The sequence below is a fragment of the Microbacterium sp. genome (assembly GCF_052099035.1).
In the GTDB taxonomy this organism is placed as follows: Bacteria; Actinomycetota; Actinomycetes; order Actinomycetales; family Microbacteriaceae; genus Microbacterium.
Genome location: NZ_JBQDSX010000020.1, coordinates 1 through 52,788, shown reverse-complemented (window position 1 = coordinate 52,788; position 52,788 = coordinate 1). Strand labels below are relative to the sequence as shown.

The 52,788-nt window shown below is 66.2% G+C and carries 52 protein-coding genes; 25 read left to right on the top strand and 27 right to left on the bottom strand.

Annotation, left to right across the window (positions count from 1 at the left end; all coding sequences use genetic code 11):
* From ACTIAO_RS08590 to ACTIAO_RS08565, 6 genes are all read left to right on the top strand, one after another.
* A partial coding sequence (locus ACTIAO_RS08590) for a proton-conducting transporter transmembrane domain-containing protein (RefSeq protein WP_441905873.1) occupies positions 1-666 on the top strand: 666 nt, incomplete at its 5' end.
* Positions 663-1,235, top strand: a complete 573-nt coding sequence (locus ACTIAO_RS08585) for a Na+/H+ antiporter subunit E (RefSeq protein WP_441905872.1) — start codon at positions 663-665, stop codon at positions 1,233-1,235. The genes ACTIAO_RS08590 and ACTIAO_RS08585, both read left to right, overlap by 4 nt.
* Positions 1,232-1,501 (top strand): monovalent cation/H+ antiporter complex subunit F, encoded by a 270-nt coding sequence (locus ACTIAO_RS08580; protein WP_441905871.1) that lies wholly within the window; start codon positions 1,232-1,234, stop codon positions 1,499-1,501. Before ACTIAO_RS08585 ends, ACTIAO_RS08580 begins: the two co-directional genes overlap by 4 nt.
* Complete coding sequence (mnhG, locus tag ACTIAO_RS08575) at positions 1,498-1,887, top strand: monovalent cation/H(+) antiporter subunit G (RefSeq protein ID WP_441905870.1); 390 nt, start codon at positions 1,498-1,500, stop codon at positions 1,885-1,887. Before ACTIAO_RS08580 ends, mnhG begins: the two co-directional genes overlap by 4 nt.
* Entirely contained in the window at positions 1,887-2,768 is an 882-nt protein-coding gene (locus ACTIAO_RS08570; protein WP_441905869.1) for a DUF2510 domain-containing protein, read from the top strand. The genes mnhG and ACTIAO_RS08570 overlap by 1 nt, the downstream gene beginning before the upstream one ends.
* Before the next feature lie 273 nt (positions 2,769-3,041).
* Positions 3,042-3,947 carry an endonuclease domain-containing protein gene (locus ACTIAO_RS08565; RefSeq protein WP_441905868.1) on the top strand — a complete coding sequence of 302 codons (906 nt, stop codon included), beginning with the start codon at positions 3,042-3,044 and terminating at the stop codon, positions 3,945-3,947.
* A 62-nt stretch (positions 3,948-4,009) separates the two neighbouring features.
* Here ACTIAO_RS08565 and ACTIAO_RS08560 read toward each other — a convergent pair whose 3' ends face one another.
* The 5 genes from ACTIAO_RS08560 to ACTIAO_RS08540 are packed head-to-tail and all read right to left on the bottom strand — an operon-like array spanning position 4,010 to position 7,941.
* Positions 4,010-4,774, bottom strand: a complete 765-nt coding sequence (locus ACTIAO_RS08560) for an alpha/beta fold hydrolase (RefSeq protein ID WP_441905867.1) — start codon at positions 4,772-4,774, stop codon at positions 4,010-4,012.
* Positions 4,775-4,808: 34 nt separating this feature from the next.
* Positions 4,809-5,624 (bottom strand): ectoine/hydroxyectoine ABC transporter ATP-binding protein EhuA, encoded by an 816-nt coding sequence (gene ehuA / locus ACTIAO_RS08555; RefSeq protein WP_441905866.1) that lies wholly within the window; start codon positions 5,622-5,624, stop codon positions 4,809-4,811.
* Positions 5,608-6,282 carry an ectoine/hydroxyectoine ABC transporter permease subunit EhuD gene (ehuD, locus tag ACTIAO_RS08550; protein ID WP_441905865.1) on the bottom strand — a complete coding sequence of 225 codons (675 nt, stop codon included), beginning with the start codon at positions 6,280-6,282 and terminating at the stop codon, positions 5,608-5,610. Before ehuD ends, ehuA begins: the two co-directional genes overlap by 17 nt.
* Positions 6,282-7,052 (bottom strand): ectoine/hydroxyectoine ABC transporter permease subunit EhuC, encoded by a 771-nt coding sequence (gene ehuC / locus ACTIAO_RS08545; RefSeq protein WP_441905864.1) that lies wholly within the window; start codon positions 7,050-7,052, stop codon positions 6,282-6,284. The genes ehuD and ehuC overlap by 1 nt, the downstream gene beginning before the upstream one ends.
* Positions 7,053-7,065: 13 nt before the next feature.
* The gene (locus tag ACTIAO_RS08540) at positions 7,066-7,941 is read right to left on the bottom strand and encodes a transporter substrate-binding domain-containing protein (protein WP_441905863.1); all 876 of its coding nucleotides are present in this window, start codon (positions 7,939-7,941) and stop codon (positions 7,066-7,068) included.
* 262 nt (positions 7,942-8,203) lie between these two features.
* Between ACTIAO_RS08540 and ACTIAO_RS08535 the strand changes: the two genes are divergently transcribed.
* The gene (locus tag ACTIAO_RS08535) at positions 8,204-8,977 is read left to right on the top strand and encodes a GntR family transcriptional regulator (protein ID WP_441905862.1); all 774 of its coding nucleotides are present in this window, start codon (positions 8,204-8,206) and stop codon (positions 8,975-8,977) included.
* Positions 8,978-8,980: 3 nt separating this feature from the next.
* On the opposite strand, the gene ACTIAO_RS08530 is transcribed toward ACTIAO_RS08535, so the two are convergent.
* The 5 genes from ACTIAO_RS08530 to argG form a co-directional block, all read right to left on the bottom strand.
* Positions 8,981-11,626: a penicillin acylase family protein gene (locus ACTIAO_RS08530; RefSeq protein WP_441905861.1), complete on the bottom strand. Its 2,646-nt coding sequence runs from the start codon at positions 11,624-11,626 to the stop codon at positions 8,981-8,983.
* An 85-nt stretch (positions 11,627-11,711) separates the two neighbouring features.
* Entirely contained in the window at positions 11,712-13,895 is a 2,184-nt protein-coding gene (locus tag ACTIAO_RS08525; RefSeq protein ID WP_441905860.1) for a YhgE/Pip family protein, read from the bottom strand.
* The gene (locus tag ACTIAO_RS08520) at positions 13,892-16,726 is read right to left on the bottom strand and encodes a YhgE/Pip family protein (protein ID WP_441905859.1); all 2,835 of its coding nucleotides are present in this window, start codon (positions 16,724-16,726) and stop codon (positions 13,892-13,894) included. The genes ACTIAO_RS08525 and ACTIAO_RS08520 overlap by 4 nt, the downstream gene beginning before the upstream one ends.
* The gene (locus ACTIAO_RS08515; RefSeq protein WP_441905858.1) at positions 16,726-17,385 is read right to left on the bottom strand and encodes a TetR/AcrR family transcriptional regulator; all 660 of its coding nucleotides are present in this window, start codon (positions 17,383-17,385) and stop codon (positions 16,726-16,728) included. Before ACTIAO_RS08515 ends, ACTIAO_RS08520 begins: the two co-directional genes overlap by 1 nt.
* Positions 17,386-17,584: 199 nt before the next feature.
* The gene (argG, locus tag ACTIAO_RS08510; RefSeq protein ID WP_441905857.1) at positions 17,585-19,015 is read right to left on the bottom strand and encodes an argininosuccinate synthase; all 1,431 of its coding nucleotides are present in this window, start codon (positions 19,013-19,015) and stop codon (positions 17,585-17,587) included.
* A gap of 190 nt (positions 19,016-19,205) precedes the next feature.
* On the opposite strand from argG, the gene ACTIAO_RS08505 reads away from it, so the two are divergent.
* Positions 19,206-19,898 (top strand): ZIP family metal transporter, encoded by a 693-nt coding sequence (locus ACTIAO_RS08505; RefSeq protein ID WP_441905856.1) that lies wholly within the window; start codon positions 19,206-19,208, stop codon positions 19,896-19,898.
* 70 nt (positions 19,899-19,968) lie between these two features.
* Here the strand turns inward: ACTIAO_RS08505 and ACTIAO_RS08500 are convergent, their stop codons facing one another.
* The 7 genes from ACTIAO_RS08500 to ACTIAO_RS08470 are packed head-to-tail and all read right to left on the bottom strand — an operon-like array spanning position 19,969 to position 26,157.
* The gene (locus ACTIAO_RS08500) at positions 19,969-21,066 is read right to left on the bottom strand and encodes a hypothetical protein (protein WP_441905855.1); all 1,098 of its coding nucleotides are present in this window, start codon (positions 21,064-21,066) and stop codon (positions 19,969-19,971) included.
* Positions 21,060-21,818, bottom strand: coding sequence for a hypothetical protein (locus ACTIAO_RS08495; RefSeq protein ID WP_441905854.1), 759 nt, complete (start codon positions 21,816-21,818; stop codon positions 21,060-21,062). The genes ACTIAO_RS08500 and ACTIAO_RS08495 overlap by 7 nt, the downstream gene beginning before the upstream one ends.
* The gene (locus ACTIAO_RS08490) at positions 21,815-22,864 is read right to left on the bottom strand and encodes a vWA domain-containing protein (RefSeq protein WP_441905853.1); all 1,050 of its coding nucleotides are present in this window, start codon (positions 22,862-22,864) and stop codon (positions 21,815-21,817) included. Before ACTIAO_RS08490 ends, ACTIAO_RS08495 begins: the two co-directional genes overlap by 4 nt.
* Positions 22,846-23,832, bottom strand: coding sequence for a vWA domain-containing protein (locus tag ACTIAO_RS08485; RefSeq protein WP_441905852.1), 987 nt, complete (start codon positions 23,830-23,832; stop codon positions 22,846-22,848). The genes ACTIAO_RS08490 and ACTIAO_RS08485 overlap by 19 nt, the downstream gene beginning before the upstream one ends.
* Positions 23,823-24,311 (bottom strand): hypothetical protein, encoded by a 489-nt coding sequence (locus tag ACTIAO_RS08480; protein WP_441905851.1) that lies wholly within the window; start codon positions 24,309-24,311, stop codon positions 23,823-23,825. The genes ACTIAO_RS08485 and ACTIAO_RS08480 overlap by 10 nt, the downstream gene beginning before the upstream one ends.
* On the bottom strand, positions 24,298-25,185 hold the full coding sequence (locus ACTIAO_RS08475) for a DUF58 domain-containing protein (RefSeq protein WP_441905850.1): 888 nt from the start codon (positions 25,183-25,185) through the stop codon (positions 24,298-24,300). Before ACTIAO_RS08475 ends, ACTIAO_RS08480 begins: the two co-directional genes overlap by 14 nt.
* Positions 25,186-25,191: 6 nt before the next feature.
* Positions 25,192-26,157 carry an AAA family ATPase gene (locus ACTIAO_RS08470; protein WP_441905876.1) on the bottom strand — a complete coding sequence of 322 codons (966 nt, stop codon included), beginning with the start codon at positions 26,155-26,157 and terminating at the stop codon, positions 25,192-25,194.
* A 364-nt stretch (positions 26,158-26,521) separates the two neighbouring features.
* Here ACTIAO_RS08470 and ACTIAO_RS08465 point away from each other — a divergent pair, with 364 nt between their 5' ends.
* The 9 genes from ACTIAO_RS08465 (at position 26,522) to ACTIAO_RS08425 (ending at position 34,584) form a co-directional block, all read left to right on the top strand.
* On the top strand, positions 26,522-27,805 hold the full coding sequence (locus ACTIAO_RS08465) for an adenylosuccinate synthase (RefSeq protein ID WP_441905849.1): 1,284 nt from the start codon (positions 26,522-26,524) through the stop codon (positions 27,803-27,805).
* A 16-nt stretch (positions 27,806-27,821) separates the two neighbouring features.
* Positions 27,822-29,051 carry a lactonase family protein gene (locus tag ACTIAO_RS08460; protein ID WP_441905848.1) on the top strand — a complete coding sequence of 410 codons (1,230 nt, stop codon included), beginning with the start codon at positions 27,822-27,824 and terminating at the stop codon, positions 29,049-29,051.
* A gap of 102 nt (positions 29,052-29,153) precedes the next feature.
* The gene (locus ACTIAO_RS08455) at positions 29,154-30,569 is read left to right on the top strand and encodes a dihydrolipoyl dehydrogenase family protein (RefSeq protein WP_441905847.1); all 1,416 of its coding nucleotides are present in this window, start codon (positions 29,154-29,156) and stop codon (positions 30,567-30,569) included.
* Between the two features lie 60 nt (positions 30,570-30,629).
* The gene (locus tag ACTIAO_RS08450) at positions 30,630-30,932 is read left to right on the top strand and encodes a DUF427 domain-containing protein (RefSeq protein WP_441905846.1); all 303 of its coding nucleotides are present in this window, start codon (positions 30,630-30,632) and stop codon (positions 30,930-30,932) included.
* Positions 30,933-30,966: 34 nt separating this feature from the next.
* On the top strand, positions 30,967-31,848 hold the full coding sequence (locus ACTIAO_RS08445) for an ABC transporter ATP-binding protein (protein ID WP_441905844.1): 882 nt from the start codon (positions 30,967-30,969) through the stop codon (positions 31,846-31,848).
* A complete protein-coding gene (locus tag ACTIAO_RS08440; protein ID WP_441905843.1) occupies positions 31,848-32,531 on the top strand; it encodes an ABC transporter permease in 684 nt (227 codons plus the stop codon). The genes ACTIAO_RS08445 and ACTIAO_RS08440 overlap by 1 nt, the downstream gene beginning before the upstream one ends.
* A complete protein-coding gene (locus ACTIAO_RS08435; protein ID WP_441905875.1) occupies positions 32,528-33,277 on the top strand; it encodes an ABC transporter permease in 750 nt (249 codons plus the stop codon). The genes ACTIAO_RS08440 and ACTIAO_RS08435 overlap by 4 nt, the downstream gene beginning before the upstream one ends.
* A gap of 24 nt (positions 33,278-33,301) precedes the next feature.
* Positions 33,302-34,219, top strand: a complete 918-nt coding sequence (locus ACTIAO_RS08430) for a glycine betaine ABC transporter substrate-binding protein (protein WP_441905842.1) — start codon at positions 33,302-33,304, stop codon at positions 34,217-34,219.
* Positions 34,219-34,584, top strand: a complete 366-nt coding sequence (locus ACTIAO_RS08425; RefSeq protein WP_441905841.1) for a DUF5997 family protein — start codon at positions 34,219-34,221, stop codon at positions 34,582-34,584. Before ACTIAO_RS08430 ends, ACTIAO_RS08425 begins: the two co-directional genes overlap by 1 nt.
* 14 nt (positions 34,585-34,598) lie before the next feature.
* On the opposite strand, the gene ACTIAO_RS08420 is transcribed toward ACTIAO_RS08425, so the two are convergent.
* Positions 34,599-35,858 carry an AI-2E family transporter gene (locus ACTIAO_RS08420; RefSeq protein WP_441905840.1) on the bottom strand — a complete coding sequence of 420 codons (1,260 nt, stop codon included), beginning with the start codon at positions 35,856-35,858 and terminating at the stop codon, positions 34,599-34,601.
* A gap of 61 nt (positions 35,859-35,919) precedes the next feature.
* On the opposite strand from ACTIAO_RS08420, the gene ACTIAO_RS08415 reads away from it, so the two are divergent.
* Together ACTIAO_RS08415 and ACTIAO_RS08410 are read left to right on the top strand one after the other, a co-directional pair.
* On the top strand, positions 35,920-36,219 hold the full coding sequence (locus ACTIAO_RS08415; RefSeq protein ID WP_441905839.1) for a chorismate mutase: 300 nt from the start codon (positions 35,920-35,922) through the stop codon (positions 36,217-36,219).
* 3 nt (positions 36,220-36,222) lie between these two features.
* Positions 36,223-37,260, top strand: a complete 1,038-nt coding sequence (locus ACTIAO_RS08410; RefSeq protein ID WP_441905838.1) for a Gfo/Idh/MocA family protein — start codon at positions 36,223-36,225, stop codon at positions 37,258-37,260.
* 47 nt (positions 37,261-37,307) lie between these two features.
* Here the strand turns inward: ACTIAO_RS08410 and ACTIAO_RS08405 are convergent, their stop codons facing one another.
* From ACTIAO_RS08405 to ngcE, 7 genes are all read right to left on the bottom strand, one after another.
* A complete protein-coding gene (locus ACTIAO_RS08405; RefSeq protein WP_441905837.1) occupies positions 37,308-38,573 on the bottom strand; it encodes an ankyrin repeat domain-containing protein in 1,266 nt (421 codons plus the stop codon).
* Positions 38,574-38,627: 54 nt separating this feature from the next.
* A complete protein-coding gene (locus ACTIAO_RS08400) occupies positions 38,628-39,341 on the bottom strand; it encodes a DUF4822 domain-containing protein (protein WP_441905836.1) in 714 nt (237 codons plus the stop codon).
* Positions 39,342-39,507: 166 nt separating this feature from the next.
* The gene (locus tag ACTIAO_RS08395) at positions 39,508-40,128 is read right to left on the bottom strand and encodes a response regulator (RefSeq protein WP_441905835.1); all 621 of its coding nucleotides are present in this window, start codon (positions 40,126-40,128) and stop codon (positions 39,508-39,510) included.
* Positions 40,125-41,324, bottom strand: a complete 1,200-nt coding sequence (locus ACTIAO_RS08390; RefSeq protein ID WP_441905834.1) for a sensor histidine kinase — start codon at positions 41,322-41,324, stop codon at positions 40,125-40,127. Before ACTIAO_RS08390 ends, ACTIAO_RS08395 begins: the two co-directional genes overlap by 4 nt.
* Positions 41,325-41,470: 146 nt before the next feature.
* Positions 41,471-42,319, bottom strand: coding sequence for a carbohydrate ABC transporter permease (locus ACTIAO_RS08385; protein WP_441905874.1), 849 nt, complete (start codon positions 42,317-42,319; stop codon positions 41,471-41,473).
* Between the two features lie 62 nt (positions 42,320-42,381).
* A complete protein-coding gene (locus ACTIAO_RS08380) occupies positions 42,382-43,401 on the bottom strand; it encodes a carbohydrate ABC transporter permease (protein WP_441905833.1) in 1,020 nt (339 codons plus the stop codon).
* On the bottom strand, positions 43,398-44,816 hold the full coding sequence (gene ngcE, locus ACTIAO_RS08375; RefSeq protein WP_441905832.1) for an N-acetylglucosamine/diacetylchitobiose ABC transporter substrate-binding protein: 1,419 nt from the start codon (positions 44,814-44,816) through the stop codon (positions 43,398-43,400). Before ngcE ends, ACTIAO_RS08380 begins: the two co-directional genes overlap by 4 nt.
* A gap of 327 nt (positions 44,817-45,143) precedes the next feature.
* On the opposite strand from ngcE, the gene ACTIAO_RS08370 reads away from it, so the two are divergent.
* From ACTIAO_RS08370 to ACTIAO_RS08350, 5 genes are read left to right on the top strand one after another with little or no spacing between them, the layout of a single operon-like run.
* On the top strand, positions 45,144-46,049 hold the full coding sequence (locus ACTIAO_RS08370; protein ID WP_441905831.1) for an SIS domain-containing protein: 906 nt from the start codon (positions 45,144-45,146) through the stop codon (positions 46,047-46,049).
* Positions 46,046-46,978, top strand: coding sequence for an ROK family protein (locus ACTIAO_RS08365; protein ID WP_441905830.1), 933 nt, complete (start codon positions 46,046-46,048; stop codon positions 46,976-46,978). The genes ACTIAO_RS08370 and ACTIAO_RS08365 overlap by 4 nt, the downstream gene beginning before the upstream one ends.
* Positions 46,975-47,916: a 1-phosphofructokinase family hexose kinase gene (locus ACTIAO_RS08360; RefSeq protein WP_441905829.1), complete on the top strand. Its 942-nt coding sequence runs from the start codon at positions 46,975-46,977 to the stop codon at positions 47,914-47,916. Before ACTIAO_RS08365 ends, ACTIAO_RS08360 begins: the two co-directional genes overlap by 4 nt.
* On the top strand, positions 47,913-48,755 hold the full coding sequence (locus ACTIAO_RS08355) for a class II fructose-bisphosphate aldolase (RefSeq protein ID WP_441905828.1): 843 nt from the start codon (positions 47,913-47,915) through the stop codon (positions 48,753-48,755). The genes ACTIAO_RS08360 and ACTIAO_RS08355 overlap by 4 nt, the downstream gene beginning before the upstream one ends.
* The gene (locus ACTIAO_RS08350) at positions 48,755-49,507 is read left to right on the top strand and encodes a DeoR/GlpR family DNA-binding transcription regulator (RefSeq protein WP_441905827.1); all 753 of its coding nucleotides are present in this window, start codon (positions 48,755-48,757) and stop codon (positions 49,505-49,507) included. The genes ACTIAO_RS08355 and ACTIAO_RS08350 overlap by 1 nt, the downstream gene beginning before the upstream one ends.
* A 217-nt stretch (positions 49,508-49,724) precedes the next feature.
* Here the strand turns inward: ACTIAO_RS08350 and ACTIAO_RS08345 are convergent, their stop codons facing one another.
* Complete coding sequence (locus ACTIAO_RS08345) at positions 49,725-50,528, bottom strand: MerR family transcriptional regulator (protein WP_441905826.1); 804 nt, start codon at positions 50,526-50,528, stop codon at positions 49,725-49,727.
* Between the two features lie 46 nt (positions 50,529-50,574).
* Positions 50,575-52,011, bottom strand: a complete 1,437-nt coding sequence (locus ACTIAO_RS08340; protein ID WP_441905825.1) for an MFS transporter — start codon at positions 52,009-52,011, stop codon at positions 50,575-50,577.
* 75 nt (positions 52,012-52,086) lie between these two features.
* Here ACTIAO_RS08340 and ACTIAO_RS08335 point away from each other — a divergent pair, with 75 nt between their 5' ends.
* Positions 52,087-52,680, top strand: a complete 594-nt coding sequence (locus tag ACTIAO_RS08335; protein ID WP_441905824.1) for a helix-turn-helix domain-containing protein — start codon at positions 52,087-52,089, stop codon at positions 52,678-52,680.
* The last annotated feature ends 108 nt before the right edge of the window (positions 52,681-52,788 follow it).

Here is a 52,788-nt window from a genome sequence, read left to right as displayed (position 1 = left end):
CTCAAACGAATCCTGTCGTTCACGCTGGTCAGCCACGTCGGCTACATGATCTTCGGATTGGCGATCGCGACACCCGCGGCGATCGGCGCGACGGTGTACTACATCGTGCACCACATCGTCGTGCAGACGACTCTGTTCCTCGCGGTGGGGCTCATAGAGCGAAGAGCCGGAAGCACGTCGATCCTGCGGGTGAAGGGTCTGTTGAAAGCCGCGCCACTCCTGGCCGTGCTGTACTTCGTCCCCGCGATCAACCTCGGCGGGCTCCCGCCGTTCTCCGGTTTCATCGGCAAATTCGCACTGTTCGAGGCCGCGGCATCCGTCGGTACCCCCATCATGATCGTGCTGATCTTCGGCGGCATCCTGACCTCGCTCCTGACCCTCTACGCCCTGATGCGTGCGTGGAACCTCGCGTTCTGGCGCGAGGAGGAGGACGCGACCGAGACCGACGGCCGCGTGTCGTACCTCGGCAACGCGCCGGCCGCTGACGAGCAGCAGGAGCGTCGCCGCATCCCGAAGATCATGACCGTCGCGACCGGAGGCATGGTCGGTGTCACGCTGATGCTGACGGTGTTCGCGGGCCCGCTGTATGCGCTGTGCACCAGTATCGGCGAGTCCCTCCTGCAGCCCGTGAACCTCGTTCAGCTTGATGAGGAGGTGAGCCCATGAGTCCCGATGCGCGCCGGAACATCCTGCATGAGATCTGGCTGCAGGTGCCGTTCCTCGCCTGGCTGATCGTGCTGTGGATGCTGGTGTGGAACCAGTTCACGGTCCTCTCCTTCGTCACCGGTCTCATCGTGGCGATCTTCGTCACGCGCGTTTTCCGACTGCCGACGATCGAAATCTCCGGGCGTGTCAACCTCTGGTACGGGTTCCTGTTCATCGTGCAGTTCCTCTGGGCGATCGTGCGCGGTGCGATCGCTGTGACGATTCAGGTATTCGACTTCCGCCGGCAGCCGGGAGCAGCGATCATCGGCGTCGATCTGCGTTATGCCGACGACATGATCATGACGCACGTGTCGATCACGGCGTCGCTGATCCCCGGCTCGCTGGTCGTCGAGACCGACCGCGATCGCGGCATCCTGTATCTGCACGTGATCGGCGTGCGCAACCTCGACGAGGTCGAAGAGCAGCGCGCAGGGGTGCTGCGATGGGAACGTCGGATCGTTCGAGCGCTGGGCAGCCCCGCGCAGTATCGTGCACTGAAGGCGGACGAACGGGCGGAGGGCGAGCGATGAACTGGCTCATGTTCGCGATCATCGTCGTGTTCAGCGTCGCGGCGGTGCTGACGGTGATCCGCATCATCCGCGGGCCGTCGATTCTCGACCGCGCCGTGGCATCCGATGTGCTCCTGACCGAGGTCATGTGCGTGATCGGCGCGGAGATGGCGATCAACGGCCACACCCGCAGCATCCCGGTGCTGCTCATCATCGCAGCCGTCGGGGTGTTCGGGTCGATCGCTGTTGCCCGTTACGTCGCACGAAGGGACAACACGACATCATGAACGTGCTCGGATTCGTGATCCTCGATGCCAGTATCGACGTGGCGGTGCTCGTGCTGATCCTGCTCGGTGCGCTGCTGTGCCTGTCGGCGGCCGTCGGGCTGCTGCATTTCCGCGCGGTGCCGTCGCGGCTGCACGCGGCGACGAAACCGCAGGTGCTCGGGCTCATCCTGATCTGCCTCGCCGTGGCGTTGTCGCTGCGGTCAGTCGGCGGGATCCTCCTCGGGCTCGCGCTGGTGGCGCCGATCGTGCTGATGCAGTTCGCGACCGCGCCGCTGTCCGCTCACATCGTCGGACGCCAGGCCTACCGCAATGGCACGCCGGAGGAACGCACCCTCGTCGTCGACGAGCTCGCCGAATCGAAGCAGACCCCGCCCGCGGCGGGCTGATGGGACATATGAACGCGCAGCCGGGATGGTACGACGCCGGAGTTCCGGGGCAGGAGCGCTGGTGGGACGGAGTGCAGTGGACGGCCCACGAGCGGCCCGTTGGCGCGGCGTTGCAGCAGCAGCCGATGGTTCCGGCGGTGCCGATGGTGCCGGCCGCGATGGGGTCGGCCGCGATGGGGTCGGCCGCGCCGATGGGGTGGTTTCCGGTGCCGGGGGCCGGCGATGTCCGCTGGTGGGACGGAACGATGTGGACGCCGTACCGCCTGCGCGACGGCAAGCCGCGACCGGATGCTTTCGCCATCGAACCGGGCAACCTCGGGATCGTTTTCGGAATCGTATTCATCGTGCTCGGAATCTCGCAGTACAGCACCTATACCGTCTCGGGCCAGCCCGTCTTCGCTGTCACACCCATTCTGTTCTTCATCGCTGGCGTGCTCTGGCTCATCGGGGGTCTGCACGCGGGCGGGCTGAAGAAGCTGCCGGCGCCGTCGACGGTGCCGGTGTTCGACGCCGTGACCCGTCCGCTTCCCGGCGAGGTGGAGGGTGCCGGTGCCGGCTGGTTCCCGGTATCGGGTCAGGTCGGACGCTGGTGGACCGGTGCCCGGTGGAGCCCCTACATCGCCCAGAAGTTCGGCGTGCGGCCGACTCAGTACGGCCCGCGCGCATACCGGACTTCGATGATCATTGGGTGGGTTCTCGTCGGTCTCGGTGTACTCGCGGCGGTGTTCGGCTTCGCCTTCGTCACCGCGCTCGGCTGGATGGCAGCGGCGGTTGTCTTCCCAGGACTCGTCCTCTCCTTGGTCGGCGGCGCCGTGACGCTGACGGTGTACCTCCGCCGCTACACGATGGTCCTGCCGCCGCAGGCCCCGCCGCTTCGCTGACCGGCCGTGCTGCCGCGCGGCCCGCGCCGCCCGGTCGCCCGCACCCGCGCCGCAGCCTCCGCCCGCGTGGTCACAACTCCTCAAAGAACTGGTCCCGCACCGAGATGAGGCTGCCGGAGTGCACCGATGTCCTGGGCTTTGAGGAGTTGCGAACAGTGGTGAGGCGCCACCGGGTAGCTCACTTGTTCTGCACTAGCGCGAGTAAACACGAACTCTCCACCGAACGTGGATATTGGGCCCAACGATCCCCTGGCCATCGCCAATACTCCTGGGATGAAGCAACGCGAAATCTCTGTGCGTGAGCGAGCCGAGCAAACGTATGCTGTCGTCATCCACTCGCGATCCGATCTCCTTGCGAGCGGGATGACGCCGAGGGACATCACGAATGCTGTGCGTGCGGGCAATCTTCGACGTCTGCGCCGTGACCACTATGCAGCGGCTGACATCAATGATGAAGTGGCGGAGGCCGTCAGGATCGGCGGGCGTCTCAGTTGTCTGTCGTTGTTGAAAATGATCGGTGTGTTCGTTCTCCGCTGCACTTCGCTGCACGTGCATGTCCGTCCTGGGACGTCACGAACGCGTAAACCCGAGAGCGACAGAACTGTTGTGCATTGGGATGCGTGGTCGGGGCATGAGAGCCCGATGCATGTGGTCATGTTGCTGGATGCGGCACGCCACGCCGTGCGGTGTCAGGAGCCGCGCGCGGCGATCGCAACCTTGGATAGTCTGCTGCATCACCGGCTTATGACGCGGCAGCAGCTGTCCGGTGTCTTCGTCGCGTTGCCGTCCAGATTCTCCGTGCTGTTGGCCCTTGTTGATTCCAGCGCAGAATCAGGTCCAGAGACGCTCATGCGACTGATTCTCCGCACACTCGGTGTCAGCTATGAAACGCAAGTCGTGATCCCTGGGGTTGGGCGCGTGGACTTCGTGGTCGACGGCTGGCTCATCATCGAGTGCGACAGCAAGGAGTACCACGAAGGGTGGGACAAGCAGGTCGAAGATCGCGGGCGTGACATGGCGGCGGCCGGCCTCGGCTACGTGACCGTTCGGCCGCTGGCAGCCGACCTCATGCACCATGCGCCGACCGTGCAGACTGCGATTTCAGATGTGTTGGAGAATCTCGGGCCGCGGTTCCGGAGTCAACTGCTCACAACTCCTCAGAAGCGCGCCCAAAAATAGAGAAACCGGGAACCGGGCTGTGGTTGCTCCTGAGGTCTGAGGAGTTATGAACGAGCGGGCGCTTAGAGCGAGTCGTGGAACTCCGTGATGATCGCGGCGGCGAGCTGGGCGTCGCTGATCAGCGTCCCGTGGCCGTGGTCGGGGATCTCGTGCAGCCCGGCGCGGCCGGGCACGAGCGACACGATCTCACGACACCATGACACCGGCGCCAGCGGGTCGCGCTCGCCGCGCACGACGAGCACCGGGCACTGCACCTTCGCGTAGGCCTTCTCCGGTTCGTGCACCACGATCGCGCGGATCTTCCTGATCAGATGCGGCCCGCCGCGCAGGTACTCGCGCCCGCCGCGCCACAGCACGATCGGGCGCTCACCGATCAGGTCACGCAGCAGGTACGTCGCCTGCTCCCGGACGCTGCGCGATGCGCTGTTCACGGTCGGTCCCGCGAGTACCAGGCCGGCGATGAGGGATGGATGCCGTGCGGCGAGCTCCGCCCCGATCTGACTGCCCATCGAGTGGCCGATGACGACGGCGTCGGACACGTGGATGCTGCGCAGGAACGCTGCGATCAAGTCGGCATGCCGAGCCATCGTCAAAGTCCGAGCCGGCTCAGGTGCCTCGCCGAAACCGGGCAGGTCGAGCGCGATGATGCGTCCGGGGAGCCGTTCGACGAAGTCGAGGTAGACGCTGCGCCCCATTCCGATGCCGTGGATCAGCACGTACGGATGCGCGCCGGTACCGAAGTCCTCGGCGATGAGCGTCGCCCCGCCGTGCTCGAACTCGACGATGGATGCGGGCACGCCCTCGGGGGCAAGCAGACGTTCTGGCACGACTCGACCCTAGCTGCCCGCCCTCAGGAAAGACTCACAGCACAGCCGACAGGAAGTCCCTGGTCCGCTGCTCCTGCGGGTTGCTGAAGATCTCCTCCGGTCCACCCTCTTCGACGATGCGTCCGCTGTCGAACATCAGCACGCGGTTGGAGACATCGCGCGCGAACTGCATCTCGTGCGTCACGATCAGCATCGTCACATCCGTGTCGCGAGCGACATCGCGGAGGATGTTCAGCACCTCGCCGACGACCTCGGGATCCAGCGCGCTGGTGACCTCATCGAGGAGCAGGATCTCTGGCTCCATGGCCAGAGCACGTGCGATGGCGACGCGCTGCTGCTGACCGCCCGAGAGCTGTGTGGGGTGGGCGTTCTCCTTGTCGGGGAGACCCACCTTCTCGAGCAGCGCCCGGCCTCGCACCAGAGCATCCTTCTTCGACATGCCGAGCACGTGCACCGGCGCCTCGATGATGTTCTCGATCACGGTCATGTTCGGGAACAGGTTGAACTGCTGGAAGACCATTCCGATGCGCTTGCGCATCTCGTTCTTGTGCTTCTCTTTCAGCTCGACCCGCTTGCCGTCCTTCTCGTAGTGAGTCAGGGGCTTGCCGTCGATATAGACGTAGCCGGAGTTCGCTTCCTCCAGCGTCATCACCAGGCGCAGGATCGTCGTCTTACCGGACCCGCTCGGCCCGATCAGGGTGACGCGATCGCCCTTGCGCACGGTGAAATCGAGGTCGTGCAGCACGACGTGATCGCCGAAGCGCTTCTCGACCTTGTCGAAGCGGATGGCGGGAACGTCGCCGTCGTCCAGCGTGATGGCGCCGGTGTGGGTGTCAGGATTTGTGGGCAAGACGCTTCTCCAATCGACCGATGAGCAAGGAGGTCGGGTAGCTCGCGGCGAGGAACAGGATGCCGGCGAGGGTGATGGCTTCGACGTAGCGGAAGTGTTCGCCGCCGTACAGCTGTGCGGTCTTCACCATGTCGGCGACGAAGATGACCGATACGAACGGGGTCTCCTTGAACATCGAGATGACGTAGTTGCCAAGCGACGGCACCGTGGCTCGCACCGCCTGCGGAATGACCACGGCAGTCCACGTGCGCTGGCGCGACATCGACAGCGCGGTCGTCGCTTCCCACTGTCCCGGGGGTACCGAGTCGATGCCGGCGCGGTACACCTCGGCCATGTAGGTGGCGTAATGGATGCCGAAGATCGCGATGCCGATGACTATCGGTGGGATGTCGATGCCGAGGGCGAGCAACCCATAGAGGCCGAACAACAGTTGCACGACGATCGGTGTCATGCGGATGAAGTTCATCACGAAGGTGACCACTGCCGCGACCGGGCGCGGAGCGGTGCGCCGTATGAGAGCGATGACCAGCCCGAGCACAGCGGCGATCGCGCTGCTGACGACCGTGATGACGAGCGTGATGGTGAGAAAGCTCCACAGCATCTCGGGCAGCACGGCCCACACGTGATCCCAGTTCCAGGGGAAAGAGTCGTCGGACATCACACACCCCCCTGACGTCTGGTCTCTTCGACCGTGATGGCATCGACCGAAGCATCCGCATCGCTGGTGGCATCGGGGGCCGCGATTGCATCGCGCCAGCGCGTGCTCTGCCCGAGCCGGTGCTTGGCGCGGGATTCGAGCGCGTTCATGATGAGGGAGAGCACGTAGGCGATGATGAAATAGATGATGAGGCCCAGAGTGTAGGCGAAGAAGACATCGGTCTGGATGCGCAGTTTGTTCAGCTCAGCGGTCAGATCGACGATGGTGATCAGGTAGACGACCGCTGTCCCCTTCAACAGCTGGATCAGCAGGTTGTTCAGCGAGGGGATCATCAGCGCCCACGCCTGCGGGAAGATCACCCGCCACATCCGCTGGGTGCGCGAGAGACTGAGCGCCGTCGTCGCTTCCCATTGGCCGGCGGGAACGGCATTGATCGAGCCGCGTACGACCTCAGCGCCGTACGCGCCGTAGTTCAGGCCGAGCGCGAGCACGCCGGTGAACACGGCGGGCAGCTCGAGGTTGAACGGTGGCAGGGGCAGCACGAAGAAGAAGAAGAAGAGCTGCACGAGCAACGAGGTTCCACGGAAGAACTCGATCACCACGCGGGCTAACCCGCGCAGCAGAATGTTGTCGAACCGGGCGAGAAGCCCGAGCCCGATGGCGATGATGAACGCCAGCAGGGCGCCGCCCACAGTCAGCTCGAGGGTGATCAGCAGCCCGTCGAGGATCTGAGGCAGCGCCCGCTGGAGCGCTTCGAGGTTTTCGGTCACTGAGGGTGCAGGGTCAGCCGAGTTCGCCGGCGCAGAGCTGCTCGGTGGTCAGGTCTGCCGGGGGCAGGTTCTCAGCGGTGAAGCCGAACGGCTCGACGAGGTCAAGGTACGACTGCTCGTTGCCGGTGATCTTCGCGAGCTCCTCGTTGTAGGCATCCAGCAGGTCGGTGTCATCCTGACGGAACACCGTGGCGCCTGCGCCGATCTGCTCGACGCCGTCGATCACCTGCACGAAGGCTTCAGTGGTTTCGAGGTCGTCCATGTCCTCGGTCATCCAGTTCAGCGAGACCGCCGTGAGGGCGAACGCGTCGGCGAGGCCAGCCTGGACCGCTTCGAGCCCTGCGCTGGCGGAATCCACCTGGACGGTGTTGGTGATGCCGAGGTCCTTCGCGTAACCGTCTTCGATCGCGCCCGACTGCACGGCGAGCTTCACGTCGCCTGCCGCTGCGACCGAGTCGAGGTCGGTGAGACCCTTCGGGTTGCCTGCTGGGACTGCGAGGGTCGTGGTGTACATGATCTCGGGGGCGCTGAACGCGGCTTCGGCACAGCGGTCGGGCAGGATCGACATGCCGGCGCTGATGACATCCCATCGACCGGCGTTCAGACCGGGGATCAGGTTGTCCCACGCGACCTCTTCGATCTCGATGTTGTCGATGCCGAGGTTGTGGAAGATCTCTTCGTGCATGGCGATCGTCGCGCCGGTCGCTTCGCCGTCCTCGACCCAGGAGTAGGGCTGCTCAGAGGCGACGGCGAGCGTGATGGTGCCCGTCTCCTGCGCCTTCTCGAGCGTGCTCATCCCCTCGGTGTCTCCGCCGTCGGAGGAGCAGCCGGCCAGCAGGCCGATGGTGAGGGTGCTAATCGCCGCTGTGGCGATGCCGATTCGTGTCATTCGCTTCGTCATATTGTCCTCAAGTTCCGTATGGGTTCCGTTGTCGGGCACGCCGCACGGCTGCCGTTGACCGAGCCCCAGACTAAAGAATCTGTCGGCCGATGTACAGTCAGACCCGCAGATTGTCGACACGTATACAAAATTGTGATCTTGGGGCAGACTGAATTGCCGAGTCGACTTCGCATCTCGTCGCGGAGGATCGACAATGAGATGTTCGCTGTTTTACGCACGCTCAGAACGGCAACGGTCGAAAGGGAAGTTCATGGCCTCGCACACTCCTCGCGCAGTGACGCCGATCTCGATGGTGCGTGTGGCGCGTCCTTCCACCGTCGACCTGATCACGGGGGAGTTGCGCAAAGCAATCTTCACGGGAGCGCTGCCCGTCGGCACCCCCATCGGCGAGGTCGAGATGTCGTCGCAGCTCGGCGTCAGCCGCAGCCCGTTGCGCGAATCCACGCAGCGACTCGTCCAGGAAGGGCTGCTCACGGCATCCCCCGGTCGAGGCATGCGCGTCAACGTGATCGGTCCCGAGCACGTCGCCGACGTCTACGACGCACGGCTCGCGATCGAGACGCAGGCGGCCCGGCTGATCATCAAAGCCGGAGAGACATCAGTCGTCGACGCGCTCGAGACCGCATACGCATATCTCGTCTCGGTCAGCGACGGTGAGGATGCTGTCGCCATCGGCGATGCGGACCTCGACTTTCATCGGCTGCTGGTCGATTCCGCCGGTAGCCGCCGCCTGTCGCACTACATGGCGACTCTCGTGATCGAAACGCGCATCGCCAGCTTCAGCGATCCGAACGGCTACACCGTGCGTCGTTCGATCTCCCCGACGTACCGGAGACTGCTCGACGCGCTCGCCACGGGCGACGCGGCGGAGGCGTTCGCAGCTCTTGACCGGCAGTTCGCCGAAGCGGTCGCCCGGCTCACCGGTCAGGACGAGAACGTGGACACCGTCGAGCGGGCCGTGACCGAGGCGATCCCGACCATGACGCCGATCGAGTTCGCCCCGGACCTGGCTCCGGAGATCTGACGCTCAGCTCTTCGGCGTCAGCACCAGCGTGTCAACGGTCGCTTCATCGACAGCATCCGGTGTGAACGCCCACTGCGTCTGGGTGCCGACGGCCCAGTTCTCGGTCTGATCGACGTAGTGCGGGTGGAAGGCATGCCCGGATGCTCCGGTCAGGTGATTCCATGACGAATCGTCGAAGTCGGCGAGGGCGATGACCATGCGCATGGACGGGACCGTTGTGGTCTCGTAGGACTCGCCGAGCTTCCACCCGGTGGCATTGACCACGGATGCACCTCCGCCGACGGGATACGGACCGCGGTTGAACAGCGCCTCGATTGGTGCGATGCCAGACGACCCGAGCGTGTCGCTGGTGAGGGTGATGGCGTGCAGGCTCCCCCAGTTCCACCGCGCGGTGACATCGCCCTGCAGCCCGACGAGCTCGTCGTAGGCCTGCTCGGCAGACAGGGCGAGCATCTCGTCCATGCCGGAGACATCGATCGTCTCGTTGGTCCAGAGCGGGTCGGCCGGGTCGTCGAGCAGGCCGTCGACGACGGTGAACATCCGCCCCTGGCTCCCGTAGGGCAGAGGCTCATCGCGATTGGCGAACAGGTTCAGCGCGAGATTCGACCACAGCACGTTTGCATAGGCCGCGGCGGCAGAATCGGCGTTGTTCTGCGCGTCCCAGGTGCGCAGAAGTTCGACCGCCTCTTTCGGGCCCTTGCCCGAGACATCGACATCGCCCATGACTGTGGCGAGCTTCTTGCCGATCCACATCTCGTTGTCATTCTGGATGTCGCGCATGTCCTGCGGGGTGATCGGGCCGGCGGCGGCCTTGCGTTCGATGAGGTATGCGATGCGCGCGGCGCGGTAGCCGTATGCCCAGTCGCGCGAGAGGAAGTACTCGTAGTCGTCGGTCACGATGGCATTGTTCGCCGTAACGATATACCCGGATGCCGGGTTGTACGAGACGGGCAGCTCTTCGAAGGGGATGTAGCCGGTCCAGTCGTAGGCGCTGTCCCAGCCCGGCTGCGGCAACCAGCCGTCGCCGGCGCCGCGGATCGGCAGGCGCCCGGGTGCCTGGTATCCGATGTTGCCCTCGACGTCGGCGTAGATGAGGTTCTGCGCTGGTACATCGAACAGGGATGCCGCGTAGCGGAAGTCCTCGAAGTTCTGCGCGACGTTCAAGGCGAAGATGGCGCTCGCGGTCTTGCCGGGATCGAGCGCGGTCCACCGCAGCGACACCGCATATTCGCCCGACATCGCTTCGGCAGCATCCGTCGGCTCCTGGACGAGGGCGTCGTCCTGCGCCCAGACGTCGCCGTCGGCGATGGCGGTGAAGTCATCGGTCAGGCCGGAGATGATCGGGCCGTGTGCTGTGGAGCGGATCGTGAGGTCGATGTCCTCTCCGCCTGCGACCTTCACCGTCTCTTCGCGCACGTCGAGCGGGACGAGCGCGCCATCACGCCAGTAGGAGTCGCCGTCGACCTTCTCGATGTACAGATCGGCAACATCGGTGGTGAGGTTCGTGAACCCCCAGGCGACCTGACCGTTGTGGCCGATCACGACACCGGGGAGGCCGGAGAAGGAGAAGCCGCCGACATTGAAGGGGCACTCATCCGAGACCGTCGAGCAGCGCAGCTGCACCTCGTACCAGACACTCGGCAGCGCGGCCCCGAGGTGCGGGTCGTTGGCCAGGAGCGGCATGCCGCTCTCGGTGAGCTCGCCCGAGACGACCCAGGAGTTCGAGCCGATTCCCTCGCCGACATCGCCGACGAGCATGCTGGCGGCTTCGATGACGCTGTCTGCCTCAGCCCACTCGACCGTCGTGACCGCATTCTGGATTCCGGCGTCATCGTCGGTCGTGAACGATGCCGTTGCAGCATCCGTCTCTGTCTCCAGGGCCGGGACAGTCGAGATCTTGGGCACGATCACCGGGTTGTCGTCGAACGGGTACGCCGGGTAGAGCTGCTCGAGAAGCGCGAGGGTGTCGTCCGGAGCGCTGCTCTCTCCGACCTGCGCGGCGAGGATGGCGCGTTCGGTCTCATTCTCGACATTGCTTCGCAGATCCCAGGCCATCGCCTTCAGCCACGCGACCGAGTCTGCGGGTTCCCACGGCTCGATCTCGTAGTCGGGATTCTGAATGCCGAGAACGGCATATTCCAGTGAGACCTGGGCGCCGTCGTGGGAGGCGAGGTAGGCGTTCACGCCGTCGGCGTAGGCCTGGTAGTAGGCCAGGCTCGTGTCGTCGAGGGCCTCGACCTCCTGCTCGGCGACGTCGCGCCAGCCGAGCGTCCGCAGGAACATGTCGGTGCCGGCCTGGGATTCACCGAACATCTCCGCGACCCGACCGCTGGTGACGTGGCGGCGGAAATCCATCTCGAAGAAGCGGTCCTGCGCGTGCACGAAGCCTTCGGCGTAGAACAGGTCGTGGGAGGAATCCGCCGTGATCGTCGGTACACCCAGGACATCGCGCTGGACGGTGACCTGGGACTGGAGTCCGTCGAGCTCGAGCTCACCGGCCGTCTGCGGAAAGGACCGTTGGATGGTCCAGACGACGAAGAACGCGGCGGCGACGGCGACGACGACCAGAGCCGCCACGACGATGAAGGCGATGCGTCCGATTTTGGCGCCGAGGTGTCTGCGAACGGGGTCGGCGGAATCAGTCGTCATCGTGTATCTTTCAGGGTCGACGATGGGATCCAGTCTCACAGAACCCCAGAGCGCGTTTCGGATGTGCGCTCTGGGAAGCCTAGCGTCACATGAGTTTTGTGGATGCCAGGGCGCGCAGCAGCTTCTGATTGAAGCCGATGAGCGGCAGGCGCAGCACCAGACCGAGCAGCAGCGCGGGCAGCGCGAACGCAGACAGCCAGCCCAGCGATACCCAGAAGTCGTTCTCGTAGATACCGGCGATCGCGGAGCGCATGGCGTTCACCGCGTGCGTGGCAGGCAGGAACGGGCTGACGTTCTGGAACCATTGCGGAAGGACCTGCAGCGGATATGCGCCGCCTGAAGTGGAGATCTGCACAACGAGCATCAGCACGGCCAATGCCTTTCCGGCGTTCCCGAAGGTCACAACGAACGTGTAGACGATCAGCGTGAAGACGAGCGACATCACCCAGCCGGTGAGGATGAGCAGGAACGGATGCTCCGGCTGCACCTGCGTGAACAGCACGCTGCCCAGACACACCAGCGAGCTCTGCAGGAAACCGACGAGCGCGAAGATGCCGAACCTGCCGAGGTACTTCTGCGTCGGCGTGAGGACAGGGAGATCGGAGGCAGCGCCCTGCGGCGGATCGACGCGAATCGACACCGAGATCAGGAGCGCTCCCACCCAGAGGGCGAGCACGGTGTACAACGGCGTCATCGCTGCGCCGAAACTGACGACCGAGTAGACCGGCACTCGTTTCAGGGACACGGGCTCGGCAAGATGGGTGGCCAGCGCCTGTGGTTCCGCGCCGATCACCTCGGTGAGCTCACTGAGGTCGCCCGTATCCATGGCCTTGGTCAGAGCGTTGGCGAGAGCATCGAATCGATCTGCCGTCTCGGTGAGGGTGCTCGAGATGTCGGTCGTCAATGATTCTGCGTGCTCGAGTGCCGTGGTCAGCGAATCGGATCCGGAGAGCGACTCCGCGACGGAAGAGAGATCGCTGCCGATCGAATCGACGTCGCCGCCGATGACGGCCAGTGTCTCCGCGAGTGCATCGAGCTTCGGCTGCAGACTGCCTGTGTAGGCGTTCTTGGCGTCGTCCACGGCCGCCTTCGCGTCGGCGATCAGCCCGGTGATCTCGGCATGCGTGGCTTGAACGTCGGCATCGGTGTCGGTGATGTGCGTTGCTGCTTCGTCGAGGCGATCGTGCAGATCCTGTTGTCGTGCGATCGACGCGTCGATGCGGGATACCGCCCGATCGAACGAGTCCAATGCCGATTCCGGTAGGAGCGGGCGGACATTGTTCACGAGGGAGTCACGCAGCTGCTGATTCTGGTCGATCTGGGTCTGTACGCGCGTCGCCACGGCACTGATCGCATCCGCCGAGCTCTGGGATTGCGCATTCAGTGAAGAGAACACACTGTCGACGCTGTCGGCCACGGCCTGATAACTGTCGGCCGTTCCGGCCAGTGCGTCGCCGATCGTCGCGGCAGTCGATGTGAGAACGTCCTTCAGCGATTGAGCGGCGTCCTTTCCGGTGCCCAGCGCGCCGGTGGCGTCCTGGAGCGCGTCGCTTGACGCCGATACGAGCCCTGAGGCTCCGTCGACGAGCGGGCGGCTCGAAGCGATCAGTGAGGTGAACATGTCCGCTGTCGCTGATGCTGCCCGCATCTGCGCGGCCACCTCGCCGGCGTGTGCCTGCAGGCGGGACAGCGCTGTCTGGGTGTCTGCGTCCTCGAGATACCCGGACAGCGAAGTGATGATGTTGAGAGCGACCTCGCTGAGCTTCTCCGTGAAGACTTCGTTGATGCTTGTAGACACTTCACCCGCACCCTGCTCGGTGATCTTCGGTGCGAGCGCGTTCTTCTTCTCGTTCGTGTAGTACTCGATCTTGGTGTGCTCGGAACCGTTCGAGTAGAAGGTCATCATGTCGGCGCTGAAGGTCGGAGGCAGCACGATGGCGGCGTAGTACTCGCCGGACTTCGTGCCGTCGATCGCCTCGTCCTCCGAGGTGATCACCCAGTTCAGATCGTTGTTCGCACGCAGCGCCGAGAGCACCTGCTCGCCGACGTTGAGGCGGATCGGAACGAGGTCGCTCTGATACCCCTCATCGGTGTTGGCGACGGCGACGGTGAGGTTCTTGGTGTTCTCGAACGGATTCCAGCTCGCGATGACGTTGAACCAGGTGAACAGGGACGGGATCACGACCAGACCGAACAGCACGATGACGGCCATGACGTTACTCGTCGCCCGGCGCAGGTCGTGCCGGAACACATGCAGGATGTTCTTCATTCGCGCTCCTGCTGTTCCTGGGTGCCGTCGGCGTCGTCGTCCGGCTCGGGCTCGGTGTCGTCGCGTTCGTCGTCGTGTCCGTCGTCGTGTCCGTCCTCGGGCACGTCATCGGCGGTGCCGTCCGCGTCGCGCGCCTGGTCGACGTCGGCATCCATCGCGAAAAGATCCTCGAGATCTGCAGTGTCCTCGCCTGGTTCCTCCGCATCCGTGGCGTTGTCCGGTCGCTCGAGTACTGCTGTGCGGGCGGGGGCGGACTCGGTCGGGCCACCGGACGCGGCGACGGCGAGCAGAGACGCATCTCCACTGTTCTCGATGGCCAGCGCCTGGCGCAGGTCTGCTTCCGGCATCTCGCCCACCTCAGCGGCCTGTTCGATGCTCTGTTTGATGTACTCCAATGCGACGAGGACGCCGATGAGGATCAAGCACCACAGTGCCCACAGGCCGAGCATCGTCGCCTTGACATCCGGAACGAGCCAGGCGGCGACGGCGAGCACGGCCATGACCGTGACGCCCACGATGAGAGTGAGTCGCAGCACGGTCGGATACCGATCAGTGAACCGCCGCGCGCGCTGCGCGACCTCCTCGCGGTAGCCGTCGCCGTCCGTCAGCGCATGGATGACCTCCGGCGTGCGACGGCGGCCGGTGATCTGCACATCCTCGCTCACCATCAACTGGCTGTCGGCGAGTCGACGGTTGAACAGCAGTGCGAAGTTTCCCAGTCGGCGGCGCAGGAAGAGCCCCAGCACGAACGCGATCACGACGAAGAGCGCGAGCGCCCCCATGAACTGCCAGTAGTGGCCGCCGTAGAAGCCGCTGATGGTCTCGCGCAGCGCGTCGATGCCATAGGTGAACGGCAGGAACGGATACAGCCCTTGGAAGAAGTCCGGCATCATCTCGATCGGATAGAGCCCCGACGCTCCCGGGATCTGGAAGATCACCAGCAGGATGCACAGACCCTTGCCGACGATGCCGAAACAGACCGAGAGGGCGTAGATGATGCTGAGGTAAGCCAGGCCGATGAGCACGCTGGTTCCGACGAACGCGAATGCGTTCGCGGTCTGCACACCGATGACCAGGTTGCCGACCGAGACGAGCACAGCCTGGAACACGGCGATCGATGCCAGCAGCATCCAGCGCCCCAGGTACGCCTGACGTACGGAAACGCCTTCCACGCCTTCTGTGTCGACTTCGAGCCGCATGATGACCATCAGCACGAACGCACCGATCCACAGCGACAGGTTCGTGAAAAGGGCGGCCATCGCGGAGCCGTACGCCTTGGTGGGGAAAAGGACGTTCTGGTCGACTTCGACGGGGGAGGCCATGAACTGGGCGATCTGGTCCGCATCCAATCCACTGATCGTCGCGAGACGGTCCCACACGTCTGCAGCGCTGAGGGCCAAGACGTCGGTGCGTACGCCGCCCAGGCCGGACTCTGCGCCGGCGAGGTTGTCGTCCAGCGCAGTGAGGGCGGTCGAGGTATCAACGAGCTGAGTCTTCAGGCCTGCCAACAGGCTCTGAGCTTGTGTCACCTGGGTTCGCTGCGCACCGAGCGCGGACGAGAACGCGTCGGCGCTAGAAGACAGTGCCGACATCGCGCTGTTGAGTGCGGGGACGCTCTGCAGAAGCGCATCCCGGATGCCATCCGCCGATGTCGAGGCGCTGCTGACAGCGGAGTTGATCGTGTCTGCAGACGCCTTGACGGACTCGATCGTGTTCGAGACGTCCGTGTTCAACTGCGTCAGTTGGTCGAGCACCTCCTGGTCAGCGGTGTTGCGTTCCTTCAGCGCGTCGATGGCCTCGCTGAGACGCTGTTCTGCCTCCGATCCGGCATCGGTGCCGTCGAGTATGGTCTGCAACTGGTCCAGAACCTTGCCGTTCGCCTCGATCACGGCGGAGAGGTCGTCGATCGCCGTACCCACTGCGACGTTCGCCTGTTGCAGGCTGGTTGACAGAGTCGCGATCGACGCGTTCATCTTGGATGATGCGTCGGCGAGAAGCGTGGCCCCGGCGACGTACGCAGATGTGACTTTGTCGGTGAACGTCATCAACTCCTGCTGGGCCTCGGCAGCGATGGTCTGGGCCTGCGCGACGGCGCTCTGCACTTCGCCGAGCGCGGCGTCGACGTCGCCCAGCGTCGACACGGCATTGTCGATCCCCGTCTGGGCATCGGTCAGACCTGTCTGCAGCTCGGTGATGCGCGTTCGTGCGGTGGCGACTTTGCCGGTTGCGTCGTCGAGGGCGGTGACCGTGTTGTCGCGCGCATCGGTGAGTCGGCCTTCAGCATCCTCACCGGCATTCTTCAGCTGATCGGTGACGGTCTCTGCGACCACCGATACGAAAGTACTGTTGATCTGGGTGTCGAGCGTTGAGGCGCCGACATCTGTGATCTTGGGGGCGATCGCGTTCGCCTTCTCGTTGACGTAGTACTTCAGCACGGGGCGCGTGAACTCGCCGGTTGTGATGCTGATGAAGTCGGCGCTGAAGTCCTTGGGGATCACGATCGCGGCATAGCTGGCCCCGCTCTTGACGGCATCCATCGCCTCGTCTTCATCCATGAACTCCCAGCCGAGCTGGTCATTCTTCTTGAGCTCGCCGACGAGTTGGCCGCCCACATCGATGTCTCCGGTCAGGTCGGAGGTGGCTCCCTCATCTTGATTGACGATCGCGACGCTGACGTTCTGCGTGTTCGAGTACGGATCCCAGAACGCGACGATGTTGAACCAGGCGTAGAGGGAGGGCGTCACGATGACGCCGACGATGATGATCCACGCCTTGCTCACTCGCGCGAGTCGCCCGAGGTCGCGCCGGAAGACGCTCCAGGCGTTGTGCATCAGACCTCCTCCGGGCGGTTCTGTGGCATGTCGAGCATAGGGTGAGATGCGGCCGACTCGACGATCTCGGGACGGGTGGCGATCAGCGCGTCAGCGTCGCGCCAGGACAGGCCGGCGATACTCAGCACGGTGCGCACGGCGGTGGCCGCGGCATCCGGCCCGACGACGTCGACGCGCACGACCATGCGTGCGGTCTCTTCGATGAGTCGGGCGAGAACGTCGGCGGGGATGTCAGTACGCAGCGTGCCGGCGCGGCGGCCGCGCTCGACGATGCCCGCGACGATCTTTCGCAGCGGCGCCAGCGCGGCCGCCGTGTCGGCCACGTGGGCGTCGTCGAGCGCGATGGAGGTCACCGTCTGGATGTGCGCGACCTCGTGCCAGAGCCGCGAGGCGAGCTGGGCGAGGGCGATGCGGGCATCGTCGTCGAGCGGGTGCTCGGCGATCGTGTTGAAGCGCTGAGCGCCGGCCGTGATGAGCTCGGCGATCAGAGCGGATCGATCATCGAAGTGTCCGTAGAGCGCGCGGCGAGAGAGGCCAGCGGTGCGCGCGATCAGGTCGATCGAGGCGTTGGAGTCTCGCGCGAGCGCGGTGCGCGCGGCGGCGAGGATGCCGTCACGATTGGCCTGGGCGTCGCGGCGGGGTGCGCGGGCTGCTGTCATGCCCCCAGTTTACGATCTTGCACACCGGTGTGCAAGATCGCTCGGCGGATGCGCGGGGCCGATTACACCTGAACCACCTGGGAACGCTTGCACGACGGATTCCGCCGCCTGGTCGTGCAAGTGTTCCCGGCTCGTGCATGTGGCCCAGAGACGACGAATGGCGGATGCCGCAGCATCCGCCATTCATGACGTGAAGAGGTCAGTCGGTGCCGGAGTCGAAGGCTGCGCCCTCGGATGCCGCATCCACAGCGTCTGCGTAGCCCTCGTCGTCGGCATCCGATGCGGTGATCTCGGATGCCTCGCCCGCGGTGACGCGTCCGACGAGCTCGCCTGTGGCGCCGCCGACGAGGCCGAGGCCCGCGTACTGCTCGAGGCGCGAACGCGAGTCGGCGATGTCGAGGTTGCGCATGGTGAGCTGGCCGATGCGGTCGACGGGGCCGAAGGCCGCATCTCCGACGCGCTCCATCGAGAGCTTCTCCGGGCCGTAGGAGAGGTTCGGGCTCGTGGTGTCGAGGATCGTCCAGTCGTCGCCGCGGCGCAGCCGGATCGTGACCGTGCCCGAGATCGTGAGACCGACCCACCGCTGGATCGACTCGCGCAGCATGAGCGACTGCGGCTCGAGCCAGCGGCCCTCGTACATCAGACGCCCGAGGCGGCGGCCCTGCTCGTGGTAGGTCGCGAGGGTGTCTTCGTTCAGGATGCCGTTGACCAGGCGCTCGTACGCGATGAACAGCAGCGCCATGGCCGGAGCCTCGTAGATGCCGCGCGACTTCGCCTCGATGATGCGGTTCTCGATCTGGTCGCTCATGCCGAGGCCGTGGCGTCCGCCGATCGTGTTCGCCTCGTTCACCAGGGCGACCGGGTCGGTGTACTCCTTGCCGTTGATGGCGACGGGGCGACCGGCCTCGAAGGTCACGGTGACGTCTTCGGTGTCGATGGCGACGGACGGATCCCAGAACTTCACGCCCATGATCGGGTCGACGGTCTCGAGCGACACGTTCAGATGCTCGAGGGTCTTCGCCTCGTGCGTCGCACCCCAGATGTTGGCATCCGTGGAGTATGCCTTCTCCGCCGCGTCGCGGTAGGGGAAGCCGTGCTCGACGAGCCATTCGCTCATCTCCTGGCGGCCACCGAGCTCGGTGACGAAGTCGGCGTCGAGCCACGGCTTGTAGATGCGCAGGCGCGGGTTGGCGAGCAGTCCGTAGCGGTAGAACCGCTCGATGTCGTTGCCCTTGTAGGTCGAGCCGTCGCCCCAGATGTCGACGCCGTCTTCCTTCATGGCGCGCACGAGCAGGGTGCCGGTGACAGCGCGGCCGAGGGGAGTGGTGTTGAAGTACGTCTTGCCGCCGGAGCGGATGTGGAAGGCACCGCACTGCAGGGCGACGAAGCCCTCTTCGACGAGTGCGGTCTTCGCGTCGACGATGCGAGCGATCTCGGCGCCGTATTCGAGCGCGCGCCCCGGAATCGACTCGATGTCATCCTCATCGGGCTGGCCGAGGTCACCGGTATAGGTGCACGGCACTGCTCCCTTGTCGCGCATCCAGGCGACGGCGACGGAGGTGTCGAGTCCTCCGGAGAAAGCGATGCCGACGCGCTCGCCGACGGGGAGTGACTGAAGGACCTTGGACATGGGGTCCAGTCTATCGAGCACCCGGGCCGACCCCTCGCCGTCGAGTTCCGCTGGGAAGACCCAGACGACCTGGCGTGTCGGCGGAGTGTCGGATGCTGGCACGCCGGCGACACGCCAACTGGTCTGGGTTTTCCAACCAGAGGCAGGCGGAGCACGCCGCGGGCGTAGCCTGTGCGCATGATGCAAGCCAGTGCTGTGGGGCGTCGTCGCGGCCGCGCCGCTGCTGGTCGGCGCGGTGCTGGCGCTGCTGAGGAAGTGGCCGCCGCGGCTGCTCGGCATCGTGCTCGGATTCGGCGCTGGGGCGCTCATGGCCTCCATCGCGTTCGAACTGTGGGAGGAAGGGCTTCACCAGGCTGGCCCCTTCCCGCTCGTCGTCGGCGTCGCCGCGGGCGCGCTCACCTACTATGTCGCCGATCGGATCGTCGAGCGCAAGGCCTCCGCTTCCCAAGGATCAGCTGGAGGCCCGCTTGCTGTGGGGGCGCTGCTCGACGGCATCCCGGAACAGCTCGTCCTCGGCATCGGCCTGGCATCCGGTGAAGGAGTGAGTGTCGCCCTCGTCATCGCGATCGTCGTCTCGAACCTGCCCGAGTCGATCGGCTCGGCGGCCGACCTGCTCGAAGGCGGGATGAAACGTTCGCGCGTGCTTTGGCTGTGGGCGGGCGTCGCGGTCATCTGTGCGCTCGCGACGATCGCGGGCTTCGCACTGGCGGATGCTGTCGGCCCCCAGTTCCGCGCCGGAGCGAGCGGCTTCGCCGCCGGGGCGCTGCTGGTCATGCTGGTGGACTCGATGGTGCCCGACGCCCAATCCAAGGCCAAGGAATCGACGGGTCTTGCCACGGTGCTCGGCTTCGCGCTCGCCGCAGGGCTGTCGCTGGCATCCTGACGTGGTCGCGGCATCCGGGATGCTTGCGGATCGATGTCAAACCTTGTGGGTGGCACACGGTCTCGGAAGGTCAGAACTCGGGGTACTCCTGCATCCGCTCTTCGAACTCGTCGCGGTCGGCTTCACTGAGCAGCTGGGGCGCGAGGAAATAGATCTGCAGCCCTTCCAGCGGCTCGCCGGTCTTGGCGCTGTCCGCTTCGCGCTCCGCGAGCAGTTCGCCCTGAGGGTCATTGGAGAGGTCGTACAGGTTGGCGTAGAAGAGCTGCGGATCGGGATAGTTGTCGGTATACCACTCCCACGTGTGCTGCGTGCGCGGGTCGGTCGAACCGTAGAACTTCTCGAGGATCGTGTCATCGAGCGAGGACGACGGCTCGTTGAACGAGTACATCTCGTACATGCCGCGTGCGACGAGCACGTCCTCGATCACGCCCATGACCTCGAGCTTGCGGTTGTAGTCCTGGATGGGCTCGTTCGTCATCCAGGGCACTGATACGTACTGCACGAGCATCGACTCGCCGCCGTGCCCGTTGCGCTCGGGACGCAGATCCTCGGGGCCGACCTCGGTCCACGTGTATGCGAAGCGGTCGCTGAGTCGTTGACGGATCTCGGCCAGTGCGGAGTCGCTCTCCTCACGCACCTCTTCGAGCGACGGCTGCGCGAGGACCTCGCTCGCCGAGAGATCCTCGACCCCCGGATACGCCGCCTCGTGCTTCTGCTCTGCGGTCTGCTGGCCGCCATAACTGCCGGATGCCGAGGTCTGCAGCGCGCTCATCGCGCCGACCGTCGCCACGTTCAGCATGAGCGTGATCACCAGAGCGGATGCTCCGAGAACTCGCCCGCGCCGAGAGCACAGCGCCGCGATGACTACGCCCACGACGACCAGCTGAAGTGTCAGCATCGTCACGCCGTAGAGCAGGTCGGTGCCGCCGGCGAACAGCGTGCTCAGCAGCGTCAGAGCGAACAGGATCGCCACCACGAGCGCAACCCAGCCGATCGCGTTCGCCGGCTGCTTCTCGGCAGGCAGCTCAGCACTGCTGACGATCGGGGCGACCGGGAACAACGGCGGCTCCGCAGCCGCCCGCCGGGCACCGTGGTACCCACCGGGCGGTGGTACTGGCGGGGCGCCCTCGACGCCTGCGATGTAGCGTGCGCGTTTCGGATCTACCACGGCTTGTCCGTCCCGCCGCCGGGAGCGTCTTCATCGCCCTTGTTCTGCTGTCGCTCCTCGGCTCCCTGTTCGAGTTTCTTCTGCAGCTCGTCGAGCTTGTCCTGGTCGGGCTGTTGCGGTTCCTCGCCATCGCCCTGGTCAGGATTCTGCTGCGGATTCTGATCGCTCTGCTGCTGCTTCTCCTGCAGACGATCCTGCATCTCGTCGAGGGTGTCGCTCATGCTGCGGTCCGGATCCGGCGACTGCTGGTCGGCCTCTTCGCTGTGGCATTCCTCCGGTGTTTCCGCGGTGACCCGCAATGCCTCGCCGTACAGCTGCGCGGATCCCGGTCCATCGCCGTCCGTGCGCGCGGCATCTCCCTGGCGTTCGATCACGAGGCTGAGATTGACGCGGACCGCGCAGACTTCGAGACCGGATGCCAGGGGCAGAGCCTCTTCCAACTTGGCGCGCGCGCCGTCGAGCTCTTCCGAGCCGGCGAGAGCTGTGCCGACGTTGTACGGAGCCTTGTACGGCTCGAACCAGTTCAGAAACTCCTGCTGCTGTGCCGCTGCCGTCGAGCCGGAGTAGTCGCCGACGACATAGGTCGAGATCGCCTGGTGCGCGAACCCGTACATGCTCAGCAGCTTGCCCGCGAACAAGAGGGCGGCGAGCGTGATCGGCAGCATGCCGATCAGGACCCACCGTCGGATGCTGCGCCGACGCCTGTTGGCCGCGAGAAGTGCGGAGGCGGCATCCGCCTGCGTGGGGATCATGCGTCACCCCCTCGAACAGCGAGCCCGCGCAGCTGAGCTGCGAGCATCGTGGCGCGAGCGAGCTCGACGCCGAGCAGCAGCACGATGATGAGCGCGAACACCCAGTACAGCTCGATGACGTTGCCGACGGATCCCGAGTCGGAGTAGCTGGTCGTCGTGGTGGGTGCTTCCGGCAGGTCGATCGCGGTCTCGGCATCTCGTAGTTGGAACGGAACGTTCAGCTCACCGGCGATGGTCTGCAGGGTCGTGTCGTCGAGGACCGACATGGCCGGCGCACCCTGGTACTCGATGTATCCCCCTTCGCTCTCTGACCCTGTCGGTGGGCTAGGGGCCGATGGGTCATCGAACTTGCCGGAGGTGATCCTCATCGGACCGCCCTCGCTCGTGCCGTAGCCGAGCACTCCGCCGCCGTCGACGAATTCTGCACTGCCGGCGAACGATTCCGGCTCGGCGATCACGGTCTGCTCGCCGTCGCCGAGGTAGAACACCATGCGCGAGCGATCGGGGGCCGACTCCGCCGCCGCGGCGAGCGTCTCCTGCAGCATTGTGTTCGCGATGCCGATCGAGCTGCCGCGGGACTGCGAGGTGACCTCGGGATGCAGGATCTCGAGCGACGACATCAACGCCGTAGTGTCGGTCGTGAGCGGCAGCCGCTGCTCGGCGGACGCGTCGAAAGTGATGAGCGCGAAGCGCGCGCCCGGGTACTCGTCGACGATCGATTGCACATCCGCACGGACGCCGTCGAGCCGGGGCTGATCGCCGTCCCAGTCCTCGGCGACGATGCTCGCGGTCGTATCGAGCACGATCACGATGTCGGTGTCCGTTGCGAGAGTCTGCGTCGCACCGCCCGGGATGCCGGGACGCAGCAGCATCATGAAGCACGCCAGCAGCATCACCAGCCGCAGCGACCACATGACGGTCCCTGAGCCTGTCGAAGGGTTGCCCTTCGTCAGCATCCACACGGCGACGCCGACGACGGGGGCGAACAGCAGAATCAACAGGAAGACGTTGAGGACGGGCTGGAAGATCACAGTCGCACCCTCCACATCAGCAGGATGAACCCGAGGCCGAGCACCATCAGCACCGCGATCCACAGATTCGGGGTGTCGGTCCACACCACCTGCGCCTGGCCGCGCAGCTCAGTAGCATCCTGTTTCTGCACGTCGGTGATGATGTCGGCGACCGTCGTCGTCTCGCGCAGGCCATACGCTTCGCCACCGGTCGCCTGCGCGGCAGCGACCAGCTCGTCGCTGATCTCGGTGTTCACGCCCTGCACCGGGTTCAAAGCGAAGACACGGACACCGGCGGATGCCGCGTAGCTCGCGGCTTCTTCGAGCGAGACGATCGAGGCGCCGGCGAGCTCATTGTCGGTGGCGAGGATGATCGAGCGGCTGCGGTCATCATCCAGGTGGTCGAAGCGCATGGCGCACGAGGCCAGGCCGTCGCCGATCAGCGAGGCGCCAGGGCCGTTGAGGGTGCCGGCCCAGTGCTCGGGGACCTCTTCCATGTAGTCGAAGCTCGAGCGGATGCTCTCCAGATGCGTCCGGATGAAGTCGTAGTCGTCGGTAAGCGGAAAGACCTGCACGGGGGAGCTGTTGAAGATCGTGAGGCCGATCCGCTCGCCCTCGAAGCCGTCGAGCAGGTCCTCGAACACCGTGAGCACTTCGACGTCGACATCGCTCATGGAGCCCGAGACGTCCAGGCACAGCATGATGTCGCGGCTTGTGTTCACCGGCTGGATGGTCTGCGACGACATGGGGCGAGCCGCTACGACCCCTCCCACCACCGCGGCGAGAACGCCGAGGGCGACGACGCCGGCGAGCGCTGCCGTGCGGCGGCGCACGGCGCGACGGAACGACGGCAGCGTGCGCAGCCGCTCGGCGCGAGCGATGGGCGCGCTCTGCGCAGACTCGTGGCGGGCGCCGCGCCGGAGACCGATGAGCAGACCGACGCCGACGGCCACGATGACCACCGCGACGGCGCTGAGGACCACCCACCCGTTCGCTAGTGCCATGTCGCCACCACCTTGCGCGCGGCATCCGCGCCGGCGTGCGGATCGATCGAGGGGCCGCGGCGGAAAGCGCTCGGATAGTAGTGCCGGCGCATCGCGTCGATCAGCGCCGGCTGCACGCCCATGCGGACGAGGTCATCGAGCGCGAGGACAGGGGCCTCGAGCCCGCTGTACTCGTTGACGAAGGTGCGCACGACCCGGCTGAGCTCGAGGTTCGCGCTGCGCGCGTCAATCGCACCTGCCTGGTAGGCGCTCTCAATTTCGTCGATGGAAGAGTTGTATTCCATCCGGAGCATGGAAAGCACGTCGCCGGCTGGTGGGATGACCGGAGCCTGCCCGGCGACCGTGATGCTCCGCTTCGGACGGGTGAGGAAGAGCACCAACCATCCGGCGAGGATGAGCACGGCGATGACGCCGAAGGCCAGCAGGATCCAGCCCCAGCCGTATTGGGCGGGAGGGTAGAGCTCGTCAGCGCCGGACATTCGCCCTCCGATTCAGCATGCGCAGCAGATCTCCCACGCCGTCATCCTGCGTGTCGAGGGCGGCGCGACTGATCTCCAGCCGGTCGAGCAGGTCGTCTCGTCGCGCGGCATCCGCCTGCGATTGCGCGGTGATCTCGCCGAGCACCTCGGCGTCGCCGTGCACGAACTCGGGAATCCCCCACCGAGTACCGACGTCCGCGCGCGACGCATGCGACGCGGAGGGAAGAACCGGATCCGCGTCGCGGAGGGTGATCCAGAGCACGTCGTGCTGCACGCGCAGTCGGCGCAGCATCCGCTCTGTCTCATCGGTGACCGGCGCCTCATCGGTGATGAGTACGACGATGCACCGTTTGGAGATCGTGCGTGCGACGAACGTGAGCAGCGCATCGCGATCACTGGGTGCGCTCGTGGGCGAGGTCGCGTGATCGATCGTGCGCAGCGCGTGCTCGAGGGCGCCCTCGCTGCGGCCCGGTGCGCGACGACGGATGCGGTCGGCATCGCCGTATACGACGCTGAAATCATCACCATGCCGCAAGGCGAGGATGCCGAGGGCACCCGTGGCCAGGATCGCGAGGTCCTTCTTCGGCTTCTCGTCGTGCGCGAGCGCGGTCATCGACAGGCCGGTGTCGACGACGAACAGCACGGTGTGCATCCGGTTCGCACGGTGACGTTTGACGAGCGGTTCGCCCATCCGTGCGGTCGCGCGCCAGTCGATATCGCGCACCTGATCGCCGTACTCGTACTGGCGCAGATCCTCGAAATCGAGGCTGCGCCCGTGCAGAAGCGATGCGTATGCCCCATCGAGCATATGCATGGACTTCTGCGACGAGTGGATGAAGAGCTTGCTCTTCACCTGCGTGATCAGGCTGGGCATCGCGCGCTACGGAGTCGGCACCACGCCGAAGATCTGGTCGATGATCTCCTCGCTTCGGATGCCCTCGGCATCCGCTTCGAAGGTGAGAAGCACGCGGTGGCGAAGGACGACGTGGCGGAGCGTGCGGATGTCCTCGGGCAGCACATGCGTACGGCCGTTCAGCAGGGCCAGCGCGCGGGCCGCCTGCAGGAAGGCGATGCTCGCGCGCGGGCTCGCGCCGTACTTGATGAAGCGGGCGCGATCGTCGCCGATGTAGGGCGCCGGGTTCCGCGTGACGTACGCGATCTGGACGATGTAGTTGCGGATCGAGGCATCCACATAGATCTTGGATGCTGTCGCCTGCAGCGCCTGGACATCCTCGAGCGTCACGGCGCTGGAGACGTGCCGGTCCGGGTCGAGGACGCCCGAGTCGATACGCCCGAGGATCTCGAACTCCTCCGCGGGACTCGGGTACTCGACGATCTCCTTGAGCAGGAAGCGGTCCATCTGCGCTTCGGGGAGCTCGTACGTCCCCTCCTGCTCGATGGGGTTCTGCGTCGCGATCACGAGGAAAGGCTTGGGCAGGTGGTGAACCTCGCCGCCGATCGTGGTCTGGTGCTCCTGCATCGCCTCGAGCATGGCCGACTGCGTCTTCGCGCTGGAGCGGTTGATCTCGTCGAGCAGCACGAAGTTCGCGTGCACGGGGCCGAGAACCGTGCGGAACGAGCCGTTCTGCGCGTCGTAGATCTGGTTGCCGGTGATGTCGCTCGGGAGGAGGTCCGGCGTGCACTGGATGCGCTTGAAGCTCGCCTTCACCGTGTCGGCGAGGGTGGATGCCGCGGTGGTCTTGGCGAGGCCGGGGACTGATTCGAGCAAGATGTGCCCGCCGGCGATGAGGGAGACGAGCAGGCTGGTGCGCAGGCGGTCCTGGCCGACCATCTTCGCCGAATACGCGTCGGAGATTACGTTCAGGATGCTGCTGGCGTGGGTCATCTCCGCGTCGGAGGGGGCGTCGCTCGGTGCGGGCGCGGACGCTGCGACAGGCTCAGCGGTCGAAGGGGCTGGAACGGGCGCTGGCCGCGGCCTCGGCGGGGGAGGTGGCGCGTACGATGATCCGTTGCCCGGTGCGTTCGGCTCACTCATTGATGTCTCCTCGCGTGCGCGGGGTGCAACAGTTCGTGCTTCCCCCCGCACAAGGGTAATCGCCGCATCCGACATGGACATGCAGAGCGGGCAGAGGAACTGAGCCATTGCTGCGCCCGGTCGGGTGTCGGACCCCCTCCGTTAGGATGGGGTACGCCCGAAAAGGGCCAGCTCATCGGTCGGTGCGAACCCGACGAAAGCAAGGGGGACACCCATGCCAGGAATTGTGATCGTCGGCGTCCAGTGGGGCGACGAGGGCAAGGGAAAGGCAACCGACCTGCTCGGTGACCGCACGGACTGGGTGGTGAAGTTCAACGGCGGCAACAACGCCGGGCACACAGTCGTCGTCGGCAACGAGAAGTATGCACTGCACCTGCTGCCCAGCGGCATCCTCTCTCCCGGCGTCACACCGGTCATCGGCAACGGTGTCGTCATCGATCTCGAGGTGCTCTTCGACGAGCTCGAGGCTCTGTCGGCCCGCGGCGTCGACGTGTCGAAGCTCAAGGTGAGCGCCAACGCGCACATCATCACGCAGTACCACCGCACGCTCGACAAGGTCACCGAGCGCTTCCTCGGCAAGCGCAACATCGGCACCACCGGTCGCGGCATCGGTCCCGCATATGCCGACAAGATCAACCGCGTCGGCATCCGCGTGCAAGACCTCTACGACGAGAACATCCTGCGCCAGAAGGTCGAGGGCGCACTCGACCAGAAGAACCACCTGCTGGTGAAGCTCTTCAACCGCCGCGCGATCACGTGCGACGAGATCGTCGACGAGCTGCTCTCCTATGCCGAGCGTCTGCGCCCTATGGTCGCCGACACAGGCCACCTGCTCGACGAGGCACTCAAGCGCGATGAGGTCGTCGTGTTCGAAGCCGGTCAGGCCACCATGCTCGACATCGACCACGGCACCTATCCGTTCGTGACGTCGTCGTCGGCGACGGCCGGCGGAGCATCCACCGGCACAGGCGTGGGACCCGGACGACTCGATCGCATCGTCGGCATCGTCAAGGCCTACACGACCCGCGTCGGCTCGGGCCCGTTCCCGACGGAGCTGCTCGACGAGCAGGGCGAGTGGCTGCGCAAGACCGGCTTCGAGTACGGCACGACCACCGGACGCGTGCGCCGCACGGGCTGGTACGACGCCCCGATCACCCGCTACGCCACGCGTGTGAACGGCATCACCGACCTCGTGCTCACGAAGCTCGACATCCTCACCGGCCTCGAGCAGATCCCGGTCTGCGTCGCTTACGACGTCGAGGGAGTGCGCTTCGACGAAGTGCCGGTGAACCAGACCGACTTCCACCACGCGAAGCCGATCTACGAGTACTTCCCCGGCTGGTCAGAAGACATCTCGACGGCACGGACGTTCGAGGACCTGCCCCAGAATGCGCAGGACTACGTGCTCGCACTCGAGGCGATGAGCAACACGCGCCTCTCTGTGATCGGCGTGGGTCCCGAGCGCGAGCAGGTCATCGTCCGCCACGATCTCGTGTGATCGGCTGTCCGCGGCGATGACGCAGTTCTGGATCGGCGGCTACGGCCCCGACATGGATGGGGATGCCGGCGGCGTCGGCCTCCTCGAAGGTGAAGAGGGGCGCGAGCCCGCCACCCTCGCCTATCGGGGAGCAGTTGCTGAGGCCGCATCGCCGTCCTGGCTGGCGCAGCATCCGTCGCTCGAGGTCGTCTACGCGGCGCTCGAAGGTTCTGGAACGGTCCAGGCGTTTGTGCGCAACGGTGAGGCGTCGCTGGCGCCGCTCGGCGGCCCGGTCGAGGCCGGCGAGGCCGTGTGTCACCTCGCCGTCGCGCCATCCGGAACGTATCTCGTAGCCAGCTGCTACGGCGACGGACGCGTGGTGCGTATCGGGCTGGATGCCGCCGGCCGACCCGGCGCAGCGACGATCGCGGATGCCGCGACTGACCCCTACGGTACGGATGCCGACCCTCAGGCGGTTGATTTCAGCGACGTGCTGGCATCGCTGGCTCCCGCTTCTCCAGTGGCCGCGTCCGCCGAGCCGGAGGCGCCGCGCTCGGGACTGCTGCTGTTCGACGAGGCGCTGGGGCTGAATGCTCCTGCTCCCGACCCGGAACCCGCCGCGCCGGCCTCCGACACGGACGAGCTCACCCGCCGTCCGCACGCGCACGCCGCGGCGTTCCTTCCCGACGGACGCATCGCGACGACCGACCTCGGATTCGACCTCGTGCGCATCTGGCGTCCTTCGACAGGCTCAGGAACCGCGGCGACCGGACTCGTTCCCGACCACAAGGTCGTCCTGCCGCACGGCGTCGGTCCCCGCCATCTGGTCGTGCACCCGAGCGGACACCTGCATGTTGTCACCGAATACTCCGGCGAGGTCTTCACGCTCGCCGCTGGTGAGGACGGATACTGGGGCGCCATCGCGGGCGTCTCCGCCGCACCCGGGATGCAGGAGGGACTCGACTTCCCCTCCGAGATCTCCCGCTCGCGCGATGGCGAGACCCTCTACGTCTCGGTGCGCGGCAGCAACACGATCGCGGCCCTGCGCGTGCGCGGCGCTGGAGAGATGGTCGAGCCGTTCGCGCTCGCCGAGTCCGGTGTGGACTGGCCCCGGCACCACCTCGTGCACGACGGGTCGCTGCTGGTGGCCGGGCAGCGGTCGAACGCGATCAGCGTCCTCGACCTCGATGAGCGCACGGGTGCGCCCCGCGGCATCCGCCACCGCGCCGTGGCGCCCACGCCGACCAGCATCCTGCTCGCCCGCTGACCCGCCGCGCGCCGCGCCGGGAACAACAACCCCGTGACATGACGTTGCACATCGGGAAGACTTGCTCCGCAGGCTCAGGCTCGACCGGAAGAAGGCATCACGATGTCGACAGACGAATACGATCTCATAGTGATCGGCGCAGGACCCGTCGGTGAGAACGTGGCGGACCGCGCCGTCCAGGGTGGCCTGACCGCCGTGATCGTCGAGAGCGAACTCGTCGGCGGCGAATGCTCGTACTGGGCGTGCATGCCGTCGAAAGCGCTGCTGCGCTCGGCCCAGGCGCTACGCGCCGCCCAGCATGTGCAGGGGGTGATCGGCGGAGAGCTCGATCCGACCGCGGTCCTCGCCCGCCGGGATTCCTTCACCAGCGACTGGTCCGATGCCGGCCAGGTCGACTGGCTCGAGTCGGCCGGGATCGACCTGGTGCGCGGCCACGGTCGGCTCACCGGTGAACGCGAAGTCACCGTCGAAGGTGCTGATGGCACCGAACGCGTGCTGACGGCCCGCCATGCGGTCGCGATCAGTACGGGAACGGATGCTGCGATCCCGCGGATTCCGGGACTGGCCGAGTCGAATCCCTGGACGAGCCGCGAGGCGACGAGCGCGCAGGAGATTCCGGCATCCCTCGCCATCATCGGCGGCGGAGTCGTCGGCGTCGAGATGGCCACCGCCTACGCAGGGCTCGGCGCAGAGGTCACGCTCATCGCGCGCGGCGAGCTGCTCTCCGGGATGGAGCCGTTCGCCGGCGAACGCGTCGCCGCGAGCCTGCGCGATCTCGGTGTCGACGTGCGCACGAATACCGGCACCGACAGGGTGACCCGAGACGCGGATGCCGTCACGATCACCCTCAGCGGAGGCGAGCAGATCACGGCGGCAGAGGTGCTCGCGGCGACCGGCCGCATCCCGCGCAGCGGCGACATCGGCCTCGATGCGGTCGGTCTCGAACCGGGCGAATACATCACGACGGACGACACGCTCCGCGTGCAGGGGAGCGACTGGCTCTACGCGGTCGGCGATGTCAACGGCCGCGTGCTGATGACTCACCAGGGCAAGTATCAGGCGCGTGCGGCGGGCGACGCGATCGCGGCGCGCGCGAACGGCGACGGCATCGATGACGCGGCCTGGGGCCGGCACGTCGCCACCGCCGACGAGGCCGCAGTCCCGCAGGTCGTCTTCGCAGAGCCCGAGGTCGCCTCGGTCGGTCTGACGGCGAAGGCGGCAGCGGATGCCGGATACACCACCCGCGTGATCGACCAGGATCTTGGAGCGGTGGCCGGTGCGAGCCTGCGCGAGGACGGCTACAGCGGACAGGCCCGCATGGTCGTCGACACCGAGCGCGACGTCATCCTCGGTGCGACTTTCGTCGGTCCCGATGTTGCGGAGCTGTTGCAGGCCGCGACCGTCGCGATCGTCGGCGAGGTGCCGATCGCGCGCCTCTGGCACGCCGTGCCGGCATACCCGGCGGTGAGTGAGATCTGGCTCCGGATGCTGGAGGCATACGGACGCGATTCCGCCTGACCTGGTGCCGATGTCCGACATCTCTTATACGCTCGAAACCGAAATCGAGGAGGCACCACCATGAAGGCTGTACTCGCAGGAACCACGATCGCCGAAGCCGACGACAGCGATCTCATCTCGATCGAGGGCAACTGGTATTTTCCGTTGTCCGCGGTGAAGGACGGCGTGCTCGTCGAGAGCCCGACGCAGTACACGTGTCCGTGGAAGGGTGCAGCGCAGTACTACTCGGCCGTCGTCGACGGCGAGACCTATGCCGATCGGGCGTGGGGTTACCCGAACGCGTACCCGAGTGCGTTCGAGCGGGTGGGCAAGGACTTCTCTGCCCACATCGCGTTCGCCCCCGACGTGGAGGTTAGACCATAGCGGGCACGGTTCGTCTCATGATCGGGTACTCCGCATGATCGAGTTCCGCTCGGTATCGAAGAGGTTCCCCGATGGCACGCTGGCCGTCGAGGACTTCAGTCTCGTGCTGCCATCTCGTAAGACGACGGTGTTCGTCGGATCGTCCGGATGCGGCAAGACGACGCTGCTGCGCATGATCAACCGCATGGTCGAGCCGACCAGCGGTGACGTCGAGATCGACGGCACGAGCGTGCTGACGGGGAATCCGGTGGCCCTGCGGCGTCGCATCGGGTACGTCATGCAGAACTCCGGCCTCATGCCGCACTTCTCGGTGATCGACAATGTCGCAACCGTGCTGCGGCTGAACGGCACGCCGAAGAAGCAGGCGCACGATCGTGCGCGCGATCTGCTCGACACCGTGGGGCTCGATCGTGCCCTCGCGGACCGGTATCCCAGTCAGCTCTCCGGCGGGCAGCAGCAGCGCGTCGGAGTGGCGCGGGGGCTTGCCGCCGACCCCAACATCCTCCTGATGGACGAACCCTTCGGCGCGGTCGACCCGATCGTGCGCGCCGATCTGCAGCAGGAGCTCATCCGCCTGCAGGTCGAACTCGACAAAACGGTCGTGTTCGTCACGCACGACATCGATGAGGCATTCCTCCTCGGCGACCAGGTCGTCATTCTCGACAAGGGCGCACGCATCGTGCAGGTCGGCAGTCCTAGCGAGATCATCGAGAATCCGGCAGATGACTTCGTCTCGGCCTTCATCGGTGCCGAGCGGGGCAAGCGCGCGCTGCGGATCAAGCAGACGCCCCGCGGTCGTGTGGTCGTCGATGCTGACGGTCGCACGCAGGGTGCGCTTGTGGATGACGTGGCGGAGACGCCGAGCGCTTCGACAGGCTCAGCGATCGGCTCGCGGGCGGGCTCAGGGAACGGCTGATGACCTGGGTTGCCGACAATCTCGACCTGATCCTCGGGCTCGCGCTGACGCATCTGCGCCAGAGCGCGATCGCGATCGTGATCGGGTTCGCCCTGTCGCTCCCGCTCGGATGGGTCGCTTGGCGGTACCGGCTCGTGCGCGGACCGATCATCGTCCTCACAGGGCTCCTCTACACGATCCCCTCGCTCGCGCTGCTGATCCTGCTGCCTTCGGTGCTCGGCTATCAGGCCCGTCTCGAGATCAACCTCATCGTCGGGCTGACGATCTACGCCGTGGCGATCCTCGTGCGCTCGGTCGCGGATGGCCTCGATTCGGTCGATCCCGGTATTCGCCAGGCGGCCACGGCGGTCGGGTACGGGGGGCTTCGCCGATTCTGGACGGTCGATCTGCCGCTTGCCGGCCCCGTGATCCTCGCCGGGCTCCGCGTCGCAGCGGTCAGCACGATCTCGCTCGCCACGGTCGGCATCCTCGTCGGCGTCGAGAACCTCGGCTACCTGTTCACCAACGGGCTGCAGCGCCGGATCATCCCCGAGGTTCTGGCGGGAGTCCTCGCCGTGGTCATCATCGCCCTCGTCATCGATCTGCTGCTCATGCTCGCCGGTCGCGCCATCATGCCGTGGACACGTGCCGCGTCCACGCCCACTACCCGCCGCCGGATGCTGCCGATGAGGGCAGCCGCATGAATCTGTTCGCCGAGGCTTTCGCCTGGCTGTTCTCACCGGAGCGGCTCGAAGGCCAGTACGCGCTGCCGACGCTCCTCGGCCAGCACCTCTTCTACACGATCATCTCCGTGCTCATCGCCGCCGTCATCGCCGTGCCGGCCGGGTGGGCCATCGGACACACCGGCCGCGGCCGGGAATTCGCCGTGGCGATCTCGGGTGCCGCCCGCGCTGTGCCGTCGTTCGGGCTCATGGTGCTGCTGGTGCTGCTGATGGGCGTGCTGCGCGTCCCCGAGGCCGCGACGATCACCTTCGTCCTGCTCGCGATCCCTTCGCTGCTCGCCGGTGCATACACCGGGCTCGAAGCGATCGATCGCCGGATCATCGACGCCGCCCGCGCGACCGGCATGACGCAGTGGCAGGTCTTCTGGAAGGTCGAAGTTCCGCTCGGACTTCCCCTGCTGATCGGTGGCCTCCGCTCGGCGACACTGCAGGTCATCGCGACCGTCACGATCGCCGCCTACGTCAACCTCGGTGGGCTCGGCTGGCCAATCATCCAGGGCATTCCGCTGCGCCGGTTCGACCAGGTGCTGGGCGGTGCGATCCTCGTTGCCGTCCTCGCCCTCATCGTCGACCTGCTGCTCGCCCTCGCCCAGCGGATGGCCGTGCCTGCGGGCATCCGCGTCGCAAAGCCCAGCACCCCGGGGCCGCGCGCGGCCCGTCGCAAGGCCGCAGCCGCGGCTTCCACAGCATCCACAGCTTCCGCCTGACTCCCCAACACAGTAAGGAACATCATGTTCACCGCACGCAAATCACGCCTTGCCCTCGCGACCGGAGTCGCGCTCGCCGCATCCCTCGTGCTCGCCGGCTGCTCGAGCAGCAACCCGCTCGACGCTCCCACCGACGAATCCTCCGGCGGTGAATCGGACACGATCGTCGTCGGATCGCAGGCCTACTATTCGAACGAGATCGTCGCCGAGATCTACGCGCAGGCGCTCGAGGGCGCCGGGTACACCGTCGACCGTCAGTTCAACATCGGCCAGCGCGACGCGTACATGCCCGACCTCGAATCGGGGGCGATCGGGCTGTTCCCCGAGTACACCGGAAACCTGCTGGAGTACTACGACGACTCAGCCGAGGCCACCAGCCCCGAAGACGTCTACGCCGCACTGCAGGAGGCTCTCCCCGACGGTCTCACTGCGCTCGACTACGCCGAGGCCAGCGACCAGGACACCTACACGGTGACCACCGAGTTCGCCGAGGCGAACGACCTCACGACGATCGCCGACCTCGCGAACGTCAGCGAGAAGGTCACGATCGGCGGAGCCCCCGAGTTCGAACAGCGCCCCTATGGTCCGGCCGGCGCCCAGGAGCTCTACGGCGTCGACCTCGCGTTCTCGGCGACGGGTGACACCACGCTCGAGTCGCTGCTGGCCGGCGAGATCCAGGTCGCCGACATCTACAGCGCCGACCCCGCCTTCGAAACCGAGGACATCGTCGCGCTCGAGGACCCGAAGAACCTCATCCTCGCCTCGAACGTCGTGCCGATCGCATCCAGCGAGATCGCCGACGAGATCGCCGAAGTGATCAACGCCGTCAGTGCAGAGCTGTCCGCCGAAGACCTCGTCGCGATGGGTGTGCAGAGCACGGTCGATCAGAAGTCCCCGGAGGACATCGCCACGAAGTGGCTGACCGACAAGGGCCTCATTTGATGGCCAGCGCACGCGAGGTCGCCCAGCGACTCGACATCTCCCCCGAGATGGCCGCCCGTCACGGGCTCGATGCTGGCATGAGCGAAGAAGCCGTCGCGGCGCTCGAACAGGATCCACCCGCGTGGCTGATCCAGTCGCGCGCGAACCGTACGAAGGGCGCCCGTCCCGTCTGGGTCACCCTGAAATGCGACGTGTGCGGGTTCACCGAGTCGGCGCGACCGAAGAAATGGTGGCCGGAGTTCACCTATCTCAGCTGCCGCGTTCACGCACCGCAAGAGCTTCCCGCGCCAGCATCCAACCAGCACCGCACCGAGATCGAAGGCGTCGGCAGTCGCTTCATCGGCGTCGTCGACGTCACCATCTGACCGCGGCTTCGGGGTCAGAGCCGGGAGTCTTGGCGCGGTATCCAGACCTTGTTGATGATGATGAGGATGGATGCCGCGACCGGCACCGCTACGAGCGCTCCGAGGAGTCCCAGGAGCGTACCGCCGACGAGCGCGCCGATGACCACCAGGGATCCGGGGATCGAGATCGCCCGATTCATGACGCGCGGGGTGAGGAAGTACGACTCCAGCTGCATGTAGACCAGGTAGATCACGGCGAAGATCAGCGCCAGGATCGGGCTGGTGAACAGCGCGATTCCGGTGCCGATCACCCAGAAGATCAGGGATCCGACGAGGGGGATGAGCGTGATCAGGAACGCGACCACGGCCAGCAGTAGCGGGAACGGCAGCCCCATCACCGTGTAGAGGATCAGCACGATCATCGAGTTGATGAAGGCAAGTATCACCATGCCCATCACGTACCCGCCGACCGAGTCGGTGATCTGCTCCGTGATGATCGCCGTGTTCTCGCGGTCGCGGGCCGGCACCAGGCGCAGCAGCGACTTCTTGATGGTGGGGAGGGTTGCGACGAAGTAGATGATGAGCACGAGAACGATCACTACGCCGGAGATCCCGGTCGCGATGGATGCACCGACCTGAAGTGCACCGCCGCCGATGGTCGCGATGTTGCTGGGGTTGGTGAGGAAGCTCTGGACGTCGGCGACGAGGTCCTGGAACTGGTCACCGAACTGCTTGTCCAGCGTCTTGTAAACATCACTCGCCGTGAAATCGCTGACGAGGCCGGGGACGCTCTTGACGAACGAGGTGATCTGATCGACGACGGTCGGGATGATCGTCCACAGCACAAGACCCAGCACCACGATGAGCCCGATGAGAACGATGAGAACGCTCCATCCGCGACCGATGTGCCGACGTTCGAGAAAACGCACCGCCGGGTCGAGCCCGAGAGCTGCGAACAGTGCGAGAGCGATGTAGATCAGCACGGTCGAGAGGTTTGACAGCGCCATGCCGAGGAGGATCGCAGCCAGCGCTCCCAGCGCGACGAGGAACCCGAAGGTGAAGGGCTTGTCGATGCGCGTCCAGAACGACCGCGACGGCGGCTCAGGCTCGATGACCGGCTTCGGGGTGAGGGGATGCTCGTCGGGCTCGGTCTTTTTGGCCTTCTTGGCCTTCTTCGACTTCTTCACCACGACTGCTGCTTTCGGCGCATCCTTCGCAGGCGACGCATTTCCGGCGGACGGCGTCTTTGCCGAAGGGCCGGATTCCTCAGGTGTCGTGGGCAGGTCATTGCTCATGCGCCAACTCTAGAGGGCGCGGGCGCGATATCGTCTTAAGCGCCGACGAACAGGGAGAGCCATGACCGACGCTGAGGATGCCCGCGCCGAACTGCTGCGCCTGCGCGGCACGATCGACAACATCGATGCCGCGCTGATCTACATGCTCGCCGAGCGCTTCCGTGCCACTCAGCAGGTCGGCATCCTCAAAGCGGAGCACGCGATGCCGCCCTCCGACCCCGGGCGCGAGGAGCAGCAGGTCGCACGGCTGCGTGCGCTCGCCGAAGAGGCGCACCTCGACCCCGAGTTCGCCGAGAAGTGGTTCAATTTCGTCGTCGCCGAGGTCATCCGCCACCACACCGAGGCCGCCGAAGGGCGCTGACTCGTGGCTTTCCGGCTGGGCATCATCGGTCACGGGATGTGGCCGTCGACGTACCTGATTCCTGGGGTTCGAGCACTCAGCGACGTCGTCCTCGTGGCCGTGTGCGGCCGCGACGCCGCACGAGCATCCGCCTTCGCCGCGGACCACGGCATCCCGCATTCCTACGACGACATCGAGCGGATGCTGTGCGTAGAGAACCTCGACGGCGTGATCATCGCGACCCCTCCCGGCCAGCACGAGGCCGCCGTGCGCGCGGTCTCGGATTTCGACGTGGCCGTCCTCTGCGAGAAGCCGCTCGCGCTGGAGGGAGAGGGCGCGCGCCGCATCCGCGACATGCTCCAGGGCCGGCCAGCGCTCACGGGATTCACGCTGCGCTGGCAGCCGCTGTTCCGAGAACTCCGTGAGGTCATCGACTCCGGCATCGCCGGGCCGGTACGGCATGTGCGCATCGACTACCTGCAGTCCTCGGCGGCGACGCCAGCGCACAGCTGGGACTGGCATTTCGATCACGACGCCGAGCCGCTCGGCGTCGTCTCCGATCTCGGCCCGCACGCCATCGATGTCGTGCGCTGGATGGCCGGGGACGTGAATCAGGTCACGGCATTCGGACGAACGACGATTCCGGAACGACCAGACGGTGAAGGCCGAGCGCGTGCGGTCACCAATCTCGACACGGCGGACGTGCACCTCGTCGCATCCTCGGGAACGACGGCGTCGTTGACGATCAGTCGCGTCGCTCCGGATGCCGGCGGACCTGGCGGTATCACCATCGAGGTCCTCGCAGAGGAGGGCTGGATCAGAACCAACTCGAATGCGCCGGATGTCGTCATCGGCACGGCATCCGGTCTTCAGCGCCGGCCTGTCCCGGTTACTGCTTTCGCCGACGGGGCCGGCGCGCAGATCGGCGACTTCGTCGCACTCGCGCGCGGCCGCACGCGGGAGGGCCTCCCGATGATCGAGGACGGCTACCGGGCGCAACTCGTGATGGATGCCATCGCGCAGTCACTCGATCGCGGCGAAGCGGCTGCGGTCAGACAGTGAAAGCCTCCCCGAGTCGCAGGGGGGGCGACTCGGGGAGGCGGCTTGTATCACTGCGCGCTGGCGCTCTCCAGCACTCGGACGACAGCGGTCTGCCCCTTCGACCGGGCATGCTCTACGGCGGTCACGCCGTTGCCATCGGCGATGTCGATGTCGATGCCCGCGTCGACGAGCGCGGTCGCGATGTCGACGTACCGCTGCGACCCATCGCCGAACACGACCGTTTCGAGCAGCGCGGTCCACCCCAGATCATTCACATGATCCAGGTCGACTCCCGTGCTCACGACGCGCGTGATGTACTCCGAGTGGCCGCGCTCACCGGCGGGGATGGGGGAGAGCCCGCCGTACCTGTTGGGGATCGTCATGTCCGGGTCTGCGGGCAGGAGTGCCTCGAGCATCGCGACGCTCCCGGTCACGCCGGTGACGAGCCAGGGTGTGTCGTGCCGGTAGTCGAGGGCGTCCGGATCGGCGCCGAGCGCGACGAGCAACCGCGCCACCGCGACGCGATCGTGCGTGGAGGCCAGCAGCAGCGGAGTCTGCTCGAGGTCGTTGCGGGCCTCGATATCCGCTCCCGCGCGCAGCGCGAGTGCCGCGGCATCCGCGTCACCGTCCTGCGCTGCATTCAGAAGCCGCTGGTCGGCCTCGTCCTGTTCCAGCACGCTCACCTCGCCCGCGGCACGCAGGAGTTCGGCCTGCGGATGCAGAGAATGTTCCTCGGCGAGCTCCACGGGGGTCATGCCGCCTCTTTCAGAGCGAATGCTCACATCGGCTCCTCCTGCGACGAGAACGCGCACGGTGTCCACGTAGGCGTCGACAGCGTCGGTCTTTGCGAAGACCAGAGCCTCGTGCAGCGCCACCCACCCGAGGTTGTTGACGTGGTCGGGGTCGGTCCCCGCCTGAAGAAGTCGTCCGACGATGCCGGCGTGGCCCCGCTCGCCTGCGCGGATGAGGCCGGTGCCCCCCCAGGAATCCAGGCTCGTCACATCTGCACCGTTCTCAAGCGTGAGATCCAGCAGCGCAAGATAGCCCTCACTGGTCGCGATGAGGTAGGCGCTCTGCACCGTGTCATCCTTGGCGTTCACATCCGCGCCCGCCTGGATCAGCTCCGCGGCGGTGTCGACGTCGTTCTCCCAGGCGGCGGCGATGAGTTTCGCGTCGAGTACCTTCTGCGTCGGTCCGTCATCGTCCGACGAGGGGTCGGGCGACGGAGCATCTGACGCGCGGCCAGTCGGGCCGGATGCCGCGGCAGCGCACCCGGCGAGAACGAGAGACACCGACATCGCGGTCGCGGCGAGAACAAGAGATCGTATCTTCATGATGGTGGTCCTCCGTGGGTGATCATGGTGTGCGGTGTCAGGGACGGATACGGATCAGCTGGTGCGTCCGCGGCGCACCATGCGCGTGATGTACACGGCGGCGCCACCGAGCAGAGCGACGACTCCTGCGACGAGTGCAGCGATCGGACCGCCGCCGCCCGTCTCGGCAAGCTCCTCACCATCGGCGGCGCCATCAGCGGCACCGGTGTCCGCAGCGTCACCTTCGGCGGCACCCGCGTCGCCGCCGGTCGAGGCCTCGTCGTCGACGGGGGCGTCGGCCACGGGCTCGGGGTGATCGGTCGGTGTGTGGATGATGTCGTAGTAGGTCGACGGGTCGGTCTCGTCGGGGACGACCCGGTAGGTGAATTCTTCATCGGTGAGCGCGGTGATCGGCACCGTGCGCTCGAAGAGCACCTCGCCGGCGGCATCCTTCGCGACCAGAGTTCGTTCCGAGCCGTCTGCCGAGACGGTCCAGTCGCCCTGCATCTTCGGGGAGTCGTCGAGGTTGTACATCGTGAAGGTGCCGTCGGTCTTGTAATAGGCCCAGCCGACGAAGTTCGCCACTGCCTCGTCGGTCAGCGCGATCTCGTTGCCATCCTGGTCCACGGCGCCGGTGGTCTCCCACGGCGTGTCGGCCAGTACGGCGGAGGGGGTGCTTTCTGCGGCGCTCGTGATCGAGATCGGAGCGGCGGTGCTGTCGGCGGCGAACGCGCCTCCGGCAGGTACGAGACCGATCGCGACGGCGGTGATGACGGATGCCGTGATCATGGAGCGACGCGAGGGAGCAATGCGGTTCTGCATGGTGTTCTCTACTTTCCTGAGGGAATGAGAGCCTCGACGCGGATCGTCGAAGCGAACACATTCCACGTTAGGAATCGCCGAGAATCGGCACATCAACCGATCAGTTGAAGCTACCTGACAGAACGCCGTGCGCTCAGATGCGGATGAAGCCGCGTCTGACGGCCACGGCGATCGCCGCCTGCCGGTTGTCGGCGCCGAGCTTGGCGAATGCGTGGTGCAGATGGGTCTTCACCGTCGCTTCGCTGACATGCAGGGCGCGGGCGAGATCGCGGTTGGATGACCCACCGGCCGCCAGCGTGAGAACCTCCAGCTCGCGCGAGGTGAGCGCCTCCTCCGGCCTGTCGATGCGTTCCAGAACGCGCGCGCCGATGGGGCCCTCCAGAGCACGGTCTCCGTTTGCGGCCTGGCGGATAGCGTGGAACAGCTCGGCGGGCCTGCTGTCCTTGACCAGATATCCGGCGGCACCGGCATCCAGGGCACGCACGATGTCGGCATCCGAGTCGTACGCGGTGAACACGAGCACGCGGGTATCGGGGTTCTCCCGACGGATCGCACGGATCGCCTCGATGCCGTCGGGGACGTCATCGCCGAGATCGAGATCGACCAGCGCGACATCGATTCCCGCCGCGGAGGCGACGGCCTCCGCGACCGATCCCGCTTCGGCGACGACCTCCAGGTCGCTCTGCGTATCGAGCACCGCGCGGATGCCGTGGCGGAGCACGGGATGGTCATCGAGCAGCAGTATCCGGATCATGAAGCGCTTTCCTCGACAACAGGTGTGGGAACGATCGCGGAGATGACGGTGCCGTCGCCGGGGCGGGTCTCGATCGTGAGCGCACCGTCAAGATTCTGCATGCGCCACGACATGGCGCGGATGCCGAAGCCCGAACTCCTCTCGGTCGCGTGCATCGCGTGAGCAGCGGGATCGAAACCGATCCCGTCGTCTGCCACGTCGAGGCTCACCGCGCCGTCGAAGAAGGTGAGCGTGACATGGATCGACGAAGCGTGCGCATGCTTGCGCGCGTTGATGAGCGCTTCCTGCACCACGCGCGAGAGCGCGTGCGAGATGTCATCGGAGACGCTGCGGTCTGCGCCGATCACCGAGAAGGATGCCCCGGCCGCCGCCGACTGCGCTTCCAATACCGCAGCGAGTGAGTCGACGCCTGTGCGTGGACTCGCCAGTCCGTGCAGGAGCTGCCTGGTCTCGATGAGCGTTTCGCGCAGCGCTTCCCGCGCGTCCCGCACAGCGGGAGATGCGGTCTCACCGCGCAGATCATCCGACTCCAGCATGAGCAGTGCGGATGCGGTGCTCTGCACCACGGTGTCGTGCAGCTCGCCGGCCACCCGTTCGCGCTCGGCGAGCGCACCGGCGTCGCGTTCTGAATCGGCGAGCTGCTCGCGCGTATCGATCAGCTCGCCGATCAGTACCTGCTGCGCGTCCAGAGCCCGATCCAGCGCGGTGTATGCGTAGGTGAGCACGAGACCGCCGAAGAACGGTCCGAGCACGAGTCCCAGGTCATCGCCATTCGACATCAGGAACAGCCCCACGCTGACCGCGATGACGATGGCTCCGGAGATCACGATGGCGAGCCGACCTCGGATCACCCGGTGCACGGCGAAGAACAGGGCGAAGCCGCACCATCCGAACGAGGGCGCAAGAACGGTGAGCGGCAGCCAGAAGGCGGTCGCGAGAAGGAGGCCGACGCCCTGCCGTGAGCCGACGGCCTCGAGGCCGGAGACGGCACGGGCGGTCTCGGGGTCGCGGCGGCTGATCACCGCGATCGCATAGCTCACGGCGGCACCGACGGCGAGAACGAGCGCGGCGAATCCGACGCCTTCCAAGGGGTGCCGGCTGAAGTACCGAATCGCGCACACGATGAGCAGGACTGCGAAGCCGGTGTCGACGGCGAGATCCATCGCCGGCAGGCGTCGTTGATGCGAGGCTCTCATGCTCTCAGCGTACGAGGTGAACGCCGTGCGGCGCTGACCGTCCTACGTCGTGATGATGCGTCGTGCGCGAACGGCACGGAACCGGATGCCACGACGACAGCATCCACCTCACCGACCAGCGGTCCTTCGCAGCCGGCGCCGCCGACCTACCGCGACGTGCCCTGCGACACCGATCCCTGCAGCTGGCGCTGGAAGAAGATGTACACGATCAGCACCGGCACGATCGTGATGATCACCGCGGCGAACAGCGCACCCTGATCGACTTCGTATCCGGCAGCCGACGCGAACGCCGCCATTCCCTGCGAGAGCACGTACTGCGAGGCGTTCGGGTTCAACGCCACCGGTAGCAGGAACTGGTTCCATAGACCGAGGAAGTTGAGGATACCGATCGCGGCGAGTCCGGGCTTGGCCATCGGCAGCATCACCTGGAAGAACGTGCGCCATTCACTGGCGCCGTCGACGTAGGCCGCTTCCTGGATCTCGTACGGCAATGACTTGAAGAACGAGTACAGGAAGAACACCGTGAACGGCAGCGCGAACGCCACGTAGGTGATGATCAGCCCCGGCAGGGTGCCGAGGAGCCCGATGCCCTGCAGGATGAAGAACAGCGGAACGATCGCGAGGAACACCGGGAAGGTGAGACCCGCGAGCATCAGGTAGTAGATGACCCTGCTGCCGGGCACCGAGAACCGGGCGAGCACGTAAGCGCACATCGCACCGAGCAGCATCACCAGGACGAGTGCGACACCGACCACGATGACGGTGTTCAAGAACATCTGGCCGAAGTTGTACTTCGTCCAGGCGTTGATGTAGTTCGTGGGCTCCCACGATGACGGCAGCGTGAACGGCGAGTCGAAGATCTCGCCGGTGGTCTTGAACGAGCTGAACAGCGTCCACAGCAGCGGCAGGATCACGATGATCGACCAGATCGCCAGGATCACGTGCGAAATCGTGCTGATCACCTTGTCGCCGGTGGTCCCGCGGGTCGTTCGGATGAACGCCGCATCCCTGCGGGCGCGCTTCCGATCGATCACGATCAGATTCTGCGTCTTGTCGCTCACAGGCGTCCCCCATCTTCCTTGCCGCCGGTGAGTCTGTTGATCAGGAACACGACAGCGGCGAACACCAGCGTGACGACTGCGAGCACGACGCCCATGGCGCTGGCCAGGCCGAACTGGCTCTTCTCGAACGCGGTGCGATACAGATACTGCGACATCACGAGGGTGGTGTTGCCGGGGCCGCCGGTCGAGTTCAACGCGGCCATGTAGACGAACGCGTCGAGGGCGAGGATGCCGATGTAGATGACCGCGGTCTGCACGTTGTCGCGGATCAGCGGCAGCGTGATCGAGATCGTCGTGCGGTACCGGCCAGCACCGTCGATACGGGCCGCTTCGTAGACCTCCGAGGGGATGCCCTTGATGGCGGCGATGAACAGCACCATGTAGAAGCCGACCATTCCCCAGACGATCACGAAGATCGACGCACCCATCGCGGTTCTCTCATCACCGAGCCACGCGAAGCCATTCGTATCGAGACCTACGGCCGTGAGGATGCCGTTGAGCAGGCCCTCCGGCGAGTAGATCAGCGCCCAGAGGATACCGATGACGATCGCAGGGATGACGTACGGGAAGAACGAGACGACGCGGTAGAAGCTCGAGCCCGAAAGGCCCCTGACCTGTCCGGTGCTGGGCCCGCCGACGGTGATCATGCTGGCGAAGATCAGCGCGACCGTCAGGGTGATCACCGGGACGAAGATCGCCAGGACGATGTTGTTGCCCATCGCTTGGAGGAAGGTCGTGTCGGTGAAGAGGCGCACGAAGTTGTTCAGTCCGACGAAGTCCATCTCGGGTGAGAACCCGGTCCAGTTCGTCATCGAGTAGTACACGGCCTGCACGAACGGCGAGATCACGAAGATCAGGAAGATCGCGACCGGGAGGACGAGGAAGACCAGCAGGAACGAGATGTAATCGAAGGTCAACGGGCGCTTGCCGAGGCGGGGCCGCTTGCGCCGCCCCGCCTTTGCAGCAGTGACCACGGCGGTGTCCAGCGCCGTGTCAAGACCGGGAGCAGATGTCACTTGATCTCGATCTTGGTGACCGAGTCATCCTCGCGGACCTTGTCGGTGAGTGCCTGCAGCTGGTTCGTGATCTCTTCGACGCTCATCTTGCCGTCGAGGAACGAGTTCCAGATCGGCAGCTGGTCGCTGTTCATGCCGTACAGGTTGTAGAACTTGATCGTGAAGACGTTGTCTCCGGCGGCTGCGAGCATCTTGCCCTGCGACTGCAGAGCGGTCGAGCCGAAGCCATCCTCGGGAACGGTGTTCTTGACGATCGTCGGTGCGAGCTTCTCCTTGGCGAACGCGACCGCGGACTCCTTCGAGAGCATGGTGCGCAGCAGCTCCTTGCCGCCGGCCGGGTTCTTCGCCTTGCTCGGGACGATGAACGGCTCGCCGGCCTCTGCGCGCATGTAGCCCGCAGGGGTGGTCTGGTCACCGTTGAGCGGCAGCTCGGCGATGCCCATCATGTTGAAGCCCTCGGCAGTCTGCGACTTCATCTCGTTCTCGATCCACGAGCCCGACGGGTACAGCAGCGCCTCTTCCTTGTTGCTCCACTGCGCCTGGGCCTCGGTGAACTGCGTGCCCGAGCCGCCGGGCTTGACGTAGCCCGACGTGATGAGGTCGTGCAGGATCGTCAGGATGTCCTGGATGATCGGGTTCGACCAGCATCCTTCCTCGAGGTTCTCCAGCGGCAGGCGCACCTCGTCGCCGCCCTGGATGACCGCGGAGTCGATGACGAGCGTCTGGTAGTACGTGGCGGCTTCCTTGCCCCACAGGAACAGGTACTTGCCCTGCGCCTTCGCGGCTTCGCCGAGAGCCTTGAGGTCCTCCCAGCTCTTCGGAACCTCCCAGCCGTTCTTCTCGAACAGGCTCGACGAATACCAGATGCCGTAGACGGTCATGACGTAGTTCAGCGCCACGAACTTGCCATCGAACGTGCCTGGTTCCTTGACGCCGGCGAAGAGGGTGTCGGCGATCTTCGTGCCCTCGAGGTTCTCGGCGTCGACCACATCGGTGAGGTCTTCGAGCTGATCGATGATCGTGTTCCAGCCGATGGAGTTCGCACCGGAGTTGTCTACGAGGTCCGGCGGATTGCCGCCGACGAAGCGCGGCTGGAGTTCGGTGGCGATCTTGGTCGAGGGAGAGACCTTGATGGTCACCCCGTCCATGCCCTTGCTCTTCTCCATGATCTTCGCGGAGTTCTCGACGTAGTCCACGCCGTATCCGCCGTTGAAGATGACTGCATCCACCGTCGAGTTGGCGGCAACACCGAACGGGTTGTCAGCGGTGACCTCGCCCGTGGCGCCTCCGCCGCCACCTCCCCCACCAGGTGCTGCGCAGGATGCCAGCGACATGCCGAACGGCAGCAGCAACGCCGTTGCTACCGTTCCGCGCAACAGGTTGCGGCGGCTGATGGAGGTGTTGTTGAGTTCCATCTTTCGTACCTTTCCTCGTGGTGTGATTCGGTCGAGTTCGACGGGTCAGCGATGCTGCCCGTGCGCTTCACGGAGGGGTGCGGAGGGCATAGCTCGACGCGGTACGGCGGTGAAGCCGTTGAGTGCGCCAGGGTTGGCGTTCATGCTGCGTGGCACCTTTGCCTCCAGACTCGCCGCAGGAAGTCTCTGTGGCTTGAAACTATTCTCACGGTCCCCGAAGGTCAAGTTAGGACGAATAACATATGGGTCACGATCGATGACTTATGATTGCATGAGACCGATTCAAGCAAAATAGTGCAGTCACAATTTCAGAGAAAGGTGTCACGAATGAGCGACCCGAGTACCCCCGGCGCACACATGCGCGAAGAGCTGCTGTCGCAGCCCGAGACCTGGGCGCGCGCCGCCGAGATGCGCACCGAGCAGAAGATGCTGCCGTCGTCCGGCAAGCGCGTCGCCGTCATCGGATGCGGCACCTCATGGTTCATGGCGCAGTCGTACGCTGCTCTGCGTGAGACCGCAGGGCACGGCGTGACCGATGCATATGCAGCATCCGAGGCTTTCCTCGATCGCGACTACGACGCGATCGTCGCCCTCACCCGCTCCGGCACGACCAGCGAGGTGCTCGAGGTCACCCGGCAGGTCACGGGCCGCATCCCGGTCATCGGTGTGATCGGCGACCCGACCTCGCCCCTGGTCGACCTCGCCGATGAGGCGGTGCTGCTGCCGTTCGCCGACGAGCAGTCGGTCGTGCAGACGCGGTTCGCGACGACCGCGCTGACTCTGATGCGTGCATCGCTCGGCCTGGACGCGGATGTCGCGAAGTCGATCGCGGATGCGTCGGCGGTTCTCGCCGCGACAGACGATGAGACGCTCACGACGGCTGATCAGTACACGTTCCTCGGTCGGGGCTGGAGCATCGGCCTTGCGCACGAAGCGGCTCTGAAGATGCGCGAATCCTCGCAGTCGTGGACCGAGTCGTACCCGTCGATGGACTACCGTCACGGTCCGATCGCGATCGCTGCTCCCGGCCGCATCACCTGGCAGTTCGGCGTCGCACCCGAGGGTCTGGCCGGTCAGGTCGAGGCCACCGGCGGACGCTTCGTGCAGCACGACATCGACCCTCTGGCCGACCTCGCTCGCCTGCACCGCGTGGCACTGGATCGCGCCGTGGCCAAGGGACTCGACCCCGATATGCCCCGTAACCTCTCCCGATCGGTCATCCTGGACGCGTGAGCATCAACGATTCGGGGATCGGGGCGGGGGCTCCGGTACTCGCCTTCGACGTGGGAGGCACCGACATCAAGTCCGCCCTCTTCGATGGCGACGGCATCGCGCTCGGTCTCCAGCGCACGCCGACGCCGCGGCCGGGCGATGACCCGGCCGCGGCGCTGATCGAGGAGATCGCTCGGTTATCGGACGCGTTACGTGCGCAGCATCCGGCCGTCGAGCCGCGGGCGCTCGGCTTCGTCGTCCCCGGAATCGTCGATGCGGATGCCGGAATCGGCGTCTTCGCGAGCAACATGGGGTGGCGCGATGCTCCGCTGCGCGCGCTCGCCGAAGAGCGGCTCGGGCTTCCGATCGCCTTCGACCACGATGTGCGCGCGGCGAGCTGGGCGGAGCACGAACTCGGCGGCGCGCAGGCATACGACGACGTCATCGTGATGGTCATCGGCACGGGCATCGCCGGCTCCATCCTCATCGGCAGTCAGCCGTATACGGCGGGCGGATACGCCGGCGAGATCGGCCACTCGCCCGTTGCCGACGGCGCGCTGTGCGCCTGCGGAGCCCGCGGCTGCCTGGAAACCATGGCCTCGGCCGGAGCCATCGCCCGCCGCTATCGCGAGGCGACCGGCACCACCCCGAACGGCGCGAAGGACGTCATCGCGCGCGCAGCATCCGGCGATGCGGTGGCCGCCGATATCTGGAACTCCGCCCTCGACGCGCTGGCACTCGCGCTGGCCCAGCTCACCGCGGTCATGGCGCCCGAGGCGATCATCATCGGCGGGGGACTGTCCCGCGCGGGCGGCGCTCTCTTCGATGAGCTGCGTGCGCGGCTCGCTGCGCGCCTGAGCTTCCACCGGATTCCCGTGCTGATCCCCGCGGAGCTCTCCGGCAACGCCGGTCTCCTCGGCGCGGCACTGCGCGCGAGGGAGCGAGCGTGATCCTCACCGTCACCCCGAACCCCGCCGTCGACATGACGTGGGAAATCGATCGCATCGAGACCGGGGGCACGCATCGTGCGGATGCCGGCGCCGTGCGCGCCGGTGGCAAAGGACTGAACGTCGCCAGAGTGCTGCACGCCGAGGGCATCGCCGCGCGCGCGATCACCACGGTCGGCGGGGCGACCGGATCCGAGCTGCAGGACGAGCTCGAGAGCAGCGCAGTGCCGCATCTGCTGATCCCCGTTGCAGCCCCCACCCGCCGCAGCATCGCGTGGGTCGATCGCGCGCTCGGTGACACGACCATCGTCAACGAGCGCGGCGTCAGTCCGACGCCCTCCGAGTGGGTCGAATTCGTGGATGCTGTCCGCGAAGAGTCCGCCGCGGCATCCGTCGTCGTGATCTCGGGAAGCTTCCCTCCCGGCGCGCCCGACGGGTTGCTGCGGGACCTGATCGCGGCCGCGGGCGACCGTCCCGTGATCGTCGACACTTCGGGCCCGCTGCTGCTGGCGGCCGCGGATGCCGGGGTCGCTGTCCTCAAGCCGAACCGGGCCGAACTCGCCGATGCCACCGGGATCAGCGACCCGGTCGCCGGCGCGCGCGAACTGCTCCGCCGCGGCGCAAAGCTCGTCCTGCTCTCGCTCGGTGCCGAGGGGATGCTGGCGGTCAGCGCCGACGGCATCCTCCAGGCCCGCCTGCCCGAACCCCTGGCTGGCAACCCGACCGGCGCGGGGGATGCGGCTGTCGCCTCCGCAGCATCCCTGCTCGCCGTCGACCGAGCCCTCGACCTCGAATCGGTTCTGCGCCGCGCGACGGCGTGGTCGGCTGCGGCCGTGCTCATGCCGCTCGCGGGCGAGATCTCGCCGCGGCATCCGCAGCTCGCCGACGCGCTCATCGTGACGGCCGTCGACCCTCTCACGACTCCGAAGGACTCCGTATGACTCTCGTCTCCGCCGCCGATCTCGTCCGCGATGCCGCCGCTTCCGGCCGAGGCATCGGGGCATTCAACGTGATCCACCTTGAGACGGCGGAGGCGCTGGTGGCGGCATCCGCTCAGGTAGGTCTCCCGGTGATTCTGCAGATCTCGCAGAACTGCGCGAGCTATCACGGTGCGCTCGAGCCGATCGCGCTCGCGACCCTCGCGGTCGCGCGGCGTGCCGAGACGCCGGTCGCCGTGCACCTCGACCACGCCGAGAACCCCGAGTTCGTCGATGAGGCGATTGCCCTCGGTTTCGGATCGGTCATGTTCGACGGCGGTGCGCTGCCCTACGACGAGAACGTCGCGCTCACCCGAGACGTCGCGGCGCGCGCCCACGCGGCCGGTGTCTACGTCGAGGGCGAGCTCGGCGAGGTCGGCGGCAAGGACGGTGCCCACGCTCCGGGTGTGCGCACCGACCCCGACGAGGCGCGGGCATTCGTCGCGGCGACCGGAGTCGACGCACTCGCCGTCGCGGTCGGATCGTCGCACGCGATGCTCGACCGCAGCGCTTCTCTCGACGTCGACCTCATCGGGCGGCTGCACGCTGCGCTCGACGTCCCGCTCGTGCTGCACGGCTCGTCGGGCGTCGCGGATGCCGTTATCGTCGAGGCTGTGCGCGCCGGAATGACGAAGATCAACGTCTCCACTCACCTGAACGGCTTCTTCACGCGCGCGGTTCGATCGAAGCTCGCCTCGGATGAGCGTCTGGTCGATTCGCGCAAGTACATCGCTCCCGCTCGCGACGCGGTCGCCGGCGAGGCGGCGAGGATGCTGCGACTGTCCGCCCTGCAGGAGCACTGATGAAGCGCGCCGCTCGCCTGAGCGCCATCCTCGATCTGCTCGCCGAGCAGGGGGAGGTGTCGGTGGACGAGCTCGTGGAGCGGTTCGCAGCGTCGCCTGCGACGACCCGCCGTGACCTCGACAGCCTCGCCGAGCAGCGGCTGCTCACCCGGACGCACGGCGGAGCGGTGGCGCAGTCGGTCGCCTACGAGCTGCCCATCCGGTACAAGAGTCACCAGCGCACGGATGAGAAGGATCGCATCGCGCGCGCGGCATCCGCTCTTGTCCACACCGGGGCGGTCGTGGGGCTCTCCGGCGGCACGACGACGACGGCGATCGCTGCAGCTCTGGCAGCGCGTGACGACCTCGGCGAGTTCACGATCGTCACGAACGCCGTCAACATCGCATCTCAATTGGCGACGCGCCCCGACATCAAGGTCGTCGTCACGGGCGGAGTCATCCACTCGCGCAGCTATGAGCTCGTGGGCCCGTTCGTGGAGCAGCTGCTCAGCGGCATCCAGCTCGATATCGCCTTCATCGGCGTCAATGCGCTCTCGGCCGCCGATGGTGCTGCCACCCACGACGAGCGCGAAGCGGCCGTGAACCGCATGATGGCGACGCGTGCGACACGAGCAGTGGTCGTCGCCGATTCCGGAAAGATCGGCCGCGCCGCGTTCGCGCAGGTCGGTGGCCCGGAGCTGTTCCAGACCGTGATCACGGACGCTCCCGCCCCGGAGCTTTCGGATGCCGGGTACGAGGTCCTCGTCGCCTGACCCGCGCGCCCGCCCGCGCCCCCGGTCCTGCCCCGCCCGCCCGCGCCCGCCCGCGCGCCGCCTACGATTCGCCGAGGCCCAGGCTGGTCGTCCACGCCCCCTCGTATTTACGTAAATCAGCGAGGGCGTCGGCGAGCAGAGGGGGCCTCGGGTGGGGGTGGTTGGGCGCGAGCGGGGGCACGAGGCGCGGGGTAGCGCGCACGGGGACGCGGCGCGCTCAGGGGCGGGTGACGGGCTGCTGCAGCTCGGTGACCCAGTCCGCCTGATCGTCGGATTCGGCCCGCACATACAGCTCCCGGCAGGGCCCGGACGGCACGAAACCGCGCGCGAGGATCTCGGCGTGGATCGCCTGCCAGCTGCCAGCGATCCCCTCCATGGATCCCAGATGGATGCCGCACACGGCAGCATCCTCAGCCGGCAGCTCGACGATCTCGAAGCCGTCGCGTGCCGGCCCTGAATACGCGTACCCGATTGTGATCGAAACGCCGTCCTCGCCGTGATCGTACTGGGCGATCGGTGTCTCCAGCGCGCCGCGCTGATCTCCCACGATCTCCGCGATCGCATCGAACGCGGGCCCGACAACGCCGGCGATCTCGGGCTGCGTTGCCACGACGGCCCGTCGCGCAGCGAGCCGGACCGCAGGGAGGGGCTTGTCGATGATCTCGATCTGGGACATGTGATTCTCCTTCTCAATGAGGTGGAGTCTCCGTTCCACATCGACGAGTCGCTCGGCTGCGATCCGGTGCTCTTCTTCGACCTCCGCGCGGCGTACGCGCAGCAGGGCGTCGATGCGCGCAGCATCCACTCCCTGATCAAGGATCATCGAGATGTCATCCAGGCCGAAGCCGAGCTGACGCAGAGCCACGATCCGGTGCAGCCTCGCGAGCTGCGAAGGATCGTAGGAGCGGTAACCGCTGAACTCGTCCACGTGGGCGGGCACGAGCAGGCCGGCGGTGTCCCAGTGCCGGAGCATCCGGTGGGTCACCTGGCCGATCTGCGCGAACGCTCCGATGGACAACATGTCTCAGTTCTCCCGCCTGCCACTGTGTCAGGGTCAAGTATCCGCCCTATCGGATCGAGAACTGCGCGGCGTGCGCGGTCCAGCCGGACTCGGAGGGCAGCGCGCGCAGCGCGGCTGTCGATACGGCGAGCAGGACGGAGATCGCGCAGAGCGCGGCGCCGATGAGGAGGGTCGCCTCGCGTCCGATGAACGACAGGCCGATGCCGGCGACGAGGGGAGCCAAGGGCATCGCGCCCATGCCGAGCACCGCGGACGCGCTGTTCGCCCGGCCGAGCATCTCGGTCGGAGTCGCCACCATGAAATAGCCCATGAGTGCTGCGTTGACGGCCGGGATGAAGAACACGATCACACCGAGCACGATCGCGAGCAGCAGCGGCTCGTGGACGGGGATCATGCCGAAGATACCGAGGGTGGAGACAAGCAGCCCGCCGATGATGATCGTGCCGGCGCGGACGCGAGAAACCAGGAACGGCGCGAGCACGGCGCCGATCAGCATCGCCACGCCCGCCCCGGTCGAGAGCAGTCCGATCGTCAGTGGCGTCTGACCCTGCTGCTGCAGCGCGTAAATCACGGTGGTCAGCGCGATGCTGAAGCCGAGGTTGATGATCGTCGCCACGAACAGCACGCCGCGCAGGTCGGGTCGGGAGAACAGCCAGGCGAATCCCGTGCGCACCTCGCGCAGGGCGTTGGGCTTGGCAATGGTGATGGCGGCTGCGAGCAGGCCGGTATCGGATGCTGCGGCCTCCGCGTCGTGTCCAGCATCCGCCCGTTCAGTGGGAAAACTCAGATCATCTGGCGTGTCGGCGGCGTGTTCGGGTCCGACTCCCCGCCGACGCGCCAGATCGTCTCCGTTTTCCGAAGCGGCGGGGGTGGATGCGGCGGGGCCGGATGCTGCGACCGAGCGCTGCAGCATCCATGCCGTTGCTGCGGCGATGAGCTGGCAGACGGCCATTGCCGCTCCGATCAGCCATGCGCCTGCGGCGAGCAGCGCGCCACCGAGCGGTCCGCCGGCGAGCTGGAGCACGGCATCCCGTCCCTGGTTCGCGGCCTGGGCTCGTCCCATCGCGTCGTCCGGGACGATCTCCTTGATCGCGCTCTCGCCGGCGACGTCGAACAGGCCCGTGCGGGCGGCGAGCAGGATCTCGGCGATCAGCAGCGTGCCGAACGTGAGCGCATCGGCGAGGGCGAGCACGGTGAATCCGGCCGCGAGCATGAAGCCGACGACGGAGCCGGTGACCATCATCGCGATGCGGCGGTGTCGGTCGGCGAGCACTCCGCCGTACACCGTCGTGAGCGTGCGGATGCCCATACCGATGGCGCTGATGACCCCCGCCTGGGCCGGGTCGTTCGTGACGAACAGTGCGATCAGGGGGATGGCGAAACCGAACAGTGCGCTGGCGAGGCCCTTGGCGGTGTCGCTGATCAGCCACGTGATGTAGCGGCCGTTGTGGATCAGGCTGTGGGCGGGGGCGGTGGTGGCCATGGTGTCGATCGTAGATCCGCAATAGTTATTGCGCAACTATATGTGCGCAATTAAGTGTGCGGATAGGATCGGGGCATGGCGGATGAGACTCCTTTCGAGGATCCGTATCCCGAGGCGCAGCACGCGAGCTCGGCGATGCTCAAGGCGTACGCTCATCCGCTGCGCCGCCGCATCGCCAAGGTGCTCGTGAAGCGCGACTATGCGCGTGCGGCGGACATCGCCGCCGACCTGGATGTGCCCGCCAACAGCGTGAGCTTCCATCTGCGTGTGCTGGCGGATGCCGGACTCATCGAAGAGGCGCCGGAGCATGCCCGCGACCGGCGCGATCGGGTGTGGAAGGCGATCGAGGGTTCGTGGAACATCGGATCACCAGCGCATCCGGTCGTCGATGAGCTACTCGGCGGTGCGCTGATGAGTGCGCTCGTCGAGGATCACATCGAGATGGTGCGGCGCGTGATGGCTTGGGTGCCGGAGTATGTGACCGGCCGTGACCCAGACCCGCACGGGACTTTCTCGCAGCACAATCTGCGACTGAACCCGACGGAGTACTCGAACTTGGAGAAGCGGATCCACACGGTGATCAAGGAGGTCACGGAGGCGCATGACGCCGATGACCCGGACACCCGTACCTGGACACTCGACATCATCGCCGCCGACGACACGATCTGAGCTGTTTCCGCTGCTGTTCCCGCGCGCTTCGCGCTGTCGTTCCCTGCCTCGCGCTACTGTTCCCTGCGTCGCGCTGTCACTATCCGCTGGCGCTGCTAAAACTTCTGC

Bases quoted from the DNA above. Each gene is read 5' to 3' on its own strand.
- ACTIAO_RS08585 (WP_441905872.1), top strand. From the start codon at position 663: ATGAGTCCCGATGCGCGCCGGAACATCCTGCATGAGATCTGGCTGCAG.
- ACTIAO_RS08580 (WP_441905871.1), top strand. From the start codon at position 1,232: ATGAACTGGCTCATGTTCGCGATCATCGTCGTGTTCAGCGTCGCGGCG.
- mnhG (WP_441905870.1), top strand. From the start codon at position 1,498: ATGAACGTGCTCGGATTCGTGATCCTCGATGCCAGTATCGACGTGGCG.
- ACTIAO_RS08570 (WP_441905869.1), top strand. From the start codon at position 1,887: ATGGGACATATGAACGCGCAGCCGGGATGGTACGACGCCGGAGTTCCG.
- ACTIAO_RS08565 (WP_441905868.1), top strand. From the start codon at position 3,042: ATGAAGCAACGCGAAATCTCTGTGCGTGAGCGAGCCGAGCAAACGTAT.
- ehuD (WP_441905865.1), bottom strand. From the start codon at position 6,282: ATGTCCGACGACTCTTTCCCCTGGAACTGGGATCACGTGTGGGCCGTG.
- ACTIAO_RS08540 (WP_441905863.1), bottom strand. From the start codon at position 7,941: ATGACACGAATCGGCATCGCCACAGCGGCGATTAGCACCCTCACCATC.
- ACTIAO_RS08535 (WP_441905862.1), top strand. From the start codon at position 8,204: ATGGCCTCGCACACTCCTCGCGCAGTGACGCCGATCTCGATGGTGCGT.
- ACTIAO_RS08530 (WP_441905861.1), bottom strand. From the start codon at position 11,626: ATGACGACTGATTCCGCCGACCCCGTTCGCAGACACCTCGGCGCCAAA.
- ACTIAO_RS08525 (WP_441905860.1), bottom strand. From the start codon at position 13,895: ATGAAGAACATCCTGCATGTGTTCCGGCACGACCTGCGCCGGGCGACG.
- ACTIAO_RS08520 (WP_441905859.1), bottom strand. From the start codon at position 16,726: ATGCACAACGCCTGGAGCGTCTTCCGGCGCGACCTCGGGCGACTCGCG.
- ACTIAO_RS08515 (WP_441905858.1), bottom strand. From the start codon at position 17,385: ATGACAGCAGCCCGCGCACCCCGCCGCGACGCCCAGGCCAATCGTGAC.
- argG (WP_441905857.1), bottom strand. From the start codon at position 19,015: ATGTCCAAGGTCCTTCAGTCACTCCCCGTCGGCGAGCGCGTCGGCATC.
- ACTIAO_RS08495 (WP_441905854.1), bottom strand. From the start codon at position 21,818: ATGATCCCCACGCAGGCGGATGCCGCCTCCGCACTTCTCGCGGCCAAC.
- ACTIAO_RS08485 (WP_441905852.1), bottom strand. From the start codon at position 23,832: ATGGCACTAGCGAACGGGTGGGTGGTCCTCAGCGCCGTCGCGGTGGTC.
- ACTIAO_RS08480 (WP_441905851.1), bottom strand. From the start codon at position 24,311: ATGTCCGGCGCTGACGAGCTCTACCCTCCCGCCCAATACGGCTGGGGC.
- ACTIAO_RS08475 (WP_441905850.1), bottom strand. From the start codon at position 25,185: ATGCCCAGCCTGATCACGCAGGTGAAGAGCAAGCTCTTCATCCACTCG.
- ACTIAO_RS08470 (WP_441905876.1), bottom strand. From the start codon at position 26,157: ATGACCCACGCCAGCAGCATCCTGAACGTAATCTCCGACGCGTATTCG.
- ACTIAO_RS08465 (WP_441905849.1), top strand. From the start codon at position 26,522: ATGCCAGGAATTGTGATCGTCGGCGTCCAGTGGGGCGACGAGGGCAAG.
- ACTIAO_RS08460 (WP_441905848.1), top strand. From the start codon at position 27,822: ATGACGCAGTTCTGGATCGGCGGCTACGGCCCCGACATGGATGGGGAT.
- ACTIAO_RS08455 (WP_441905847.1), top strand. From the start codon at position 29,154: ATGTCGACAGACGAATACGATCTCATAGTGATCGGCGCAGGACCCGTC.
- ACTIAO_RS08450 (WP_441905846.1), top strand. From the start codon at position 30,630: ATGAAGGCTGTACTCGCAGGAACCACGATCGCCGAAGCCGACGACAGC.
- ACTIAO_RS08445 (WP_441905844.1), top strand. From the start codon at position 30,967: ATGATCGAGTTCCGCTCGGTATCGAAGAGGTTCCCCGATGGCACGCTG.
- ACTIAO_RS08440 (WP_441905843.1), top strand. From the start codon at position 31,848: ATGACCTGGGTTGCCGACAATCTCGACCTGATCCTCGGGCTCGCGCTG.
- ACTIAO_RS08435 (WP_441905875.1), top strand. From the start codon at position 32,528: ATGAATCTGTTCGCCGAGGCTTTCGCCTGGCTGTTCTCACCGGAGCGG.
- ACTIAO_RS08430 (WP_441905842.1), top strand. From the start codon at position 33,302: ATGTTCACCGCACGCAAATCACGCCTTGCCCTCGCGACCGGAGTCGCG.
- ACTIAO_RS08425 (WP_441905841.1), top strand. From the start codon at position 34,219: ATGGCCAGCGCACGCGAGGTCGCCCAGCGACTCGACATCTCCCCCGAG.
- ACTIAO_RS08420 (WP_441905840.1), bottom strand. From the start codon at position 35,858: ATGAGCAATGACCTGCCCACGACACCTGAGGAATCCGGCCCTTCGGCA.
- ACTIAO_RS08415 (WP_441905839.1), top strand. From the start codon at position 35,920: ATGACCGACGCTGAGGATGCCCGCGCCGAACTGCTGCGCCTGCGCGGC.
- ACTIAO_RS08405 (WP_441905837.1), bottom strand. From the start codon at position 38,573: ATGAAGATACGATCTCTTGTTCTCGCCGCGACCGCGATGTCGGTGTCT.
- ACTIAO_RS08400 (WP_441905836.1), bottom strand. From the start codon at position 39,341: ATGATCACGGCATCCGTCATCACCGCCGTCGCGATCGGTCTCGTACCT.
- ACTIAO_RS08395 (WP_441905835.1), bottom strand. From the start codon at position 40,128: ATGATCCGGATACTGCTGCTCGATGACCATCCCGTGCTCCGCCACGGC.
- ACTIAO_RS08390 (WP_441905834.1), bottom strand. From the start codon at position 41,324: ATGAGAGCCTCGCATCAACGACGCCTGCCGGCGATGGATCTCGCCGTC.
- ngcE (WP_441905832.1), bottom strand. From the start codon at position 44,816: ATGGAACTCAACAACACCTCCATCAGCCGCCGCAACCTGTTGCGCGGA.
- ACTIAO_RS08370 (WP_441905831.1), top strand. From the start codon at position 45,144: ATGAGCGACCCGAGTACCCCCGGCGCACACATGCGCGAAGAGCTGCTG.
- ACTIAO_RS08355 (WP_441905828.1), top strand. From the start codon at position 47,913: ATGACTCTCGTCTCCGCCGCCGATCTCGTCCGCGATGCCGCCGCTTCC.
- ACTIAO_RS08350 (WP_441905827.1), top strand. From the start codon at position 48,755: ATGAAGCGCGCCGCTCGCCTGAGCGCCATCCTCGATCTGCTCGCCGAG.
- ACTIAO_RS08345 (WP_441905826.1), bottom strand. From the start codon at position 50,528: ATGTTGTCCATCGGAGCGTTCGCGCAGATCGGCCAGGTGACCCACCGG.
- ACTIAO_RS08340 (WP_441905825.1), bottom strand. From the start codon at position 52,011: ATGGCCACCACCGCCCCCGCCCACAGCCTGATCCACAACGGCCGCTAC.
- ACTIAO_RS08335 (WP_441905824.1), top strand. From the start codon at position 52,087: ATGGCGGATGAGACTCCTTTCGAGGATCCGTATCCCGAGGCGCAGCAC.